The 49,700-nt window shown below is 57.0% G+C and carries 53 protein-coding genes, 4 tRNA genes and 1 rRNA gene; 5 read left to right on the forward strand and 53 right to left on the reverse strand.

The annotated features are described in order from the left end of the window. The first annotated feature begins 78 nt into the window (after positions 1–78). Complete coding sequence (locus tag QRN36_RS12435; protein ID WP_285424338.1) at positions 79–765, forward strand: OmpW family protein; 687 nt, start codon at positions 79–81, stop codon at positions 763–765. 57 nt (positions 766–822) lie between these two features. Here the strand turns inward: QRN36_RS12435 and QRN36_RS12440 are convergent, their stop codons facing one another. Next, complete coding sequence (locus tag QRN36_RS12440; protein WP_285424339.1) at positions 823–1,752, reverse strand: NAD-dependent epimerase/dehydratase family protein; 930 nt, start codon at positions 1,750–1,752, stop codon at positions 823–825. Continuing rightward, on the reverse strand, positions 1,745–2,629 hold the full coding sequence (locus QRN36_RS12445; protein WP_093468909.1) for a sugar nucleotide-binding protein: 885 nt from the start codon (positions 2,627–2,629) through the stop codon (positions 1,745–1,747). The genes QRN36_RS12440 and QRN36_RS12445 overlap by 8 nt, the downstream gene beginning before the upstream one ends. Positions 2,630–3,142: 513 nt before the next feature. Between QRN36_RS12445 and QRN36_RS12450 the strand changes: the two genes are divergently transcribed. Continuing rightward, positions 3,143–7,456, forward strand: coding sequence for a DNA glycosylase AlkZ-like family protein (locus tag QRN36_RS12450; RefSeq protein ID WP_285424340.1), 4,314 nt, complete (start codon positions 3,143–3,145; stop codon positions 7,454–7,456). Between the two features lie 26 nt (positions 7,457–7,482). Here QRN36_RS12450 and QRN36_RS12455 read toward each other — a convergent pair whose 3' ends face one another. Then, positions 7,483–9,663 carry a mechanosensitive ion channel family protein gene (locus tag QRN36_RS12455; protein ID WP_285424341.1) on the reverse strand — a complete coding sequence of 727 codons (2,181 nt, stop codon included), beginning with the start codon at positions 9,661–9,663 and terminating at the stop codon, positions 7,483–7,485. Positions 9,664–9,825: 162 nt separating this feature from the next. Between QRN36_RS12455 and QRN36_RS12460 the strand changes: the two genes are divergently transcribed. Together QRN36_RS12460 and QRN36_RS12465 are read left to right on the forward strand one after the other, a co-directional pair. Continuing rightward, complete coding sequence (locus tag QRN36_RS12460) at positions 9,826–10,395, forward strand: TetR/AcrR family transcriptional regulator (protein ID WP_285424342.1); 570 nt, start codon at positions 9,826–9,828, stop codon at positions 10,393–10,395. A 61-nt stretch (positions 10,396–10,456) separates the two neighbouring features. Next, complete coding sequence (locus QRN36_RS12465) at positions 10,457–10,936, forward strand: nuclear transport factor 2 family protein (protein WP_285424343.1); 480 nt, start codon at positions 10,457–10,459, stop codon at positions 10,934–10,936. A 91-nt stretch (positions 10,937–11,027) separates the two neighbouring features. On the opposite strand, the gene QRN36_RS12470 is transcribed toward QRN36_RS12465, so the two are convergent. Together QRN36_RS12470 and QRN36_RS12475 are read right to left on the reverse strand one after the other, a co-directional pair. Then, positions 11,028–11,552 (reverse strand): single-stranded DNA-binding protein, encoded by a 525-nt coding sequence (locus QRN36_RS12470; protein WP_062384510.1) that lies wholly within the window; start codon positions 11,550–11,552, stop codon positions 11,028–11,030. Between the two features lie 9 nt (positions 11,553–11,561). After that, positions 11,562–12,956 carry an MFS transporter gene (locus tag QRN36_RS12475; RefSeq protein WP_093468895.1) on the reverse strand — a complete coding sequence of 465 codons (1,395 nt, stop codon included), beginning with the start codon at positions 12,954–12,956 and terminating at the stop codon, positions 11,562–11,564. A 189-nt stretch (positions 12,957–13,145) separates the two neighbouring features. Here QRN36_RS12475 and uvrA point away from each other — a divergent pair, with 189 nt between their 5' ends. Further along, positions 13,146–15,980, forward strand: a complete 2,835-nt coding sequence (gene uvrA, locus QRN36_RS12480; RefSeq protein WP_285424344.1) for an excinuclease ABC subunit UvrA — start codon at positions 13,146–13,148, stop codon at positions 15,978–15,980. Between the two features lie 74 nt (positions 15,981–16,054). Here uvrA and bfr read toward each other — a convergent pair whose 3' ends face one another. The 48 genes from bfr to rrf all read right to left on the reverse strand — a co-directional run bounded on the left by bfr (position 16,055) and on the right by rrf (position 49,516). Then, complete coding sequence (gene bfr, locus QRN36_RS12485; protein ID WP_108240395.1) at positions 16,055–16,519, reverse strand: bacterioferritin; 465 nt, start codon at positions 16,517–16,519, stop codon at positions 16,055–16,057. A gap of 259 nt (positions 16,520–16,778) precedes the next feature. Further along, a complete protein-coding gene (gene rplQ, locus QRN36_RS12490) occupies positions 16,779–17,165 on the reverse strand; it encodes a 50S ribosomal protein L17 (RefSeq protein ID WP_002555463.1) in 387 nt (128 codons plus the stop codon). A 42-nt stretch (positions 17,166–17,207) separates the two neighbouring features. After that, the gene (locus tag QRN36_RS12495) at positions 17,208–18,209 is read right to left on the reverse strand and encodes a DNA-directed RNA polymerase subunit alpha (protein ID WP_007970428.1); all 1,002 of its coding nucleotides are present in this window, start codon (positions 18,207–18,209) and stop codon (positions 17,208–17,210) included. A gap of 22 nt (positions 18,210–18,231) precedes the next feature. Then, the gene (gene rpsD, locus QRN36_RS12500) at positions 18,232–18,852 is read right to left on the reverse strand and encodes a 30S ribosomal protein S4 (protein WP_285424345.1); all 621 of its coding nucleotides are present in this window, start codon (positions 18,850–18,852) and stop codon (positions 18,232–18,234) included. Between the two features lie 18 nt (positions 18,853–18,870). Next, on the reverse strand, positions 18,871–19,260 hold the full coding sequence (rpsK, locus tag QRN36_RS12505) for a 30S ribosomal protein S11 (protein ID WP_002555466.1): 390 nt from the start codon (positions 19,258–19,260) through the stop codon (positions 18,871–18,873). 30 nt (positions 19,261–19,290) lie between these two features. Continuing rightward, positions 19,291–19,647 (reverse strand): 30S ribosomal protein S13, encoded by a 357-nt coding sequence (gene rpsM, locus QRN36_RS12510; protein ID WP_004883692.1) that lies wholly within the window; start codon positions 19,645–19,647, stop codon positions 19,291–19,293. A 131-nt stretch (positions 19,648–19,778) separates the two neighbouring features. Continuing rightward, positions 19,779–19,895, reverse strand: a complete 117-nt coding sequence (gene rpmJ, locus QRN36_RS12515; RefSeq protein ID WP_002555468.1) for a 50S ribosomal protein L36 — start codon at positions 19,893–19,895, stop codon at positions 19,779–19,781. A gap of 28 nt (positions 19,896–19,923) precedes the next feature. Beyond that, positions 19,924–21,255: a preprotein translocase subunit SecY gene (gene secY, locus QRN36_RS12520; protein WP_062384496.1), complete on the reverse strand. Its 1,332-nt coding sequence runs from the start codon at positions 21,253–21,255 to the stop codon at positions 19,924–19,926. Further along, complete coding sequence (gene rplO, locus QRN36_RS12525) at positions 21,256–21,687, reverse strand: 50S ribosomal protein L15 (RefSeq protein WP_037017733.1); 432 nt, start codon at positions 21,685–21,687, stop codon at positions 21,256–21,258. It abuts the gene before it with no gap. Between the two features lie 3 nt (positions 21,688–21,690). Continuing rightward, the gene (gene rpmD / locus QRN36_RS12530) at positions 21,691–21,867 is read right to left on the reverse strand and encodes a 50S ribosomal protein L30 (RefSeq protein WP_285424346.1); all 177 of its coding nucleotides are present in this window, start codon (positions 21,865–21,867) and stop codon (positions 21,691–21,693) included. Between the two features lie 2 nt (positions 21,868–21,869). Beyond that, a complete protein-coding gene (gene rpsE / locus QRN36_RS12535; protein WP_093468883.1) occupies positions 21,870–22,370 on the reverse strand; it encodes a 30S ribosomal protein S5 in 501 nt (166 codons plus the stop codon). 3 nt (positions 22,371–22,373) lie between these two features. After that, positions 22,374–22,724 (reverse strand): 50S ribosomal protein L18, encoded by a 351-nt coding sequence (gene rplR, locus QRN36_RS12540; RefSeq protein WP_037017727.1) that lies wholly within the window; start codon positions 22,722–22,724, stop codon positions 22,374–22,376. Positions 22,725–22,734: 10 nt separating this feature from the next. Further along, positions 22,735–23,268 (reverse strand): 50S ribosomal protein L6, encoded by a 534-nt coding sequence (gene rplF, locus QRN36_RS12545; protein ID WP_093468880.1) that lies wholly within the window; start codon positions 23,266–23,268, stop codon positions 22,735–22,737. Positions 23,269–23,281: 13 nt separating this feature from the next. Next, positions 23,282–23,674: a 30S ribosomal protein S8 gene (gene rpsH / locus QRN36_RS12550; protein WP_020290698.1), complete on the reverse strand. Its 393-nt coding sequence runs from the start codon at positions 23,672–23,674 to the stop codon at positions 23,282–23,284. A 213-nt stretch (positions 23,675–23,887) separates the two neighbouring features. Further along, positions 23,888–24,193 (reverse strand): 30S ribosomal protein S14, encoded by a 306-nt coding sequence (rpsN, locus tag QRN36_RS12555; RefSeq protein ID WP_003186042.1) that lies wholly within the window; start codon positions 24,191–24,193, stop codon positions 23,888–23,890. A 13-nt stretch (positions 24,194–24,206) separates the two neighbouring features. Then, positions 24,207–24,746 carry a 50S ribosomal protein L5 gene (gene rplE / locus QRN36_RS12560; protein ID WP_093468877.1) on the reverse strand — a complete coding sequence of 180 codons (540 nt, stop codon included), beginning with the start codon at positions 24,744–24,746 and terminating at the stop codon, positions 24,207–24,209. Between the two features lie 20 nt (positions 24,747–24,766). Further along, positions 24,767–25,081 carry a 50S ribosomal protein L24 gene (gene rplX / locus QRN36_RS12565; protein ID WP_002555478.1) on the reverse strand — a complete coding sequence of 105 codons (315 nt, stop codon included), beginning with the start codon at positions 25,079–25,081 and terminating at the stop codon, positions 24,767–24,769. 11 nt (positions 25,082–25,092) lie between these two features. Continuing rightward, positions 25,093–25,461 carry a 50S ribosomal protein L14 gene (gene rplN / locus QRN36_RS12570; protein ID WP_002555479.1) on the reverse strand — a complete coding sequence of 123 codons (369 nt, stop codon included), beginning with the start codon at positions 25,459–25,461 and terminating at the stop codon, positions 25,093–25,095. Positions 25,462–25,484: 23 nt separating this feature from the next. Beyond that, positions 25,485–25,751, reverse strand: a complete 267-nt coding sequence (gene rpsQ / locus QRN36_RS12575) for a 30S ribosomal protein S17 (RefSeq protein ID WP_003194644.1) — start codon at positions 25,749–25,751, stop codon at positions 25,485–25,487. Positions 25,752–25,753: 2 nt separating this feature from the next. Next, positions 25,754–25,945: a 50S ribosomal protein L29 gene (gene rpmC, locus QRN36_RS12580; protein WP_002555481.1), complete on the reverse strand. Its 192-nt coding sequence runs from the start codon at positions 25,943–25,945 to the stop codon at positions 25,754–25,756. After that, positions 25,945–26,358, reverse strand: coding sequence for a 50S ribosomal protein L16 (gene rplP, locus QRN36_RS12585; RefSeq protein ID WP_003228729.1), 414 nt, complete (start codon positions 26,356–26,358; stop codon positions 25,945–25,947). Before rplP ends, rpmC begins: the two co-directional genes overlap by 1 nt. A 12-nt stretch (positions 26,359–26,370) precedes the next feature. Next, positions 26,371–27,057, reverse strand: coding sequence for a 30S ribosomal protein S3 (gene rpsC, locus QRN36_RS12590; RefSeq protein ID WP_003176422.1), 687 nt, complete (start codon positions 27,055–27,057; stop codon positions 26,371–26,373). A gap of 13 nt (positions 27,058–27,070) precedes the next feature. Next, positions 27,071–27,403, reverse strand: coding sequence for a 50S ribosomal protein L22 (gene rplV / locus QRN36_RS12595; protein ID WP_003103908.1), 333 nt, complete (start codon positions 27,401–27,403; stop codon positions 27,071–27,073). A gap of 13 nt (positions 27,404–27,416) precedes the next feature. Continuing rightward, positions 27,417–27,692, reverse strand: coding sequence for a 30S ribosomal protein S19 (gene rpsS / locus QRN36_RS12600; RefSeq protein ID WP_002555486.1), 276 nt, complete (start codon positions 27,690–27,692; stop codon positions 27,417–27,419). Positions 27,693–27,708: 16 nt separating this feature from the next. Then, the gene (rplB, locus tag QRN36_RS12605) at positions 27,709–28,533 is read right to left on the reverse strand and encodes a 50S ribosomal protein L2 (RefSeq protein ID WP_062384485.1); all 825 of its coding nucleotides are present in this window, start codon (positions 28,531–28,533) and stop codon (positions 27,709–27,711) included. Positions 28,534–28,547: 14 nt separating this feature from the next. After that, positions 28,548–28,847, reverse strand: a complete 300-nt coding sequence (gene rplW / locus QRN36_RS12610) for a 50S ribosomal protein L23 (RefSeq protein WP_008374165.1) — start codon at positions 28,845–28,847, stop codon at positions 28,548–28,550. Then, a complete protein-coding gene (gene rplD, locus QRN36_RS12615; RefSeq protein WP_093468874.1) occupies positions 28,844–29,446 on the reverse strand; it encodes a 50S ribosomal protein L4 in 603 nt (200 codons plus the stop codon). The genes rplW and rplD overlap by 4 nt, the downstream gene beginning before the upstream one ends. A 12-nt stretch (positions 29,447–29,458) precedes the next feature. Next, positions 29,459–30,094, reverse strand: coding sequence for a 50S ribosomal protein L3 (gene rplC / locus QRN36_RS12620; protein WP_093468871.1), 636 nt, complete (start codon positions 30,092–30,094; stop codon positions 29,459–29,461). 81 nt (positions 30,095–30,175) lie between these two features. After that, the gene (gene rpsJ / locus QRN36_RS12625) at positions 30,176–30,487 is read right to left on the reverse strand and encodes a 30S ribosomal protein S10 (RefSeq protein ID WP_003186070.1); all 312 of its coding nucleotides are present in this window, start codon (positions 30,485–30,487) and stop codon (positions 30,176–30,178) included. 138 nt (positions 30,488–30,625) lie between these two features. Beyond that, the gene (gene tuf, locus QRN36_RS12630; RefSeq protein ID WP_093468868.1) at positions 30,626–31,819 is read right to left on the reverse strand and encodes an elongation factor Tu; all 1,194 of its coding nucleotides are present in this window, start codon (positions 31,817–31,819) and stop codon (positions 30,626–30,628) included. 31 nt (positions 31,820–31,850) lie between these two features. Beyond that, positions 31,851–33,980, reverse strand: a complete 2,130-nt coding sequence (fusA, locus tag QRN36_RS12635; RefSeq protein ID WP_093468865.1) for an elongation factor G — start codon at positions 33,978–33,980, stop codon at positions 31,851–31,853. Positions 33,981–34,010: 30 nt separating this feature from the next. Next, the gene (gene rpsG / locus QRN36_RS12640) at positions 34,011–34,481 is read right to left on the reverse strand and encodes a 30S ribosomal protein S7 (RefSeq protein WP_002555493.1); all 471 of its coding nucleotides are present in this window, start codon (positions 34,479–34,481) and stop codon (positions 34,011–34,013) included. 114 nt (positions 34,482–34,595) lie between these two features. Beyond that, a complete protein-coding gene (gene rpsL, locus QRN36_RS12645; RefSeq protein WP_003186084.1) occupies positions 34,596–34,967 on the reverse strand; it encodes a 30S ribosomal protein S12 in 372 nt (123 codons plus the stop codon). Positions 34,968–35,172: 205 nt separating this feature from the next. Then, positions 35,173–39,372, reverse strand: a complete 4,200-nt coding sequence (gene rpoC, locus QRN36_RS12650) for a DNA-directed RNA polymerase subunit beta' (RefSeq protein ID WP_285424347.1) — start codon at positions 39,370–39,372, stop codon at positions 35,173–35,175. 63 nt (positions 39,373–39,435) lie between these two features. Beyond that, a complete protein-coding gene (gene rpoB / locus QRN36_RS12655; protein WP_093468859.1) occupies positions 39,436–43,509 on the reverse strand; it encodes a DNA-directed RNA polymerase subunit beta in 4,074 nt (1,357 codons plus the stop codon). 220 nt (positions 43,510–43,729) lie between these two features. Continuing rightward, on the reverse strand, positions 43,730–44,095 hold the full coding sequence (rplL, locus tag QRN36_RS12660; protein ID WP_093468856.1) for a 50S ribosomal protein L7/L12: 366 nt from the start codon (positions 44,093–44,095) through the stop codon (positions 43,730–43,732). A gap of 78 nt (positions 44,096–44,173) precedes the next feature. After that, complete coding sequence (rplJ, locus tag QRN36_RS12665) at positions 44,174–44,674, reverse strand: 50S ribosomal protein L10 (RefSeq protein ID WP_062384462.1); 501 nt, start codon at positions 44,672–44,674, stop codon at positions 44,174–44,176. Between the two features lie 197 nt (positions 44,675–44,871). Next, on the reverse strand, positions 44,872–45,567 hold the full coding sequence (rplA, locus tag QRN36_RS12670) for a 50S ribosomal protein L1 (RefSeq protein WP_093468853.1): 696 nt from the start codon (positions 45,565–45,567) through the stop codon (positions 44,872–44,874). Continuing rightward, positions 45,567–45,998, reverse strand: a complete 432-nt coding sequence (rplK, locus tag QRN36_RS12675; RefSeq protein WP_020290713.1) for a 50S ribosomal protein L11 — start codon at positions 45,996–45,998, stop codon at positions 45,567–45,569. The genes rplA and rplK overlap by 1 nt, the downstream gene beginning before the upstream one ends. Positions 45,999–46,117: 119 nt before the next feature. Beyond that, a complete protein-coding gene (gene nusG, locus QRN36_RS12680; protein ID WP_002555501.1) occupies positions 46,118–46,651 on the reverse strand; it encodes a transcription termination/antitermination protein NusG in 534 nt (177 codons plus the stop codon). Between the two features lie 9 nt (positions 46,652–46,660). Then, positions 46,661–47,029, reverse strand: a complete 369-nt coding sequence (secE, locus tag QRN36_RS12685; RefSeq protein WP_285424348.1) for a preprotein translocase subunit SecE — start codon at positions 47,027–47,029, stop codon at positions 46,661–46,663. A gap of 45 nt (positions 47,030–47,074) precedes the next feature. Next, a tRNA-Trp gene (locus tag QRN36_RS12690) sits at positions 47,075–47,150 on the reverse strand. 185 nt (positions 47,151–47,335) lie between these two features. Next, positions 47,336–47,411 (reverse strand) — tRNA-Thr (locus QRN36_RS12695). A gap of 27 nt (positions 47,412–47,438) precedes the next feature. After that, positions 47,439–47,512 (reverse strand) — tRNA-Gly (locus QRN36_RS12700). Between the two features lie 27 nt (positions 47,513–47,539). Then, positions 47,540–47,624, reverse strand: a tRNA-Tyr gene (locus QRN36_RS12705). A 141-nt stretch (positions 47,625–47,765) separates the two neighbouring features. Beyond that, positions 47,766–48,203 (reverse strand): hypothetical protein, encoded by a 438-nt coding sequence (locus tag QRN36_RS12710; RefSeq protein WP_285424349.1) that lies wholly within the window; start codon positions 48,201–48,203, stop codon positions 47,766–47,768. 34 nt (positions 48,204–48,237) lie between these two features. Continuing rightward, positions 48,238–49,194 carry a bifunctional biotin--[acetyl-CoA-carboxylase] ligase/biotin operon repressor BirA gene (gene birA, locus QRN36_RS12715; RefSeq protein WP_285424350.1) on the reverse strand — a complete coding sequence of 319 codons (957 nt, stop codon included), beginning with the start codon at positions 49,192–49,194 and terminating at the stop codon, positions 48,238–48,240. 206 nt (positions 49,195–49,400) lie between these two features. Continuing rightward, positions 49,401–49,516 (reverse strand): 5S ribosomal RNA (gene rrf, locus QRN36_RS12720). Positions 49,517–49,700 lie beyond the last annotated feature (184 nt).

Consider the following 49,700-nt stretch of genomic DNA (forward strand, 5'->3'; position numbering starts at 1 on the left):
ATTGAGCTGTGTCAAAACCCGCGCAGTAGACGCTTCGTAACATGAGGTATTCCTTTTAAATGCCTTTACGGAGCCCTCATGAACAAGTCCTTGCTCGGCGCGTCGCTTTTCGCGCTCGCACTTGGTGCCCCACTCGCCGCCCAGGCCCATCAGGCCGGTGACATCATCGTTCGTGCGGGCGCGGCCACCACCGCGCCTAACGAGGACAGCGGCAACCTGAAATTCGATGGCGTCAAGGCGCCGGGCACCAAGGCAACACTGGACAGCGACACCCAACTGGGCCTGACCTTCGCCTACATGCTGACCGATCATGTCGGCCTCGAGCTGCTGGCCTCAACGCCCTTTCAGCACACCGTTGCGGTCAAGGGCCTGGGCGCAGGGCTGGACGGCAAGCTGGCGGACGTGAAACAACTGCCGCCGACGCTGTCGCTGCAGTACTACCCGATGGATGCTCACTCAAAATTCCAGCCGTACGCAGGCCTGGGTGTGAACTACACCTGGTTCTACGACGAAAATCTGGCCAGTGACCGCAAAGCGCAAGGCATGAATAACCTGCACATCAAGAACTCGTGGGGCTGGGCCGGACAAGTGGGCATGGACTACATGCTCACTGACAAGGTGATGGTCAACGCCGCCGTGTGGTACGTGGACATCGACACCCAGGCCACGCTGGACGGCCCGTCAGCGTTGGGCGTCGGACGCACGAAGGTCAATGTGGACGTCGATCCGTGGGTTTACATGCTTGGCTTTGGCTACAAGTTCTGACGGTTACGCCGGGCACAAAAAAAGGCACCTTGAAGGTGCCTTTTTGCATTGTGCAGCTCAGCGCCCCAGCAACCGTGCCAGGCCCACTTTCAGCGGGGTCGGTGCCGGCACTGTGAAGCGCTCGAGCAGCCGCTGGTTGTTGGCCCGGGAATGCTTGATATCACCCGATCGAGGCGGCAGATAGGTGATCGCAGGCAGACTGCCGACCACGTGCTCGAACGCCGCGAGCAATTCATTCAGCGAGGTGGTGGCGTTCAGACCGACGTTGACCGCGCCCTCCTCCACGACCGGCTTCTCGAAACCCTGCACCACGAGATCGACCAGATCCTCGACGTAAAAGAAATCGCGGGTTTGCTCGCCATCGCCGAACACCGAGATCGGCAGGCCTTTCTCTGCACGCTCGGCGAAGATGCTGATCACACCTGAATACGGCGACGACGGATCCTGGCGCGGGCCGAAGATGTTGAAGAAGCGAAACACCACCGGCTCCAGACCGTGCTGGCGACGGTAAAAATCCAGGTAGTACTCGCTTGCCAGTTTGTCCGAAGCGTAGGGCGTCAACGGTGCCTTGGGCGTGTCTTCGACAATGGGCTGGCCTTCACCGTTATTGCCATAGACCGCCGCGCTGGAGGCAAACACCACACGCTTGATGCCGGCCTGACGCATGGCTTCGCACACGTTCAGCGTGCCAATGAAGTTGCTCTGGTGGGTTTTCACTGGATCATCCACGGACGCCTGCACCGACGCGACCGCCGCCAGATGCGCAACGGCCCGGCAGCCCAGCGCGGCACGTGCGACCAGTGCCGCATCGGCGACATCGCCTTCGATCAGCTCGAGCCGGGGATTGTCCAGCGGCAGGTTGCTGCGCTTGCCCGTCGACAGATCGTCGAGGATGCGCACGGCGTAACCTTTGGCGAGCAATGCGTCGGTCAAGTGTGAGCCGATGAAACCGGCGCCGCCGGTAATGAGGACAGGAGCATCAGACATGTCGGTAGTAGCGGTCCAATAAGCTGGGCAAACCGGCACGCCATGCGCGAGGCTTGATACCAAAAGTGTGGAGGATTTTCTTGCAGGCCAGCACGGCGTTCTGCGGCTCTTCTGCGGCGTCCGGGCTCGCGGCGTGCGCCTGAGCGGTCGGAGCTTCCACGGCCAGCGGACGCAACAGTCGCGCTTCGGTCAGAATGGCCTGGCCCAGCGCCAGCGGCGTAGTGGCTTCATGACCTGCATAATGGTAGGTGCCCCACAGCGGCGCAGCGCAATCGAGCTGCTTGAGCACTGAGATGATGACTCGCGCAGCATCGTCGACCGGGGTCGGATTGCCGCGTCGATCGTCGGCCATCAAAAGCTCTTCGGCCTTTTCGGCACGCGTCAGGAAACGTCCAAGCACGCCGTCGGCGCTGTTGTCGAGCAGCCAGCCGAAGCGCACCAGCACGTGCTGCGGGCAGGCCGCCCTGACACTTTGCTCGATGCGCCACAGTGCCTGGCCCCGGGAGCCGAGCGGCACCGGTTCGTCCTTTTCGCTGTAAGCCGTAGCCCGCGAACCGTCGAATACCCGATAGCTGGAGGGTTGAACAAGGATGATGTTGTGATGCTGGCACAGTTCGGCGAGACGCTCGACGGAGCGCTCCTGACTTTCCAACCGTTCGGCACTTACGCTCTGCGCCTGAAACCAGTCGAAATAATAAGCAAGATTGATCAAGGCATCCGGGCGGGTGTCATCGAGCAGTTGCGTCAGGCTGGCCGCATCCCAACCGTCTTGCGGTGGACGCGGAGCGAGGAAGCCAATGTCTTCCTCGGCACCCAGACGAATCAACGCCTGCCCAAGGGCATTCCCGCCGCCCAACAGCATAAGGCGCATTCGCATAGAGTCAGGAGGCTCTCAGAAAAATTCAGTGAAAAACGCCCGCAAACATAACACGTCGGTGGAATAACTCCCAACAGGTGGCCCGGCGATGCTGTGACGGCACGGGTTACCTATCGGCCTGAGCTTGCTCACGAAGGCTCGATGTCGGGCAACGCAGCTACGGCGGATGCACAGGCCTCTTCGCGAGCAAGCTCGCACCGGGTTTGAGGTGTTTGCGAGAGCGATGCCACTGCACGATTTTTGGTGGGAGTGAGCCAACTGTTTTCAACGCTCTCTTCGACCAATTGCGTAACACTAGACGCCTTCCCGGCTAAAGCCGGTCCTACGCAAAGCTTGCAGAGTTCGTAGGACCGGCTTCAGCCGGGAAGAGGCCGTTCCTGTCGGCAGAGGTCTGGTGGCTGACCTGCAGCCTTCGCGAGCGTGCCCCACCGAACGCGCAGCGATCAGCCGGCCCGCATCCTCGCCGATCACCGGTCCTTGCATCTACTGCTCGGCGCCCGCATAAATTTGTCCATGAACCTTCTCAAGACTCACGATCCGGTGCTCGACGCCTTTCACCCGGCCGTTGCCGCATGGTTCAGACAGACGTTCCCGGCTGTTACTGCGGCTCAGGCGCAGGCATGGCCGCTGATCAAGGAGCGTCGATCCACGCTGATCGCGGCGCCCACGGGCTCAGGCAAAACCCTGACGGCGTTCCTCGCGGTCATCGATGACCTGGTGCATCAGGGCCTGGCGGCTGGCGGCGCGCTGCCCGACCAGACCTTCGTCGTGTACATCTCGCCTCTGAAAGCGCTCTCCAATGACATCCAGATCAATCTGCAAAACCCGCTGAGCGGCATCACTGAGCAACTGAGCCGCCAAGGCCTGCCGGGGCTGCGCATCAGCACGGCGGTGCGCACCGGCGATACCCAACAGAAAGAGCGCAACGCGATGCGCAAGACCGCGCCGCATATTTTGGTGACGACGCCAGAATCGCTGTATGTGCTGCTCGGTTCCGATTCGGGTCGGCGCATGCTGGCCGGCACCCAGACGGTCATCGTCGATGAGATCCACGCCATTGCCGCCAGCAAGCGCGGCAGTCATCTGGCATTGAGCCTGGAGCGGCTGCAAGCGTTGTGCGAAAAGCCACTGCTGCGCATCGGGCTGTCGGCGACGCAAAAACCGATCGAGCGGGTGTCGCGCTTTCTGGTGGGCAGCGACCCGCTCAGCCGCCCTTGCGCCATCATCGATATCGGCCACGCGCGCCCCCGGGATCTGGCGATCGAAGTGCCGCCGGTGCCGCTTTCAGCGGTGATGTCCAACGATGTCTGGCAGTTGGTCTACGATCGCCTGGCAGCGCTTGCGCGAGAGCATCGCACGACGCTTATCTTCGTCAACACGCGACGTCTGGCCGAGCGCATGGCGCGGCATCTGAGCGATCGGCTGGGCAAAGAGGCCGTGGCTGCGCATCACGGCAGTCTAGCCAAAGAGCAACGTCTGGATGCCGAGCAACGGCTCAAGCGCGGCGATCTGCAGGTGCTGATCGCGACCGCATCCCTGGAGCTCGGGATCGATATTGGCGATGTCGATCTGGTGTGTCAGATCAGTTCGCCGCGCTCTATCGCAGCATTCCTCCAGCGTGTCGGACGTTCCGGTCACCATGTGGGTGGTACGCCCAAGGGACGACTGTTTGCCGTGTCGCGCGACGACCTGATCGAATGCGCGGCGCTGCTGGACTGTGTTCGCCGCGGTGAGCTGGACACCTTGCTGATTCCCAAAGCGCCGCTGGACGTGCTGGCGCAGCAGATCATCGCCGAGGTCAGTTGCCAGGAATGGCATGAAGACGCGCTGCTTGCGCTGTTCCGTCAGGCCTCACCTTACGCCGAACTCGACGAAGGCCATTATCAATCGCTGCTGAGCATGCTCGCCGAAGGTTACAGCGGGCGTCAGGGCGTGCGTGCGGCCTACCTGCATCGGGACGCCGTCACCCGCACCTTGCGGGGCCGGCGAGGCAGTAAGCTCACTGCTGTCACCAGCGGCGGCACGATCCCGGACAACGCCGACTACAGCGTGATTCTCGAACCTCAGGCCCTGAACATCGGCACGGTGAACGAAGATTTCGCGGTGGAGAGCATCGCCGGTGACATCTTCCAGCTTGGCAATACGTCCTACCGGATTCTGCGTATCGAATCAGGCCGCGTGCGGGTCGAAGACGCTCAGGGCGCGCCGCCCAACATCCCGTTCTGGCTGGGAGAAGCGCCGGGGCGCAGCGACGAGCTTTCATTTGCGGTGGCGCGCCTGCAGGCCGAGATCGATCAACAGCTCAGCGCCCATCCCGGCCAGATCCGCCCGTGTATCGACTGGCTGATGCAGACGCTGGGGCTTGATAGCGCCAGCGCCGAACAGATCGTCGATTATCTGGCTCGCGCGCACTCGACCCTCGGCGCCCTGCCCTCGCAAGACACCTTGGTGATGGAGCGCTTCTTCGACGAGTCCGGTGGCACGCAGCTGGTCATCCACACGCCTTTCGGGAGCCGGGTCAACCGCGCCTGGGGTCTGGCGCTGCGCAAACGTTTCTGTCGCACGTTCAACTTCGAACTGCAGGCCGCCGCCAGCGAAGACGCCATCGTGCTGTCGTTGTCCACCAGCCACAGCTTTGCGCTGGACGAGGTCTGGCGATATCTGCATTCCAACAGCGCCGAGCACTTGCTGATTCAGGCGGTGCTCGATGCGCCGCTGTTCGGCGTACGCTGGCGCTGGAACGCCGGCGTAGCGCTGGCGTTGCCGCGTTACACCGGCGGGCGCAAGGTCGCGCCGCAACTGCAACGCATGAAGAGCGAAGACCTGATCGCTACCGTTTTCCCGGACCAGATTGCCTGCCTTGAAAATCTGGTCGGCGAGCGTGAGGTGCCTGAACATCCGCTGGTCGAGCAAACGCTGGACGATTGCCTGCATGAAGCAATGGATGCAGACGGCTGGCTGGCACTGCTGAGGCGAATGGAAAACGGCAAGGTGCGCCTGATCAGCCGGGATTTGCCCGCGCCATCTCCGCTGGCGGCAGAGATTCTCAACGCCAAGCCGTACACGTTTCTCGACGACGCACCGTTGGAAGAGCGCCGCACTCAGGCCGTGCTCAATCGTCGCTGGAGCGATCCGGAGTCTGCCGATGACCTGGGTGCGTTGGACGTCGATGCAATCATGGCGGTGGCCGAAGAAGCCTGGCCGCAGCCACACAACGCCGATGAGATGCACGAGGCGCTGATGACCCTGGGCTGCGTCAGTGGCGTCGAGGCGCGCGAGCATGGCGAGTGGATGAGTTGGCTGGAGAGTCTGGCCCGCTCCGGACGAGCGACGCGACTGCAGGTCAATCCTGATCAAGCGCTGTGGATCGCGCTTGAGCGACTGACCTGTCTGCAGACGATTTATCCGGCCGCCGAAATGCATCCGCCTTTGGCGGCGCTGCCGGGTTTCGATGGAACATGGGATGCAGATCAGGCACGCATCGAGCTTGTGCGCGCACGCCTCAGCGGCTTCGGGCCGCTCACCCTGCCAGCCATCGCTGCCCCGCTGGCGCTCTCACCCGGCGAGGTGACTCAGGCGCTCGCTCATCTGGAGGCCGAAGGTTACGTTCTGCGCGGGCGTTTCGATCCCGGCGCCAGCGAGGAGCAGTGGTGCGAGCGCCACCTGCTGTCACGCATTCATCGCTACACCGTCAAACGTCTGCGCCGGGAAATCGAGCCGGTCTCGCTTCAGGATTTCATCCGCTTCCTGTTCGACTGGCAGCACCTGTCTGCCACGACACAGAGTCAGGGCAAAGCGGCATTGCCAGAGGTCGTCGATCAACTGGAAGGGTTTTCGTCAGCCGCGGGCGCCTGGGACAGCGATATTCTCCCGGCTCGGCTGAAGGACTATTCCCAAAGCTGGCTGGACGACCTGTGTCGCTCCGGCAAAGTGGTATGGATGCGCTTGAGCAGCCGCAACAAAGCCAGCACGGCTGCATTGCGCAGCACGCCCATTGTGCTGTTGCCCCGCACGCAGGTCCGCCTGTGGAGCGGGCTGACCGAACAACCGGCGCCGAGTGAATTGTCGTTGCGTGCCCAGAAAGTCCACGAAGTGTTGTCGGCCCACGGAGCCATGTTTTTTGACGAGCTCACCGGCGAGGCTCACTTGCTGCGCACCGAACTGGAAACTGCGCTGCAGGAACTGGTCGGCGCCGGCCTGGTGAACGCCGACAGCTTTGCCGGGCTGCGGGCGCTGATCACTCCCGCCAGCAAACGCGCGGCCCACACCAGCAGGCGCAATCGCGGAGCGTTCATCGGCGGCATGGACGATGCCGGTCGTTGGGCACTGCTGCGCCGGGCGCCGGCCGGTGAGGCCACAGCCAGGCAGACGCTCGATGCCGACACGCTAGAGCACATCGCGATGACCCTGCTGCGGCGGTATGGCGTGGTGTTCTGGCGCCTGCTTGAGCGTGAAGCCGACTGGCTGCCGACGTGGCGCGAATTGCTCAGAACGTTTCATCGCTTGGAGGCGCGGGGCGACATTCGCGGCGGGCGCTTTGTTGCGGGGCTCGCAGGCGAACAATTCGCGCTGCCAGAGGCAATCCCCTTGCTGCGAGAAGTCCGCAAACGTCCGCTGGACGGCAGCCTGATCGGCGTCAGTGGCGTCGATCCGCTGAATCTGGCCGGCACGCTGTTGCCTGGCGCAAAGGTGCCAGCAGTGGTCGGCAACCGCCTCGTGTACCGGGACGGCATACCGATCGCCGCGATCATCGCGGGCAAGCCGCAATACTGGGGCGAACTCAACGAGCACGACATGCTGGCGGTTCGGGATCGCTTGTTCAGGTAAACGCTGCCCGCTTGCTTGCACTCATTTCAAACCGGGCTTTCCGAACCGTCTTTGTTGACCACCGACGTCTTGCCCGGCACCGGCTGTTGCTCGTCGCCCTCATCCATCGCCGGGAATTGTCCATTGTGCGGACTCATCACCAGTTGTGGATAAGTTTGCGCGAAGCGAACATCCGTAGACTTATCCACAAGGCGCTTGAGCTTGTCGTTGAACGCTCGGCTGACCGCATATTGTCCACCGGATGATGTGCGGAACTGCGCGGTGATCACGATCCCGTTCATGTCCATGCGATCCAGACCGAACACTTCCAGCGGTCCTTGCAGCTTACTGGCCAGCAGGAAGTCATCGCTGATCGCCTGCCCGGCTTCGCGAATCAACGATGTCGCTGAATCCACGTCCGAATCGTAAGTGAACTGGAACGAGAAGAACGCGTAAGCGAATTGCCGCGACTGGTTCGTTACGGCCTTGATCTGCCCGAACGGCACCGAGTGCACGAATCCTTTGCCATCGCGCAGGCGCAAGGTGCGGATCGTCAGGCTCTCGACAGTGCCGGCATGACCCGAATCCAGCACTACCCAATCGCCAATGGAGATGGTGTCTTCGATGATGATGAACAGGCCCGTGATCACGTCCTGCACCAGTTGCTGCGAACCGAAGCCGATCGCCAGACCGACCACTCCGGCACCTGCCAGCAGCGGCGCGACGTTGATCCCCAGATTCGCCATGGTGGTGATCGTGCAGATCACCACCAGGATGATCTTGATCGCGTTACGCAGCAGCGGCAGGATCGTCTTCACGCGTGTGCTTGGCTGACGCGACGAGCGATGGTTGGCCGGCGGCTTCAGCGCTTCCTGAATCGCCGTGTCCATCACGACCCACAGCAGCCACGTCACCAGAAAGATCAGTCCGATGCTGCTTAGCGAATCACTGATCACCTTGCCCAATGCGTTGCGCTGAGCAAACTCGAACAGCGAAAAACCCCAGATACGGCCAAGCAATTCGATGAAGCCGATCGCCAGGCCGATGCGCAGCACTGCGTGCAACAGGCTGAGCAGCCGCTCTTTGTAAACGCGCCCGGTCCGCGCCTCGGCCGGCTTGAACATGTGCTGAAACAGCGTGCTTAGAAACACCGTACCAATCAGCAGGACGGTCGTAAGCAACGCGCAGCGCAACGCCTCCTGACTGTCTTCGCCGGCACCGATCAGATTCACCGCCGAGACCAGAATCATCAACAGGATCGGCAAGTGCCACAGGCTGGAAAAAATCTTGAGCGTCTGTTGCAGCGCAGGACGTGTCAGTCGCGCACTCAGCGGCCGGTTGCGAATCAGGTGCGCCACAGGACGACGCATTCTGATCACCACGATGCAGAACATGATCGACGCCATAAGCCCGGTAAACGCCGCGACACTGGTGGTCACGTTGCCGCCCAGTTGGCGGGAGATCTGTGGGCTGGTGAGCGCATCGCTCAATGCCGCGAGGAAACCGATGATGAACAGTGGATGAGGTGCGTAATTTCGAATGATGCGCACCGCGGCGCGCTTGTGACCGGAGTTGAACAGCACCACCACCGACATCAGCACGGACGTTGAGAAAATGCCGCTGCTGGTCGAGTACGCCAGGCAAAGCGCCAGCGCCCGACCGATCGAGGCTTGCATGAAGTGGCTGACATACAGCGTCAGCGGCAGGCAGATCAACGCTGGAATCATGAATGGCACGACGTAGCTCATCACGCCTTGCACGCGCACGCGAGTCGCCAGCGCGCGGTGCCGAGACAGGCGGGAAACGAGGAAAGCGCCAATACGGTTGAGCAAAACAAACGCGCCGATCCACACCACCGACAGGATCAGGAAGTCTCCGACAATGCTCCAGGGCGAGCGATTCAGCGGTTTGTTGACCAGCGCGTCCAGCTCATCGGCAGCGCGATCGGCACGCAACCGCCAGGAATCGAGCAAGTGAGCATCCAGATCGAGCTTGTTCTGAACACTGTCGATGCTGGAACTGATCGCTCCAAGCAATCCGCCCTTCACCAGAATTTCGGGTTTTGCGGGTTCATCTGCAGGGGCGGAATCAGCGGGAGCGCTGGACTGCGCGGTGGCAGGCGCAGGTGCCTCGGCAGCCTGAACGTTGATGCTGCCTAGACAGAACACCAGGCAGAACAGCAGAACAGATTTGAAATTCGACAAAACGCAGGTCACTCCTTCGGTCATGAGGGACGGCGAAATCAAAGCCCACAGAAACTGATCGAATTTCGTCCGGCAAGTTCGCCGTCAGCGGCAACCTTCATCCGCGTCCAGCGATTCAACACCGCGGATATTTTTATTTTCGAAAGTGCCTTGACCGAGGAGAACGATCGTTCTACCTTTTAAAGCATGAACACATCAACGACAGACACACGCGAAAAAATTCTCGCGACCGCCGAGCAACTGATCTACCAAAACGGCATCCAGGCCACGGGCATGGACCTTTTGGTGAAGACCTCCGGCGTGGCCCGAAAAAGTATTTATCGCTACTTCGCCACCAAGGACGAAGTCGCCGCCGCGGCGCTCCACGCGCGTGACGTGCGCTGGATGCACTGGTTCAAGACCGAAACCGACAAGGCGCAGACGCCTGAGGCGCGCATTCTCAATATGTTCGCCGTGCTCAAGGGCTGGTTTGAATCCGAAGGATTTTGCGGTTGCGCGTTCATCAATACGGCGGGCGAGATTGGCGACCCCAACGACCCGATTCGCCTGATCGCCAAACTGCACAAACAGAAGTTGTTCGACTACACGCTGCAGCTTTGCGAGCAGCTGGATATCGAGCAGCCATCAGCGCTGGCTAAACAGTTGCTGATCCTGATGGAAGGCGCCATCACCACCGCCCGCGTCATGGGTGATTACAGCGCCGCCGACAGCGCACGAGATGTTGCGCAGCTGTTGCTCCAACAGGCCTTGCTTTAACGGCCTGCGTGTCAAGAACGCTCCATTATCGCTGTACTTACTCTTTCCTGGAGGCTTAACCATGTCGTCCAATGCCCAGACTCGCCCGCCACTTCCCCCCTTCACTCGCGAATCCGCCATCGAAAAGGTCCGTCTGGCCGAAGATGGCTGGAACAGCCGCGATCCGGAGAAGGTTTCGTTGGCCTACACGCTCGACACCAAATGGCGCAATCGCGCCGAGTTCGCCACTAACCGCGAAGAAGCCAAAGGCTTTCTGACGCGCAAGTGGGCGAAAGAACTCGACTACCGCTTGATCAAAGAGCTCTGGGCATTCACCGACAACCGCATCGCGGTCCGTTACGCGTACGAATGGCACGACGACTCAGGTAACTGGTACCGGTCCTACGGCAACGAAAACTGGGAATTCAACGAAGACGGGCTGATGGCCAACCGTTTCGCGTGCATCAACGACATGCCGATCAAGGAGTCCGAGCGCAAATTCCACTGGCCACTGGGTCGCCGTCCTGACGACCACCCTGGCTTGTCGGATCTGGGGCTGTAATTTTCAGGAAACTTCCCAATGAAAAGCCCCCGGCAGCTGAGCTGTCCGGGGGCTTTTTCGTTCGATGATCAGCTGCGTTTACTGGAGCGGATCAGAACGGGATATCGTCATCGAAGCTGTCGAAATCCGGAGCCGGTTGTGGCGCCTGTTGTGGAGCTGGACGCGATTCGCGTTGTGGCTGAGGAGCAGCCTGCGGACGCGATTGCTGTGGACGAGGTGCGGAATTCTGATAACCGCCACCGCCTTGGCCTTGTGGAGCGCCTTCGCCTTGCGGACGACCGCCCAGCAACTGCATGGTGCCTTGCATGTCGACGATGATTTCAGTGGTGTAGCGCTTGATGCCGTCTTTTTCCCACTCGCGGGTCTGCAGCTTGCCTTCGATGTAGACCTGCGAGCCCTTGCGCAGGTACTCACCGGCGATCTCTGCGACTTTGCCGAACATGGAGACGCGGTGCCATTCGGTCTTCTCGACTTTCTGGCCGGTCTGCTTGTCGGTCCACTGCTCGCTGGTCGCCAGACTCAGGTTGGTCACGGCATTACCGTTAGGCATGTAGCGAACTTCGGGATCCTGGCCGCATGTGCCGACCAATATGACTTTGTTAACCCCACGGGCCATAACGTTCTCCTAGGCTTCACACGTTTCCGACGCTGGATTGACCACTTCGTCGAAAGACGCCCGATCCAACAGTTCTTTGTCAAATTTGATATAGATGGCGGCTTCATCCGCCACCACTACTGCATCTGTTACTCCGCGTATCGCCAACACGCGCTCCGCCAGGCCTGTGTCGCGTTGAGCCTCGGGCGACAGCGGCAAGCGAAGGCTGGTTACATACGGAGGTTCGCGCATGGTAACAGCAAATGCCAACCAGAGGGCGGCCAGACCGGCGCCACCCAGGAACACCACATCCAGTCCACCGTGCTGAAACAGCCAACCGCCGAGGATCCCGCCAGCCGCAGAACCGAGGAACTGACTGGTGGAATAAATCCCCATCGCTGTGCCTTTACCGCCCGCCGGAGACACCTTGCTGATCAGCGAAGGCAGCGACGCCTCCAGCAGATTGAACGCGGTAAAAAACACGACAGTGCCAATCACCAGTGCCCGGAGCGTGTCGCCGAACTCCCAGAAGAATAGCTCAGTGAGCATCAGGACGATCACGGCGCCGAGCAGGATACGCTTCATCTGCCGCTTCTTCTCACCGTAAATGATGAACGGGATCATGGCGAAGAAGGAAATCAGCAGCGCGGTCAGATAGACCCACCAGTGCTGCTCTTTGGGCAGACCGGCTTTCTCGACGAGCGCCAGCGGTAATGCGACGAAACTGGACATGAGCATCGCGTGCAACGCGAAGATACCCAAATCAAGACGCAGCAGATCCGGGTGACGAAGCGTCGCGCCGAGCGCCTGACGCGCAAGGCCCGACTCACGATGTTGAAGGGTCACGGTGGACTTGGGCACCACGAACGCGATGATCGCAATGCCGACCAGCGCCATGGCACCGGTGGCCAGGAACAGGCCGGACAAGCCGAACGCGCTGGTCAGAATGGGGCCCACCACCATCGCGATGGCGAACGAGACACCGATCGTCATGCCGATCATCGCCATTGCCTTGGTGCGATGCTGCTCGCGGGTCAGGTCCGACAGCAACGCCATGACTGCGGCCGAAATGGCGCCGGCGCCCTGCAGGACGCGACCGGCAATGACGCCCCAGATGGATGTCGACTGCGCAGCCAGCACACTGCCCAGCGCGAATACGACCAGTCCCAGATAAATGACCGGGCGCCTGCCTATGCGGTCGGAAATGATGCCGAACGGGATCTGCAGGACAGCCTGGGTCAGGCCGTATGCACCAATCGCCAGCCCAATGAGCGCCGGACTCGCGCCCGCCAGGTCCATGCCGTACGTAGCCAGGACCGGCAAAACCATGAACATGCCAAGCATACGGAACGCGAACACCAGCGCCAGACCGCCCGCCGCGCGGGTTTCGCTGCCGCTCATGCGCTCGCTATGAGAATCGTGCATGGAAGAACCTCGTATGAACCGGCGGCGATTCTACCAGTCCCATCGATGTACAGCACATACGACGCTTTGCCGCGCATCGTCGCCGCAACCGTTGAAAGGATGCTGGAGCGTTCCCATTAGATAGTGTGCATCCATCCAGTATTTGACCGTATACTGCTACGTTTTCGACGCCCGCCGTGCGAGGCCACTTTGGACAAGATCCTGATTCGTGGGGCCCGAACCCACAACCTGAAAAACATCGACCTCACCCTGCCACGCGACAAACTGATCGTCATCACCGGGCTATCCGGTTCGGGCAAGTCGTCGCTGGCGTTCGACACGCTGTACGCCGAAGGCCAGCGCCGCTATGTCGAATCGCTGTCGGCCTATGCCCGGCAATTCCTTTCGATGATGGAAAAACCGGATGTCGATACGATCGAGGGCCTCTCACCGGCCATCTCCATCGAACAGAAGTCGACGTCCCACAACCCGCGCTCCACCGTGGGGACCATCACTGAAATCTACGACTACCTGCGCCTGCTGTACGCACGCGTGGGCACGCCGCGCTGCCCGGATCACGATATCCCGCTGGAAGCGCAAACGGTCAGCCAGATGGTTGATCTGGTGCTGGCCGAGCCGGAAGGCAGCAAGCTGATGCTCCTCGCACCCGTGGTCCGCGAGCGCAAGGGCGAGCATCTTGCGGTGTTCGAAGAACTGCGTGCGCAAGGCTTCGTGCGTGCCCGGGTCAACGGAAAACTGTGCGAACTCGATGAATTGCCGAAACTGGATAAACAGAAGAAGCATTCCATTGATGTGGTCGTCGACCGTTTCAAGGTGCGCTCCGACCTCCAGCAGCGTCTGGCGGAGTCGTTCGAGACCGCGCTCAAGCTGGCCGATGGCATCGCGCTGGTTGCACCAATGGACGACGAACCCGGCGAAGAGATGATCTTCTCGGCGCGCTTCGCCTGCCCGATCTGCGGCCATGCGATCAGCGAACTCGAGCCCAAGCTGTTCTCCTTCAACAACCCGGCCGGCGCATGCCCGACCTGCGACGGCCTGGGCGTAAAACAGTTCTTCGACACCAAGCGCCTGGTCAATGGCGAACTGACCCTCGCAGAGGGCGCCATACGTGGCTGGGACCGGCGTAATGTCTATTACTTCCAGATGCTCGGGTCATTGGCGAAGCACTACGGATTTAGCCTGGAGGTGCCGTTCCGCGAGTTGCCGGCCGATCAGCAGAAAATTCTGCTCAGCGGCAGCGGCACGCAAAACGTCGACTTCCGCTATCTCAACGATCGCGGGGACATTGTAAAGCGGGCTCACCCGTTCGAAGGCATCGTGCCGAACCTTGAGCGCCGCTACCGCGAAACCGAGTCGACGACCGTGCGCGAGGAGCTTGCCAAGTTCCTGAGCACGCAGCCGTGCCCGGACTGCCGGGGTACGCGTCTGCGTCGCGAGGCTCGACATGTCTGGGTCGGCGAGAAAACCCTCCCCGCCGTGACCAGCCTGCCGATTGGCGACGCGACTGACTATTTCGGTGATCTGAAGCTCACTGGCCGTCGTGGCGAGATCGCCGACAAGATCCTCAAGGAGATTCGCGAACGACTCCAGTTTCTGGTCAACGTCGGACTGGATTACCTGACACTGGACCGCAGCGCGGACACCCTGTCCGGCGGCGAGGCGCAGCGTATCCGTCTCGCCAGTCAGATTGGCGCCGGCCTGGTCGGGGTGATGTATATCCTCGACGAGCCGTCGATCGGCCTGCACCAGCGTGACAATGATCGGCTGCTCGACACACTTCGCCATCTGCGGGACATCGGCAACACGGTTATCGTGGTCGAGCATGACGAAGATGCCATCCGCCTGGCCGACTACGTGGTCGATATCGGTCCGGGGGCTGGCGTCCATGGCGGCAGCATCGTTGCAGAAGGTACGCCGCAGGAAGTCATGGACCATCCTGACTCGCTGACCGGCAAATACCTCTCCGGACGCGTGAAGATCGAGGTGCCGGCCAAGCGCACACCGCGTAACAAGAAGCTTTCGTTGAAGCTCAAAGGCGCGCGGGGCAATAACCTGCGCAACGTCGATCTGGAGATTCCGATTGGCTTGCTGACGTGCGTGACAGGTGTTTCGGGGTCGGGCAAATCGACGTTGATCAACAACACGCTGTTCCCGCTCAGCGCCACCGAGCTGAACGGCGCCACGACGCTGGAGGCCGCCACCCACGACAGCATCGACGGGCTGCAGCATCTGGACAAAGTGGTCGACATCGACCAGAGCCCCATTGGTCGTACGCCGCGCTCCAACCCGGCGACGTATACCGGGCTGTTCACGCCAATTCGCGAACTGTTCGCCGGCGTGCCGGAATCACGTTCGCGGGGTTATGGGCCAGGCCGTTTCTCGTTCAACGTCAAAGGCGGACGCTGCGAAGCCTGTCAGGGCGACGGCCTGATCAAGGTCGAGATGCACTTCCTGCCGGACATCTACGTGCCGTGCGATGTGTGCAAGAGCAAGCGCTACAACCGTGAAACCCTTGAGATCAAGTACAAGGGCAAGAGCGTCCATGAAGTGCTGGAGATGACCATCGAAGAGGCCCGCGCCTTCTTCGACGCTGTCCCCGCCCTCGCGCGCAAGCTGCAAACGCTGATGGATGTAGGGCTTTCCTATATCAAGCTGGGTCAGTCAGCGACGACGTTGTCTGGCGGCGAAGCGCAGCGGGTCAAGCTCTCTCGCGAGCTGTCAAAGCGCGACACTGGCAAAACCCTGTACATTCTCGACGAACCCACGACAGGTTTGCATTTCGCCGACATTCAGCAATTGCTGGACGTGTTGCATCGTCTGCGAGACCACGGCAACACCGTGGTGGTGATCGAGCATAACCTTGACGTGATCAAGACCGCTGACTGGCTGGTCGACCTCGGGCCGGAGGGCGGCTCCAAAGGTGGACAGATCATCGCGACGGGCACACCGGAGCAGGTTGCGCAGATGAAGCAGTCCTACACGGGTCACTACCTCAAGCCGCTGCTGGAGCGGGATCGCGCCTGATGGGGTAAACCCCCGCCGACAAAAAAGCCCCTGTCACGATGCGCGTGGCAGGGGCTTTTTTTTAGCTGCGGAAATCAGAACTGCGATTGCAGATAGTTTTCCAGGCCGATGGACTTGATCAAGCCGAGCTGCTTTTCAAGCCAGTAAGTGTGATCTTCCTCGGTATCGGCCAGTTGCAGGCGCAGGATGTCGCGACTGACGTAATCCTTGTGCTGCTCACACAACGCGATGCCTTTGCACAATGCTGCGCGAACCTTGTACTCAAGGCGAAGATCGCTGGCGAGCATTTCCGGAACGGTTGTGCCCACGTCCAGGTCATCCGGGCGCATACGCGGCGTACCTTCGAGCATCAGAATCCGACGCATCAACGCATCAGCGTGTTGTGCCTCTTCTTCCATCTCGTGATTGATACGCTCGTAGAGCTTGCTGAAACCCCAGTCCTCATACATCCGGGAATGGATGAAATATTGGTCGCGCGCAGCCAACTCACCGGTCAGCAGCGTGTTGAGGTAGTCAATTACATCCGGGTGGCCTTGCATCGCCGTGAATCTCCTCTCTAAAGGCGATAGTTTGAACCAACATGACCGGAAGGTCACTTCACCAAAAGCAAAAAAGTGAAGAAAAGAACCGAAATTCTGACATTTGGTGTCGAAAATACGGGTAAATGAGGAGGGTTCCGTTTATCACTTAGAATTAGCGCAATAATTCCGCAAACCACGGTGGGAGTTGGCGTTTATACGTCCATGTAAAAAACAAAAAACCGGGCACTGGGCCCGGTTCTTTGTACAGACTGACGTCTTATTCAGCGGCTTCTACAGAACCACCGACAGGACGATCAACGAGCTCAACGTACGCCATAGGCGCGTTGTCGCCAGCGCGGAAGCCGCACTTCAGGATACGCAGGTAGCCGCCCTGACGGGTTGCATAGCGCTTGCCCAGATCGTTGAACAGCTTGCCGACGATTTCTTTCGAACGAGTACGGTCGAAAGCCAAACGACGGTTAGCAACGCTGTCTTCCTTGGCCAGAGTGATCAGCGGCTCGGCAACGCGGCGCAGTTCTTTGGCTTTCGGCAGGGTAGTTTTGATCAGCTCGTGCTCGAACAGCGACACCGCCATGTTTTGAAACATGGCCTTGCGGTGCGAGCTGGTACGGCTCAGGTGACGTCCACTTTTACGATGACGCATGGTTCATTCCTTACCAAACACTACGTTCGGTGATTACGACGATCAGGCAGTCGCCTTGTCGTCCTTCTTAAGACTTGCAGGCGGCCAGTTGTCGAGGCGCATGCCGAGGGAGAGACCACGAGAAGCCAGAACGTCCTTGATCTCGGTCAAGGATTTCTTGCCCAGGTTCGGAGTCTTCAACAGTTCTACTTCGGTGCGCTGAATCAGGTCGCCGATGTAGTAAATGTTCTCCGCCTTAAGGCAGTTGGCCGAACGTACAGTCAGTTCCAAATCGTCAACCGGACGAAGCAGGATCGGATCGATCTCGTCTTCCTGTTCGACAACTACCGGCTCACTGTCACCTTTGAGGTCGACGAACGCAGCCAACTGCTGTTGCAGGATGGTTGCTGCACGACGGATAGCCTCTTCAGGATCCAGAGTACCGTTGGTTTCCAGATCGATAACCAGTTTGTCCAGGTTAGTACGCTGTTCGACACGGGCGTTTTCCACCACGTATGCGATACGACGAACCGGGCTGAACGAAGAGTCGAGCTGCAAGCGACCAATGCTGCGGCTTTCGTCTTCGTCGCTCTGACGCGAGTCTGCTGGTTCATAACCGCGACCACGAGCTACAACGAGCTTCATGTTCAGGGCGCCGTTAGACGCCAGGTTAGCGATTACGTGATCGGGGTTAACGATCTCGACATCATGATCCAGCTGAATATCGGCAGCGGTAACCACCCCCGAACCCTTCTTCGACAAGGTCAGCGTAACTTCGTCTCGACCGTGCAGCTTGATAGCCAGACCTTTAAGGTTCAACAGGATTTCAATGACGTCTTCCTGTACACCTTCGATGGCGCTGTACTCATGGAGTACACCGTCAATCTCGGCCTCGACTACTGCACAGCCGGGCATGGAGGACAACAGGATGCGGCGCAGCGCGTTGCCCAGGGTATGGCCGAAACCACGCTCGAGAGGCTCGAGAGTGATCTTGGCGCGGGTTGGACTGACAACCTGCACATCAATGTGGCGGGGTGTCAGGAACTCATTTACCGAAATCTGCATGGATGCACCTATTTTCTAGCCCTTACTTGGAGTAGAGCTCGACAATCAGGCTTTCGTTGATGTCGGCGGACAGATCACTGCGAACTGGAACGCTTTTGAAAACGCCAGATTTTTTCTCAGTGTCTACTTCTACCCATTCTACGCGGCCACGTTGGGCACACAGATCGAGAGCCTGGACGATACGCAGTTGGTTTTTCGCTTTTTCGCGAATAGCGACCACGTCACCAGCACGAACCTGGTAGGACGGAACGTTAACGGTTTTGCCGTTTACGCTAACCGACTTGTGCGATACCAGCTGACGAGATTCGGCACGAGTAGAACCGAAACCCATACGGTATACGACGTTGTCCAGACGGCATTCGAGCAGTTGCAGCAGGTTCTCGCCAGTTGCGCCTTTCTTGCCGGCCGCTTCTTTGTAGTAACCGCTGAACTGACGCTCGAGAACGCCATAGATACGACGGACTTTCTGCTTTTCACGCAGCTGGGTGCCGTAGTCGGATTGGCGGCCGCGGCGTTGACCGTGGATGCCTGGTGCTGCTTCGATGTTGCACTTCGATTCGATAGCGCGCACGCCGCTCTTCAGGAAGAGATCGGTGCCTTCGCGACGAGCGAGTTTGCATTTTGGACCAATGTAACGAGCCATTCTTTACAATCTCCTGGATTACACGCGGCGCTTCTTCGGCGGACGGCACCCGTTGTGCGGGATTGGCGTCACGTCGGTGATGCTGGCGATCTTGTAGCCACAGCCGTTCAAAGCACGGACAGCGGATTCACGACCTGGACCTGGACCTTTGACATTGACGTCGAGGTTTTTCAGGCCGTATTCCAGCGCAGCTTGACCAGCACGCTCAGCAGCTACTTGAGCAGCGAACGGGGTGGACTTGCGGGAACCGCGGAAACCCGAACCACCGGAGGTAGCCCAGGAAAGAGCGTTACCTTGACGGTCGGTAATGGTCACGATGGTGTTGTTAAAAGAAGCATGGATGTGGGCGATGCCATCAACCACTGTCTTTTTAACTTTTTTACGAGGACGAGCAGCAGGTTTTGCCATGATTTAATTCCTGTCGATTCGCTGGGGCGATTACTTGCGGATCGGCTTACGCGGACCTTTACGGGTACGCGCGTTGGTCTTGGTACGCTGACCGCGTACTGGAAGACCGCGACGATGACGCAGACCGCGATAGCAACCGAGGTCCATCAAGCGCTTGATTTTCATGTTGATTTCGCGACGCAGGTCACCTTCAGTGGTGAACTTCGCGACTTCGCCACGCAGCTGTTCAATCTGCTCGTCGCTCAGATCTTTGATCTTCGCCGCCGGGTTAACCCCGGTGGTAGCACAGATTTTCTGTGCAGTCGTGCGACCAACACCATAGATGTAGGTCAGCGAGATAACAGTATGCTTGTTATCTGGAATGTTAACGCCTGCAATACGGGCCATTCAGTGGGACTCCAATTGACAGCTACCTACGCCCCGGAAGCCAAGAAATAGGGCGCGAGATAATATCGCTGTAATAACAAATAATCAACCCAGCAGCGCACTAGCTGCTGGGCTTTTAGCACAGATCACACTCAGCCTTGGCGCTGCTTGTGACGTGGTTCCGCGCTGCAAATTACTCGAACAACACCTTCGCGGCGAATAATCTTGCAGTTACGGCACAGCTTTTTCACCGATGCACGAACTTTCATCACCAACTCCTCGAACCTTATGGGTGCTTCAGCGCAGCATGCCGCTGCCGTAGCCCTTCAGGTTGGCTTTCTTCATCAGGGATTCATACTGGTGCGAAACGAGGTGAGATTGCACTTGGGACATGAAGTCCATAACAACCACGACCACGATCAGCAACGAGGTCCCGCCAAGGTAGAACGGCACGTTTGCGGCAACCACCAGGAACTGGGGCAGCAGACACACGGCCATCATATAGAGAGCACCGAACATGGTCAGACGGGTCAGCACGCCATCAATATAACGCGCAGACTGCTCACCAGGACGGATACCCGGAATAAAGGCACCGGACTTCTTCAGGTTTTCCGCTACGTCTTTCGGATTGAACATCAACGCCGTATAGAAGAAGCAGAAGAAAATAATCCCTGCACTAAACAGCAGAATATTCAACGGCTGACCAGGAGCGATCGACTGCGAGATGTCCTGCAACCAGCCCATACCTTCAGACTGACCGAACCAGGCACCCAACGAAGCCGGAAACAGCAGAATGCTGCTTGCGAAAATAGCCGGAATGACACCGGCCATGTTCACTTTCAACGGCAAGTGGCTGGTCTGCGCAGCGAAGACCTTGCGGCCCTGCTGACGCTTGGCGTAGTGAACGGCGATACGACGCTGACCACGCTCAATGAACACCACGAAACCGATAATCGCTACTGCCAGCAAACCGATGGCGACCAAAGCGAAAATGTTGATATCACCCTGACGCGCAGACTCGAAAGACTGCCCGATCGCTCTCGGAAGACCGGCGACGATACCCGAAAAAATCAACATCGAGATACCGTTACCAACACCGCGCTCTGTAATCTGCTCGCCCAGCCACATCATGAACAGCGCACCGGCCACGAAGGTGGTGACTGCAACGAAGTGGAAGCCGATATCAGCAGAGAAAGCAACGCCCTGACCGGCCAAGCCAATGGACATGCCAATAGCTTGAACCAGGGCCAGGACGACGGTGCCATAGCGGGTGTATTGGCTGATCTTGCGACGACCAGCCTCACCTTCCTTCTTCAACTGCTCCAGCTGTGGGCTGACAGCGGTCATGAGCTGCATGATGATCGATGCCGAAATGTACGGCATGATCCCCAGTGCAAAGATGCTCATGCGCTCCAGCGCACCACCGGAAAACATGTTGAACAAGCTAAGAATGGTCCCCTCATTCTGTCGAAACAGGTCCGCCAGCCGGTCAGGGTTGATACCTGGAACTGGGATATGCGCACCGATCCGGTAGACGATAATCGCCAGGAACAGAAATCGCAGTCGAGCCCAGAGCTCGGACAACCCGCCGCTTTTGCTGAGCGCTGAGAGAGCACCTTGCTTAGCCATTTATTCCTCGAACTTGCCGCCAGCTGCTTCGATAGCCGCACGCGCACCTTTGGTGGCTGCGATACCTTTGAGGGTGACCGCGCGAGTAACCTCACCGGACAGCATGATTTTCACACGCTGTACGTTTTGGTTGATCACGTTGGCATCCTTCAGGGACTGCACAGTTACAACGCCTTCAACTTTAGCCAGCTCGGAGGTGCGGACTTCTGCACGATCCATAGCCTTCAAAGAGACGAAGCCGAACTTTGGCAGACGACGATGCAACGGCTGTTGACCGCCTTCGAAGCCCGGAGCGATGGTGCCACCGGAGCGGGAGGTCTGACCTTTGTGGCCACGGCCACCGGTCTTACCCAAACCACTACCGATACCACGGCCCGGACGATGCTTCTCGCGACGGGAACCCGGCGCAGGACTCAGATCATTGAGTTTCATCGATTAACCCTCGACTCGCAGCATGTAGTAAGCCTTGTTGATCATCCCACGGTTTTCCGGGGTGTCAGCGACTTCTACAGTGTGACCGATGCGACGCAGACCCAGACCCTTAACGCACAGTTTGTGGTTAGGGATGCGGCCGCTCATGCTTTTGATCAAAGTGACTTTAACGGTAGCCATGATCAGATGATCTCCTCAACGTTCAAGCCGCGCTTGGCAGCAATGGACTCAGGAGACTGCATGGCCTTCAGACCCTTGAACGTTGCGTGAACAACGTTGACAGGGTTGGTCGAACCGTAGCACTTGGCCAGAACGTTCTGAACGCCGGCAACTTCCAGGACAGCACGCATTGCGCCGCCGGCGATGATGCCAGTACCTTCAGAAGCAGGCTGCATGTAAACCTTGGAAGCACCGTGAGCGGACTTCATGGCGTACTGCAGAGTGGTGCCGTTCAGATCAACCTGGATCATGTTGCGGCGAGCAGCTTCCATTGCCTTCTGGATCGCAGCAGGCACTTCACGCGACTTGCCACGGCCGAAGCCAACACGGCCCTTACCATCACCTACCACGGTCAACGCGGTGAAAGTGAAGATACGGCCGCCTTTTACGGTTTTTGCTACGCGATTAACCTGAACCAGCTTCTCGATGTAGCCTTCGTCGCGTTTTTGGTCGTTATTTGCCATAACTTAGAACTCCAGCCCGCCTTCACGAGCAGCATCAGCCAGCGCCTTGACGCGACCGTGGTACTTGAAGCCGGAACGATCAAAAGCCACTTGCGATACACCGGCGGCTTTCGCACGCTCAGCGATCAGCTGGCCAACTTTAGTGGCCGCGTCGATGTTGCCAGTGGCCCCATCACGCAGTTCTTTGTCCAAAGTCGAGGCGTTTGCCAGGACTTTGCTGCCGTCGGCCGAAATGACCTGGGCATAAATGTGCTGCGAAGAGCGGTACACGCAGAGACGCACGACTTCGAGTTCGTGCATTTTCAGGCGTGCTTTGCGAGCGCGACGCAGTCGGGTAACTTTTTTGACGGTCATTTGCTATGCCCTACTTCTTCTTGGCTTCTTTACGACGGACGACTTCGTCCGCGTAACGCACGCCTTTGCCTTTGTACGGCTCTGGACGGCGGAAGTCGCGGATCTCAGCGGCCACTTGACCAACCAACTGCTTGTCGATACCACGGATCAGGATATCGGTTTGGTTGGGAGTCTCAGCGGTGATGCCTTCCGGCAGTTCGTAATCCACTGGGTGCGAGAAGCCAAGAGCCAGGTTCAGCACCTTGCCTTTTGCTTGCGCTTTGTAACCAACACCGACCAGCTGGAGCTTGCGCTCGAAGCCTTGGCTTACGCCCTGGACCATGTTGTTTACCAACGCACGAGTGGTACCGGCCATTGCGCGAGTCTGCTGATCGCCGTTGCGAGCAGCAAAACGCAGCTCACCGGACTCTTCAACAATTTCAACGGACGAGTGAACGTTCAGGTCGAGAGTGCCCTTGGCACCCTTCACCGAAAGCTGCTGGCCGACGAGCTTGACTTCGACGCCTGCTGGCAACTTAACGGGGTTCTTAGCTACGCGTGACATGCTTATCCCCCCCTTAGAACACAGTGCAAAGCACTTCGCCGCCGACACCGGCAGCGCGCGCAGCACGATCCGTCATCACACCTTTGTTGGTGGAGACGATAGACACGCCGAGACCGCCACGAACTTTTGGCAGATCATCAACGGACTTGTACTGACGCAGGCCTGGACGGCTAACGCGCTTGACTTCTTCGATGACTGGACGGCCTTCGAAGTATTTCAGCTCGATGGACAGCAACGGTTTGGTTTCGCTGCTGATCTGATAACCCGCAATGTAACCTTCGTCCTTGAGAACTTTGGCTACAGCTACCTTCAACGTGGAAGATGGCATGCTTACGACGGGCTTTTCAGCCATCTGGGCATTACGGATACGAGTTAGCATGTCCGCTAACGGGTCCTGCATACTCATGGGCTAGACGCTCCTGATACAAAAAAAATGAGCCTTGCGGCTACAACCTATCGCCTAAAAATTCCGGGCACGTGAAGACACGGGCTCTGGCGAGCCGGCAATTCTAGACGCACCCCAGAAACGAATCAAGCCCCAAAAGGGGCTTGATTCGAATTCAGGCATCACGCCGGTCGGTTTCGACGAATCCGAGCGGCGCGTTGCGAGAAGTACGGCTTACCAGCTGGCTTTAACCAGACCTGGTACGTCGCCACGCATTGCTGCTTGACGCAGCATGTTACGGCCGAGGCCGAACTTGCGGTAAACGCCGTGCGGACGACCGGTCAGACGGCAACGGTTACGCATGCGCGAGGCGCTTGCGTCACGTGGTTGCTTCTGAAGTGCGACGGTCGCTTCCCAACGTGCTTCTGGACTTGCGTTCAGATCCACGATGATCGCTTTCAGCGCAGCACGCTTGGTAGCGTACTTGGCAACGGTGAGCTGACGCTTCAGCTCACGGTTTTTCATGCTCTTCTTGGCCATGGTCCTACTCCAATCAGTTGCGGAACGGGAACTTAAAAGCACGCAGCAGTGCGCGACCTTCTTCGTCCGTACGAGCAGTGGTGGTCAGGGTAATGTCCAGACCGCGCAGGGCATCGATCTTGTCGTAGTCGATTTCCGGGAAAATGATCTGCTCTTTCACGCCCATGCTGTAGTTGCCACGACCATCGAAGGACTTGGCATTCAGGCCGCGGAAGTCGCGAACCCGAGGCAGGGAGATCGACAGCAGACGATCCAGGAACTCGTACATACGCTCACGGCGCAGAGTCACTTTGACGCCGATCGGCCAACCTTCACGGACTTTAAAGCCAGCGATGGATTTCCGAGCGTAAGTCACAACGACTTTCTGGCCGGTGATCTTTTCCAGGTCAGCAACAGCGTGCTCGATGACTTTCTTGTCGCCGATCGCTTCGCCCAGACCCATGTTCAGGGTGATCTTGGTAACGCGTGGAACTTCCATCACGTTCTCAAGCTTAAGTTCTTCCTTAAGCTTGGGTGCGATTTCCTTCCAGTAAATCTCTTTCAGTCGTGCCATGGTCTTCTACCTAGCAGTGTTCAAGCATCAACCGCTTTTTGGGTCGACTTGAAGACACGAATTTTTTTGCCGTCTTCAACTTTGAAACCAACGCGGTCAGCCTTGTTGGTTGCGCCGTTGAAAATGGCGACGTTGGAAGCGTGCAGTGGCGCTTCTTTCTCGACGATACCGCCCTGTACGCCCGACATCGGGTTAGGCTTGGTATGACGCTTCACCAGGTTGATCCCACCAACGACCAGACGGTCGTCAGCGAGAACCTTGAGCACCTTACCGCGCTTACCTTTGTCTTTGCCGGCGATCACGATGATCTCGTCGTCACGACGAATCTTTTGCATGTCGGATCTCCTTACAGCACTTCTGGGGCGAGCGAGACGATCTTCATGAACTTCTCAGTACGAAGTTCACGGGTCACTGGCCCAAAGATACGGGTGCCGATCGGCTCTTGCTTGTTGTTCAACAGAACAGCAGCGTTGCCGTCAAAGCGGATGATGGAGCCGTCTGCACGACGAACACCGTGGCGAGTGCGGACTACAACAGCAGTCATCACTTGACCTTTCTTCACCTTACCGCGCGGAATTGCTTCCTTTACGGTCACTTTGATGATGTCACCGATACCAGCGTAACGACGATGAGAGCCACCAAGCACCTTGATGCACATAACGCGGCGAGCGCCGCTGTTATCGGCCACATCGAGCATGGATTGAGTCTGAATCATATAATTTCTCCGACCCCTAGCCCTTAGACTTCCACAGCGCGTTCGAGAACATCAACCAGCGCCCAAGATTTGGTCTTGGCCATCGGACGAGTTTCACGAATAGTGACCTTGTCGCCGATGTGGCATTGGTTGGTTTCGTCGTGCGCGTGCAGCTTAGTCGAACGCTTAACGTATTTACCGTAGATCGGGTGCTTGACGCGACGCTCAATCAGAACGGTGATGGTCTTGTCCATCTTGTCGCTGACAACACGGCCAGTCAGCGTACGGACGGTTTTTTCGGCTTCAGCCATGATTACTTACCTGCCTGCTGGTTGAGCACAGTCTTCACGCGAGCGATGTCACGCTTAACTTGCGAGAGCAGGTGAGACTGCCCCAACTGGCCAGTTGCCTTCTGCATGCGCAGATTGAACTGGTCGCGCAGCAAGCCGAGCAGTTGCTCGTTCAGTTGCTGTGCTGATTTTTCACGAAGTTCATTCGCTTTCATCACATCACCGTCCGCTTAACAAAGGAGGTGGCGAGCGGCAGCTTTGCAGCAGCCAGGGCGAAAGCCTCACGCGCCAACTCTTCGGAAACACCCTCGATTTCATACAGGACTTTGCCTGGCTGAATCTGGGCAACCCAGTATTCGACGTTACCCTTACCTTTACCCATACGAACTTCGAGGGGCTTTTTGGAGATAGGCTTGTCCGGGAATACACGGATCCAGATCTTGCCACCACGTTTTACGTGACGGGTCAGAGCACGACGCGCTGACTCGATCTGACGAGCGGTGAGACGACCACGAGCTACAGACTTCAGCGCGAACTCGCCGAAGCTGACTTTGCTACCGCGCAGTGCCAGACCACGGTTGTGGCCGGTCATCTGCTTGCGGAACTTCGTACGCTTTGGTTGCAACATTTGGCGTACCCCTTACTTAGCAGCTTTTTTACGAGGCGCTGGTGCTTGCGGTTTCAGCTCTTCCTGGCGACCACCAATTACTTCGCCTTTGAAGATCCAAACCTTTACACCGATCACACCGTAGGTGGTGTGAGCTTCGTAGTTGGCATAGTCGATGTCGGCACGCAGGGTGTGCAGTGGCACACGACCTTCGCGATACCATTCAGTACGTGCGATTTCAGCACCGCCGAGACGACCGCTCACTTGGATTTTGATGCCTTTGGCACCAATGCGCATGGCGTTCTGTACTGCGCGCTTCATAGCGCGACGGAACATTACGCGACGCTCCAGCTGCTGAGCTACGCTCTGCGCAACCAGCATACCGTCGAGTTCCGGCTTGCGGATCTCTTCGATATTGATGTGCACAGGCACACCCATTTGCTTGGTCAGGTCCTGACGCAGTTTCTCAACATCTTCACCTTTCTTGCCGATCACGATGCCGGGACGAGCGGTGTGGATGGTGATACGTGCAGTCTGAGCCGGACGATGGATATCGATACGGCTTACGGACGCGCTTTTTAGTTTGTCTTGGAGATACTCACGCACCTTCAGATCAGCGAACAAGTAGTCCGCATAAGTCCGACCGTCTGCGTACCAGACGGAGGTGTGCTCCTTGACGATTCCCAGGCGAATGCCAATGGGATGTACTTTCTGACCCATCTCTTCGACTCCGTTACTTGTCAGCAACCTTGACAGTGATATGGCAAGACCGCTTGACGATGCGATCAGCACGGCCTTTGGCACGTGGCATGATGCGCTTCAGCGAACGCCCTTCGTTGACGAAAACGGTGGAGACCTTCAGGTCATCAACGTCTGCGCCTTCGTTATGCTCGGCGTTGGCTACGGCCGACTCCAGCACTTTTTTCATGATCTCGGCGGCTTTCTTACTGCTGAAAGCCAACAGGTTGAGCGCTTCGCCCACCTTCTTCCCGCGGATCTGGTCGGCGACCAAGCGGGCTTTCTGGGCGGAGATTCGAGCGCCCGACAACTTAGCGGCTACTTCCATCGTTCCTTACCCCTTAACGCTTGGCTTTCTTGTCTGCCACGTGCCCACGATAAGTGCGGGTACCGGCAAACTCGCCCAGTTTGTGGCCGACCATGTCTTCGTTCACGAGAACAGGAACATGCTGACGACCGTTATGCACAGCAATGGTCAGACCGACCATTTGTGGCAGGATCATCGAACGACGCGACCAGGTTTTAACTGGTTTGCGATCGTTCTTTTCCGCCGCCACTTCGATCTTCTTCAGTAGGTGAAGATCAATAAAAGGACCTTTTTTCAGAGAACGTGGCACTGTCGTATCCCTCTATTTACTTGCGACGACGGACGATCATTTTGTCGGTACGCTTATTACCACGAGTCTTCGCGCCCTTAGTCGGGAAGCCCCACGGCGATACCGGATGACGACCACCAGAGGTACGACCTTCACCACCACCATGTGGGTGGTCAACCGGGTTCATGGCAACACCACGAACGGTTGGGCGAACGCCACGCCAGCGCTTGGCACCAGCTTTACCCAGCGAACGCAGGCTGTGCTCGGAGTTGGAAACTTCACCCAGAGTTGCACGGCATTCGGACAGGACTTTACGCATTTCACCGGAGCGAAGACGCAGGGTCACGTAGACACCTTCACGAGCGATCAACTGAGCCGAAGCACCAGCGGAACGAGCGATCTGAGCACCTTTACCAGGCTTCAGCTCGATACCGTGAACGGTAGAACCCACTGGGATGTTGCGCAGCTGCAGAGCATTACCTGGCTTGATTGGAGCCAGTGCGCCTGCGATCAGCTGGTCGCCAGCACTCACGCCCTTCGGCGCGATGATGTAACGACGTTCGCCGTCTGCGTACAGCAGCAGTGCGATGTGAGCAGTACGGTTTGGATCGTATTCAATGCGCTCGACAGTGGCAGCGATGCCATCTTTGTCGTTGCGACGGAAGTCGACCAGACGATAATGCTGCTTATGACCACCACCAACGTGACGAGTAGTGATACGGCCATTGTTGTTACGACCACCAGACTTCGATTTTTTCTCGAGCAGCGGTGCGTGAGGAGCGCCTTTGTGCAGCTCCTGGTTGACCACCTTGACCACAAAACGGCGGCCAGGGGAAGTCGGTTTGCATTTAACGATTGCCATGATGCACCCCTTCCTTACTCAGCACTGCTGCTGAAATCGAGATCTTGGCCTGGCTGAAGGGAGATAACTGCCTTCTTCCAGTCATTACGCTTGCCCAGACCGCGAGCAGTGCGCTTGGTTTTACCCAGAACATTCAGGGTAGTCACGCGCTCTACTTTCACGCTGAACAGGCTTTCGACGGCCTTCTTGATTTCCAGCTTGGTTGCATCAGTAGCAACCTTGAAAACGAACTGACCTTTTTTGTCTGCCAGAACCGTAGCCTTCTCGGAAACGTGCGGGCCAAGCAGAACTTTAAATACGCGTTCCTGGTTCATCCCAGCAGCTCCTCGAATTTCTTCACGGCCGACACAGTGATCAACACTTTGTCGTATGCGATCAGACTAACTGGATCGGAACCTTGTACGTCACGCACATCAACGTGCGGCAGGTTACGAGCAGCCAGGTACAGGTTCTGATCAACAGCGTCCGACACGATCAGAACGTCGGTCAGGCTCATGTTGTTCAGTTTGCCCAGCAGGTCTTTGGTTTTCGGCGATTCAACGGCGAAATCCTGAACCACGACCAGACGATCAGTACGAACCAGCTCAGCGAGGATGGAGCGCAGTGCTGCGCGGTACATCTTCTTGTTGAGCTTCTGAGAGTGGTCCTGAGGACGTGCTGCGAAAGTGGTACCGCCGCCACGCCAGATTGGGCTACGGATAGTACCGGCACGAGCACGGCCAGTACCCTTCTGACGCCATGGGCGCTTGCCGCCACCGGAAACGTCGGAACGGGTCTTTTGCTGCTTGCTACCTTGACGGCCGCCAGCCATGTAGGCCACGACTGCTTGGTGAACCAGCGTCTCGTTGAACTCGCCGCCAAATGTCAGTTCGGAAACTTCGATCGCTTGAGCGTCATTTACATTTAATTGCATGTCAGCTTCCCCTTAACCGCGAGCCTTGGCTGCTGGACGTACAACCACGTTGCCGCCAGTAGCGCCAGGAACAGCACCCTTGACCAACAACAGATTGCGTTCAGCGTCCACGCGCACTACTTCCAGGGACTGCACGGTCACGCGCTCAGCGCCCATATGACCGGACATTTTTTTGCCCTTGAATACACGACCAGGAGTCTGGCACTGGCCGATAGAGCCTGGGACGCGGTGGGATACGGAGTTACCGTGGGTGTTGTCCTGACCGCGGAAATTCCAACGCTTGATGGTACCGGCGAAGCCTTTACCTTTCGACTGACCGGTAACATCTACCAGTTGGCCAGCTGCGAAGATTTCTGCATTGATCAGATCGCCGGCCTGGTACTCACCTTCTTCAAGGCGGAATTCCAGAACAGTGCGACCAGCGGCAACGTTCGCTTTAGCGAAGTGACCTGCTTGAGCTGCAGTCACGCGCGAAGCACGACGCTCACCGACAGTGACTTGCACTGCACGATAGCCATCGCTTTCTTCGGTTTTGAACTGGGTGACGCGATTCGGCTCGATCTCAATGACCGTGACCGGAATGGAGACACCTTCTTCGGTGAAAATACGGGTCATGCCCGCTTTTCGACCGACTACACCAATAGTCATGTTGTAAACCTCATGAGTGTACGGGGCTTTCACCCGCTATGGCCGCCCATTTCAGAGCGTTACACGACCAAGACCCAAGTCTTAGCCGAGGCTGATCTGCACTTCCACACCTGCCGCAAGATCAAGCTTCATAAGTGCATCAACGGTTTTATCCGTTGGCTGGACGATGTCCAGAACGCGCTTATGAGTGCGGATCTCGTACTGGTCGCGCGCGTCTTTGTTGACGTGCGGAGAAACCAGAACGGTGAACCGCTCTTTACGGGTAGGCAGTGGAATTGGACCACGCACTTGAGCACCAGTACGTTTCGCGGTTTCCACGATTTCCTGGGTGGATTGGTCGATCAGGCGATGGTCGAAAGCCTTCAACCTGATACGGATTTGCTGATTTTGCATTGGATTTCAGACTCCAGGCTACTTCCCACCGAGCGCAATACGCCCGTTAAAAGGAGGCGCAATTCTATAGACGAGCTAACAGAGTGTCAACCCAATAAAAAAGCCCCCGCAAGCGGGGGCTTTTTCTCAAATCAACGCTTAGGCGATGATTTTGGCTACGACGCCGGCGCCGACGGTACGACCGCCTTCACGGATAGCGAAACGCAGACCGTCTTCCATTGCGATTGGCTTGATCAGAGTGACGGAAACTTTAACGTTGTCACCTGGCATAACCATTTCGGTGCCTTCCGGCAGTTCGCAGCTACCAGTTACGTCGGTAGTACGGAAGTAGAACTGTGGACGGTAGCCTTTGAAGAACGGAGTGTGACGACCGCCTTCTTCCTTGCTCAGAACGTAGATTTCAGCTTCGAACTGAGTGTGAGGCTTAACGGTACCTGGCTTAACCAGAACCTGACCACGCTCAACGTCGTCACGCTTGGTACCACGCAGCAGAACGCCGCAGTTCTCGCCAGCACGGCCTTCGTCCAGCAGCTTGCGGAACATCTCAACGCCAGTGCAAGTAGTTTTAGTGGTGTCACGCAGACCCACGATCTCAACTTCTTCCTGGATCTTGATGATGCCACGCTCAACACGACCGGTAACAACGGTACCGCGACCGGAGATCGAGAACACGTCTTCGATTGGCATCAGGAACGGCTTGTCGATAGCACGAACTGGTTCTGGGATGTAGCTGTCCAGAGTCTCAACCAGTTTCTTAACGGCCGAGGTACCCATTTCGTTGTCGTCTTGGCCGTTCAGAGCCATCAGAGCAGAACCGATGATGATCGGAGTGTCGTCGCCTGGGAACTCGTAGGTGCTCAGCAGGTCACGAACTTCCATCTCGACCAGTTCCAGCAGCTCAGCGTCGTCAACCATGTCAGCCTTGTTCAGGAAGACAACGATGTACGGAACGCCAACCTGACGGGACAGCAGGATGTGCTCACGGGTTTGCGGCATCGGACCATCAGCGGCCGAGCAAACCAGGATCGCGCCGTCCATCTGGGCAGCACCTGTGATCATGTTTTTGACGTAGTCGGCGTGGCCTGGGCAGTCAACGTGCGCGTAGTGACGTACGGACGAATCGTACTCAACGTGAGCAGTGTTGATGGTGATACCACGAGCCTTTTCCTCTGGCGCGCTGTCGATTTTGTCGAAGTCGACTTTAGCCGAACCGAAAACTTCGGAGCAGACGCGAGTCAGAGCAGCGGTCAGAGTGGTTTTACCGTGGTCAACGTGACCAATGGTGCCAACGTTGACGTGCGGTTTGTTACGTTCAAATTTTTCTTTAGCCACGACAGTGAACTCCTAGCCTAAAGGGGCTGAATCAGCCTTGTTTTTTAACGAGAGCTTCGACGATGTTCGACGGAGCTTCGGAGTATTTGGAGAATTCCATAGAGTAGCTGGCGCGACCCTGAGACATGGAACGAACGTCGGTTGCATAACCGAACATCTCACCCAACGGAACCTCGGCGCGGATAACCTTGCCGGAAACCGTATCTTCCATACCCTGGATCATGCCGCGACGACGGTTCAGGTCACCCATCACGTCACCCATGTAGTCCTCAGGTGTTACAACTTCTACCTTCATGATCGGCTCAAGCACCACACCACCGCCCTTCTGGGCCAGTTGCTTGGTCGCCATGGAGGCAGCCACCTTGAACGCCATCTCGTTGGAGTCGACGTCGTGGTAAGAACCGTCAAAGACGGTAGCCTTCAGGCCGATGAGCGGATAGCCGGCAACAACACCGTTCTTCATCTGCTCTTCAATGCCCTTCTGAATGGCAGGAATGTATTCCTTAGGAACAACACCACCAACCACTTCGTTCACGAATTGCAGACCTTCCTGACCTTCATCAGCAGGAGCAAAACGGATCCAGCAATGGCCGAACTGACCACGACCGCCGGACTGACGAACGAACTTGCCTTCGATCTCGCAGTTCTTGGTGATCTTCTCACGGTAAGAAACCTGCGGTTTACCGATGTTGGCTTCGACGTTGAACTCACGGCGCATCCGGTCAACCAGGATGTCCAGGTGCAATTCGCCCATGCCAGAGATGATCGTCTGACCAGTCTCTTCATCAGTCTTGACGCGGAAAGACGGGTCTTCCTGAGCCAGCTTGCTCAGAGCGATACCCATTTTTTCCTGGTCATCTTTGGTCTTCGGCTCAACAGCAACCGAAATAACCGGCTCAGGGAAGTCCATACGCTCAAGGATAATTGGCTTATCCAAGGCACACAGGGTTTCACCGGTGGTTACATCTTTCATGCCGATCAGGGCAGCGATGTCACCCGCCAGTACTTCCTTGATTTCTTCACGGGTGTTGGCATGCATCTGAACCATACGGCCCACACGCTCTTTCTTGCCTTTCACCGAGTTCAGAACCGAGTCACCGGAATTCAGAGCACCCGAGTAAACGCGAACGAACGTGATCGAACCCACGAACGGGTCGGTCGCGATCTTGAACGCCAGAGCCGAGAACGGCTCGTTGTCGTCGGCATGACGCTCGTCATGACGAACAGCCGGATCGTCCTTGTCGAGTTCCTTGTCATCAGGGTTGATACCCTTGATCGCAGGAATTTCGACCGGAGCTGGCAGGTAATCAACAACGGCGTCGAGAACTAGGGGAACACCCTTGTTCTTGAACGAGGAACCGCAGACAGCCAGAACGATTTCGCCGGCGATAGTACGCTGACGCAGAGCAGCCTTGATCTCTTCGATCGACAGCTCTTCACCTTCCAGATACTTGTTCATCAGCTCTTCGTTGGCTTCGGCAGCAGCCTCGACCATGTTGCTGCGCCACTCGGCAGCCAGCTCTTGCAGCTCGGCAGGGATTGCTTCGCGACGAGGGGTCATGCCCTTGTCAGCGTCGTCCCAGTAAACCGCTTCCATGGTCATCAGGTCGATCTGGCCCTGGAAGTTGTCTTCCGAGCCGATAGCCAGCTGAATAGGCACTGGAGTGTGACCCAGACGCTGTTTGATCTGACCTACGACGCGCAGGAAGTTCGCACCAGCACGGTCCATCTTGTTGACGTAAACAAGACGTGGAACACCGTATTTGTTGGCTTGGCGCCATACGGTTTCCGACTGAGGCTCAACACCCGAGGTACCACAGAACACAACGACGGCGCCGTCGAGTACGCGCAGCGAGCGCTCTACTTCGATGGTGAAGTCAACGTGGCCCGGTGTATCGATGATGTTGAAGCGATAACGGTCTTTATGCTGTTTGACAGAGCCCTGCCAGAAAGCAGTGGTCGCAGCAGAAGTAATGGTAATACCACGCTCCTGCTCCTGAACCATCCAGTCCATGGTCGCGGCGCCATCATGCACCTCGCCCATTTTGTGGTTTACGCCAGTGTAAAAAAGGACGCGCTCGGTGGTGGTGGTTTTACCAGCATCCACGTGAGCAACGATACCGATGTTACGGTAGCGGTTAATCGGAGTAGTACGAGCCATAAAGCCCTCGCAAAAATAGTGACGCTGAGATTAGAAGCGGTAGTGCGAGAAAGCCTTGTTGGCCTCAGCCATACGGTGCACGTCTTCACGCTTCTTGACCGCAGCACCTTTGCCTTCAGCGGCGTCCAGCAGTTCGCCAGCCAAACGCAGAGCCATAGACTTCTCACCGCGCTTGCGCGCGAAGTCTACCAGCCAACGCATTGCCAGAGCATTACGACGGGACGGACGAACTTCGACCGGAACCTGGTAAGTAGCACCGCCAACACGGCGCGACTTTACTTCGACCAGCGGAGCGATGGCGTCGAGAGCTTTCTCGAAGATTTCCAGGGGATCGCTGTTCTTGCGTTCTTTAACCTTTTCCAGCGCGCCATAAACGATACGCTCGGCAACGGCTTTCTTGCCGCTTTCCATCACGTGGTTCATGAACTTGGCCAGGATTTGGCTTCCGTATTTTGGATCGTCAAGCACTTCGCGCTTGGCTGCTACGCGTCTTCTTGGCATGGATAAGCCCTCAAACGGTCTTCAGGTTAGCTCGGAAACAGAATCCAGAGGATTCGTCCGACCTTACTCTTATCGACTCAGAAAAATAGAAACTGCTGTTTACGTCAAGCGACCTTATTTAGGACGCTTGGTACCGTATTTCGAACGACCCTGGTTACGGCCTTTAACGCCGGAAGTATCCAAGGAGCCGCGAACGGTGTGGTAACGAACACCTGGCAAGTCTTTTACACGACCGCCACGGATCAGGACGACGCTGTGCTCTTGCAGGTTGTGGCCTTCACCACCGATGTACGAGGAAACCTCGAAACCGTTGGTCAGACGCACACGGCATACTTTACGCAGTGCCGAGTTAGGTTTTTTCGGCGTAGTCGTGTACACACGAGTGCACACACCACGACGTTGCGGGCAGTTCTGCAGCGCAGGCACGTCGGATTTCTCGACGATACGCTTACGCGGCTGACGTACCAGCTGGTTGATAGTTGCCATCTACTAGCTCCACTGTTGTCTTGCGACGCTATTGTCTTACAAGAAAAGCAAAATGGCCGGACATACGTCCCGCCAGATTTAGGGGTACAAGAGTCTAAAGAGGATCCTGCCCCCAGTCAAGGCAAAGCCCCGACCTCCGCACCCACCCCCCTCACGGCAAAAAGCCTGTCAGCAAAGGGTGGGCATCGAAATCAGGGCCCTGCTCTTAATTACTGCTTGAGTTCAACGCTTCTGTCAGTGCGGCTTCGACTTCGCTCGCGCTCACACGCAGCGGTTTGTCAGCATCACGGCGACGCTTGCGCTCGCTGTGATAAGCCAGACCGGTACCGGCCGGAATCAGACGACCCACGACCACGTTTTCCTTCAGACCACGCAGGTAGTCGCGCTTGCCAGTCACTGCTGCTTCCGTCAGAACACGGGTGGTCTCCTGGAAGGAGGCCGCCGAGATGAACGATTCGGTCGACAGCGATGCCTTGGTGATACCCAGCAGCACGCGCGTAAACTTCGCGATGAACTTCTCGTCCTGTGTCAGGCGCTCGTTTTCGACCAGTACATGCGTCAACTCCATCTGGTCACCCTTGATGAAGCTCGAATCGCCAGACTCGGTGATCTCGACTTTACGCAGCATCTGACGAAGGATCGTTTCGATGTGCTTGTCGTTGATCTTTACGCCCTGCAGGCGGTAAACGTCCTGAATCTCGTTGACAATGTATTTCGCCAGCGCGCTGACACCCAACAGACGCAGAATGTCGTGCGGATCGCTAGGACCGTCGGAGATAACTTCGCCGCGGTTCACTTGCTCACCTTCGAAGACGTTCAGATGACGCCATTTCGGGATCAGCTCTTCGTACGGATCGCTACCGTCATTCGGCGTAATCACCAGACGACGCTTGCCTTTTGTTTCCTTACCGAATGCAATCGTACCGCTGACTTCCGCCAGGATGGACGCTTCCTTCGGACGACGCGCTTCGAACAGGTCGGCAACGCGCGGCAGACCACCCGTGATGTCACGGGTTTTGGACGTTTCTTGCGGGATACGGGCAATGACATCACCCACGCCCACTTGAGCACCGTCCGCTACACCTACCAGAGCGTTTGCCGGCAGGAAGTACTGAGCCGGCACGTCAGTGCCTGGCAGCAGCAGATCCTTGCCATCGGCGCCGACCATCTTGACCGCAGGACGAATGTCCTTGCCAGCTGCCGGACGATCTTTGGCATCCAGTACTTCGATGTTGGTCAGACCGGTCAGTTCGTCGGTCTGGCGCTTGATCGTAATACCTTCTTCCATGCCCACGTAGGTCACGGTACCTTTCATTTCGGTAACGATCGGGTGAGTGTGCGGGTCCCACTTGGCCACGATAGAGCCAGCGTCGACCTTGTCGCCTTCCTTCACCGAGATCACTGCACCATAAGGCAGTTTATAACGCTCACGCTCACGACCGAACTCGTCAGCGATCGCCAGCTCGCCGGAACGCGAGACCGCGACCAGATTGCCGTCGAGACGCTCAACGTGCTTCAGGTTGTGCAGACGGACGATACCGCCGTTCTTCACCTGAACGCTGTCGGCAGCGGAAGTACGGCTTGCCGCACCACCGATGTGGAACGTACGCATGGTCAGCTGGGTACCCGGCTCACCGATCGACTGTGCAGCGATAACGCCGACAGCTTCACCGATGTTCACCTGGTGACCGCGAGCCAGATCACGGCCGTAGCACTTGGCGCAAATGCCGTAACGGGTTTCACAGCTGATTGGCGAGCGCACGATCACTTCGTCGATGCTGTTCAGCTCGATGAACTCGACCCACTTCTCGTCGACCAGAGTGCCGGCCGGAACGATGACGTCCTCAGTGCCAGGCTTGAACACGTCGCGAGCAATGACACGACCCAGCACACGCTCACCCAGAGGCTCGACCACGTCACCGCCTTCAATGTGCGGCGTCATGACCAGACCCTGCTCGGTACCGCAATCGACCTCGGTAACGACCAGATCCTGCGCCACGTCTACCAGACGACGGGTCAGGTAACCGGAGTTCGCGGTTTTCAACGCGGTATCCGCCAGACCTTTACGAGCTCCGTGAGTCGAGATGAAGTACTGAAGTACGCTCAGACCTTCACGGAAGTTCGCAGTAATCGGCGTTTCGATGATGGAGCCGTCCGGCTTGGCCATCAGACCACGCATACCGGCCAGCTGACGGATCTGAGCAGCGGAACCCCGCGCACCCGAGTCAGCCATCATGTACATCGAGTTGAAGGATTCCTGGTCAACCGTCTCGCCGTGACGGTCGACAACCTTTTCTTTCGAAAGGTTGGACATCATCGCCTTGGAGACTTCATCGTTGGCCTTGGACCAGAGGTCGATCACCTTGTTGTACTTCTCGCCCTGGGTTACCAGGCCGGAGGCGTACTGACTTTCGATCTCTTTCACTTCATCGGTAGCGGCGTCGATGATGCGAGCTTTTTCATCAGGGATAACAAAGTCGTTAACGCCGATGGAAACACCCGAAATCGTCGAGTAGGCAAAACCGGTGTACATCAACTGGTCAGCGAAGATCACGGTCTCTTTCAGACCAACCACGCGGTAGCACTGGTTGATCAGTTTGGAGATCGCCTTTTTCTTCATCGGCTGGTTGACAACGTCATACGACAGACCTTTCGGCACAACTTGATACAGCAGCGCACGGCCGACAGTGGTGTCGACGATACGGGTACCGCTCACGCTGCCGCCATCACGATCGTTGACGGTTTCATTGATCCGCACTTTGACCTTGGCGTGCAGAGCGGCTTCGCCGGCACGGAACACACGGTCAACTTCCTGCAGATCCGCGAACACACGACCTTCGCCTTTGGCGTTGATCGCTTCACGAGTCATGTAGTACAGACCCAGTACAACGTCCTGCGAAGGAACGATGATTGGCTCACCGTTGGCTGGCGACAGGATGTTGTTGGTCGACATCATCAGTGCGCGCGCTTCGAGCTGGGCTTCCAGCGTCAGCGGCACGTGAACAGCCATCTGGTCACCGTCAAAGTCGGCGTTGTATGCCGCACAGACCAACGGGTGCAGCTGGATTGCCTTACCTTCGATGAGAACCGGTTCAAACGCCTGGATACCCAGACGGTGAAGGGTCGGAGCACGGTTGAGCAGCACTGGGTGTTCGCGAATCACTTCGGCGAGAACGTCCCAGACCTCAGGCAGCTCGCGCTCGACCATCTTCTTGGCAGCTTTGATGGTGGTCGCCAGACCGCGCATTTCCAGCTTGCCGAAAATGAACGGCTTGAACAGCTCGAGAGCCATTTTCTTAGGCAGACCGCACTGATGCAGACGCAGGGTCGGACCTACGGTAATAACCGAACGACCCGAGTAGTCAACGCGCTTACCGAGCAAGTTCTGACGGAAACGACCTTGTTTACCCTTGATCATGTCAGCCAGGGATTTCAGAGGACGCTTGTTGGAACCGGTAATCGCACGACCGCGGCGACCGTTATCGAGCAGCGCATCCACAGCTTCCTGCAGCATGCGTTTTTCGTTGCGCACGATGATGTCTGGAGCAGACAGATCCAGCAGGCGCTTCAAACGGTTGTTACGGTTGATGACTCGACGATACAGATCGTTGAGATCGGAAGTCGCAAAGCGGCCGCCGTCCAGTGGTACCAGTGGACGCAGATCTGGCGGCAGAACCGGCAGAACGGTCAACACCATCCACTCAGGCAGGTTGCCGGAGCCCTGGAAGGCTTCCATCAACTTCAGACGCTTGGACAGCTTCTTAATCTTGGTTTCGGAGTTGGTTTGCGGAATTTCTTCACGCAGACGGCCAATCTCGTGTTCCAGATCGATAGCGTGCAGCAGCTCGCGGACGGCCTCGGCACCCATGCGGGCGTCAAAGTCATCACCGAACTCTTCAAGCGCTTCGAAATACTGCTCATCGTTCAGCAGCTGACCTTTCTCGAGCGTGGTCATGCCTGGATCGATAACGACATAGCTCTCGAAGTAGAGAACGCGTTCGATATCACGCAGGGTCATGTCCATCAGCAGGCCGATACGGGACGGCAGCGATTTGAGGAACCAGATGTGAGCAACCGGCGAAGCCAGCTCGATGTGAGCCATGCGCTCACGACGGACCTTGGCGAGCGCGACTTCAACGCCACACTTCTCACAGATCACGCCACGATGTTTCAAGCGCTTGTATTTACCACACAGGCACTCGTAATCCTTGACCGGGCCAAAGATTTTGGCGCAGAACAGGCCGTCACGCTCAGGTTTGAACGTACGGTAGTTGATGGTTTCCGGCTTTTTAACTTCACCGAACGACCACGAACGGATCATCTCAGGCGATGCCAATCCGATACGGATGGCGTCGAACTCTTCGACTTGACCCTGGTTTTTCAGCAAATTCAGTAGGTCTTTCAAGGCCTTTCCTCCTGGCGGAGCAGAGGGCGGTCATACCGACCCACCCTCGATTCGCGTCACGTGTTATTCGGTTTCCAGATCGATATCGATACCGAGCGAACGGATTTCTTTGATCAACACGTTGAAAGACTCGGGCATGCCCGGCTCCATACGGTGATCGCCGTCCACGATGTTTTTGTACATCTTGGTCCGGCCGTTCACATCGTCCGACTTCACTGTGAGCATTTCTTGCAGAGTGTACGCCGCGCCATATGCTTCCAGCGCCCAGACTTCCATCTCCCCGAAACGCTGACCACCGAACTGCGCCTTACCACCCAGCGGCTGCTGGGTAACCAGGCTGTAAGAACCAGTGGAACGCGCGTGCATCTTGTCGTCCACCAAGTGGTTCAGCTTCAGCATGTACATGTAGCCAACAGTTACCGGACGCTCGAATTTGTTACCAGTACGACCGTCGAACAGTTGCATCTGGCCACTGTCCGGCATGTCCGCCAGGCGCAGCATCGCCTTGATTTCAACTTCCTTGGCACCGTCGAATACCGGGGTCGCCATCGGAACGCCGCCGCGCAGGTTCTTAGCCAGATCCAGGATTTCCTGATCAGACAGGTCGTCCAGGCTTTCCTGACGGCCGCCGATCTCGTTGTAGATCTCGTTCAGGAACTTGCGCAGCTCAACGACTTTACGCTGCTCTTCGAGCATGCGGTTGATCTTCTCGCCCAGACCCTTGGCCGCGAGGCCCAGGTGGGTTTCGAGAATCTGACCAACGTTCATACGCGAAGGTACACCCAACGGGTTAAGGACGATATCCACAGGCGTGCCGTTGGCATCATGTGGCATGTCTTCAACCGGCATGATCACGGAGACCACACCCTTGTTACCGTGGCGACCGGCCATTTTGTCGCCCGGCTGGATGCGGCGACGAATGGCGAGGTAGACCTTGACGATTTTCAAGACGCCTGGAGCCAGGTCGTCGCCCTGCTGCAGTTTGCGCTTCTTGTCTTCGAACTTGTCGTCCAGCAGACGGCGACGATCAACGATGTAAGCCTGAGCTTTCTCGAGTTGTTCGTTCAGCGCGTCTTCGACCATGCGCAGTTTGAACCACTGGCCATGCTCGAGCCCGTCGAGTACTTCGTCTGTGATTTCCTGACCTTTCTTCAGGCCAGCACCACCTTCAACAGTACGACCCACCAAAGCAGAACGCAGACGCTCGAACGTTGCACCTTCGACGATACGGAACTCTTCGTTCAGATCCTTGCGGATCTCGTCCAGCTGGCTCTTCTCGATCGAAAGAGCACGTGCATCACGCTCAACGCCATCACGAGTAAATACCTGAACGTCGATGACAGTTCCCTTGGTACCGGTCGGTACGCGCAAAGATGTGTCTTTAACGTCGCTGGCCTTTTCACCGAAGATTGCGCGCAGCAGCTTCTCTTCCGGAGTCAGCTGAGTCTCGCCTTTCGGAGTGACCTTACCTACCAGAATGTCGCCGGCACCGACTTCAGCACCCACGTAAACGATACCGGCTTCGTCCAGCTTGTTCAGCGCTGCTTCACCCACGTTCGGGATGTCAGCGGTAATTTCCTCTGGGCCAAGCTTGGTATCACGGGCCACACAGGTCAGTTCCTGAATGTGGATCGTGGTGAAACGGTCTTCCTGAACAACACGCTCGGAGAGGCAGATGGAGTCTTCGAAGTTGAAGCCGTTCCATGCCATGAACGCGATGCGCATGTTCTGACCCAGAGCCAGTTCACCCATATCGGTGGACGGACCGTCGGCCATGATGTCGCTGCGCTGAACGCGATCACCCTTGCTCACCAGCGGACGCTGGTTGATGCAGGTGTTCTGGTTCGAGCGGGTGTACTTGGTCAGGTTGTAGATGTCGACACCGGCTTCGCCCGGTTCAACTTCGTCATCAGCAACACGAACGACGATACGGCTGGCGTCGACCGAGTCGATCACGCCGCCACGACGGGCAACAACGCAGACACCGGAATCACGGGCAACGTTGCGCTCCATGCCGGTACCCACTAGCGGCTTGTCGGCGCGCAGAGTCGGTACAGCCTGACGCTGCATGTTGGAACCCATCAACGCACGGTTGGCGTCGTCGTGCTCGAGGAACGGAATCAGCGACGCGGCGACCGATACAACCTGCTTCGGCGAAACGTCCATCAGGGTGACGTCTTCCGGCGCCTTGACGGTAAATTCGTTCAGGTGACGAACGGCAACCAGCTCATCGATCAGCTGACCTTTGTCGTTCATGGCAGCCGAAGCCTGCGCGATCACATGATCGGCTTCTTCAATAGCAGACAGGAACACGATCTCGTCCGTGACCAGGCCTTCTTTCACAACGCGGTACGGGCTTTCCAGGAAGCCGTACTGGTTGGTGCGAGCGTAGGCAGCGAGCGAGTTGATCAGACCGATGTTCGGACCTTCCGGCGTTTCGATCGGGCAAACACGACCGTAGTGCGTCGGGTGTACGTCACGAACTTCAAAGCCTGCGCGCTCACGCGTCAGACCGCCCGGGCCGAGTGCAGAAACACGACGCTTGTGCGTAATCTCGGACAGCGGGTTGTTCTGGTCCATGAACTGCGACAGCTGGCTGGAACCGAAGAATTCTTTGACAGCAGCGGCAACCGGCTTGGCGTTGATCAGGTCCTGAGGCATCAGGCCTTCGCTTTCTGCCATCGACAGACGCTCTTTGACCGCGCGCTCAACACGCACCAGACCTACACGGAACTGGTTCTCGGCCATTTCGCCGACGCAGCGGACGCGACGGTTACCCAAGTGGTCGATGTCATCGACGATGCCTTTGCCGTTACGGATATCGACCAGGGTCTTGAGGACCGCGACGATATCTTCCTTGCACAGCACGCCCGAACCTTCGATTTCGGTACGACCGATACGACGGTTGAACTTCATCCGGCCTACAGCAGACAGATCGTAACGCTCTGGGCTGAAGAACAGGTTATTGAACAGGGTCTCTGCTGCATCCTTGGTAGGCGGCTCGCCAGGACGCATCATGCGATAGATTTCGACCAGAGCTTCCAGCTGGTTGCCGGTCGAATCGATCTTCAAGGTGTCGGAGATGAACGGGCCGCAGTCGATGTCGTTGGTGTACAACGTTTCGATGCGAACGACCTGAGCCTTGGCAATCTTTGCCAGGATCTCGGTGTTCAGCTCAGTGTTGCATTCGGCAATGATTTCGCCAGTCGCCGGGTGTACGATCGCCTTGGCGGTGGTACGGCCAATGACGTAATCCAGCGGAACTTCCAGCGCCTTGATGCCGGCTTTTTCAAGCTGGTTGATGTGGCGAGCGGTGATACGACGACCTTGCTCGACGATCACTTTGCCCTTGTCGTCCTGGATGTCCAGAACGGCAATTTCGCCACGCAGACGCTGAGGCACCAGTTCCAGGCTCAGGGATTCGCCCTGAACGTGGAAAACATTGGTGGTGTAGAAAGCGTCCAGCACTTCTTCAGTGGTGTAGCCCAGCGCACGGAGCAGAACCGATGCAGGGAGCTTGCGGCGACGGTCGATACGGACGAATACACAGTCCTTTGGATCGAACTCGAAGTCCAGCCACGAACCACGGTAAGGAATGATGCGAGCGGAATACAGCAGCTTGCCAGAACTGTGCGTCTTGCCACGGTCGTGATCGAAGAACACGCCCGGGGAACGGTGCAGCTGGGAAACGATAACACGCTCGGTACCGTTGATTACGAAGGTACCGTTTTCAGTCATCAGGGGGATTTCACCCATGTAGACTTCTTGCTCTTTGATGTCCTTGATCGCTTTGTTCGACGACTCTTTGTCGAAAATGATCAGGCGCACTTTTACCCGCAAAGGTACGGCGTACGTCACACCGCGCAGCACGCATTCCTTGACATCAAACGCCGGTTCGCCCAGACGATAACCGACGTACTCCAGAGCAGCATTGCCGGAGTAGCTGATGATCGGGAAAACGGATTTGAAGGCCGCATGCAGGCCCACGTCGCGGAACTGATCTTTAGTCGCTCCCGCTTGCAAGAATTCACGATACGAATCCAGCTGGATGGCCAGGAGGTAAGGCACATCCATGACGTCCGGCAACTTGCTAAAGTCCTTGCGGATACGTTTTTTCTCAGTATATGAGTAAGCCATCAGCGTTCCCCAGCTTGGTCACCTGCTTGTTTGGCCTCCCCCGACGGGAGCGGCCAGAAAATCTTGCAAACCCCATGGTTTGCGCCACCGGTCGAGGTGGTTGAAGCACGTTAACGGCACCGACCTGATCGGTTGCCAATAACGGAAAAAGGCCGGTGGCAGAAGCCACCAGCCATCAGCCTTTCGCTCAACGCTTGGGCTGGAGACGCAAGGTCGATGCTTACTTCAGCTCGACTTTAGCGCCTGCTTCTTCCAGAGCAGCTTTGGCTTTGTCAGCAGCGTCTTTTGCTACTGCTTCCAGAACCATTGCTGGAGCGCCGTCAACGACTGCCTTGGCTTCTTTCAGGCCCAGACCGGTCAGTTCACGAACTGCTTTAATCACGTTCACTTTCTTGTCGCCAGCTTCAGTCAGCATGACGTTGAACTCGGTTTGCTCTTCAACAACGGCGGCAGCGGCAGCTGGACCAGCCGATGCAGCAGCAGCGCTAACACCGAATTTTTCTTCGAAAGCTTTGATCAGCTCAACAACCTGCAGAACGGACATTTCAGCTACGGCGTTGAGGATATCGTCTTGAGAGATAGACATGACTCTAATTCCTGAATTGTGTGAGGGCCTATGCGGCCTTCGAAATAAACAAAAATACGCGAGAAGAGGTGTGCGGCCTTAGGCTGCAGCAGCTTCTTTCTGTTCGCGAACTGCCGCCAGAGTACGAGCCAATTTGCTGGTAGCGCCTTGGATCACGCTCATCAGCTGGGAGATTGCTTCGTCACGGGTCGGCAAGGTTGCCAGTACGTCGATCTGATTAGCTGCGAGGAACTTGCCCTCGAACGCAGCTGCCTTGATCTCGAACTTGTCCTGACCTTTCGCGAACTCTTTGAACAAACGGGCAGCAGCGCCAGGATGTTCATTGGAGAAAGCGATCAAGGTAGGGCCGGTGAACGCATCGTTGAGAACACTGTATTCAGTGTCAGCAACAGCGCGCTTGAGCAGGGTGTTACGTACTACTCGTACGTAAACGCCAGCTTCACGAGCCTCTTTACGGAGTCCGGTCATCGCGCCTACTGTCACGCCGCGGGCATCAGCCACAACAGCAGACAGAGCGACTTTGGCAGCCTCGTTGACTTCAGCGACGATGGCCTTCTTGTCTTCGAGTTTAATTGCCACGGGTTTAACTCCTGCTTGTTACCGTTTCATCTGGCCGGAGCCGGATGTCGTTTTGGTGTCTGATTCGGTAAGGAACCGGGAGCACCATCTGCGTAGGCTTGTGGTTTAAGACTTTCGTCGCCTACGGTCTTGGATAGCCCCCGCCAGGCAGGGACCCCAATTTTTGCAACGATGCAGCAGACTGCATCGCGCGAGTCTTACGCGTTCAGAGAACCTTGGTCGATGACCAGGCCTGGGCCCATAGTGGTGCTCAGAGTAACGCGCTTGACGTAAATACCTTTCGAGGAAGCTGGCTTGATACGCTTCAAATCAGCGATCAGCGCCTCAACGTTTTCCTTCAGCTTGTCGGCTTCAAAGCCAACTTTGCCAACGGAGGTGTGGATGATGCCGTTTTTGTCGGTGCGATAGCGGACCTGACCAGCTTTAGCGTTCTTGACAGCAGAAGCTACGTCTGGAGTAACGGTACCAACTTTCGGGTTAGGCATCAGGCCGCGAGGACCGAGGATCTGACCCAGTTGACCTACAACACGCATGGCATCCGGAGAAGCAATAACGACGTCATAGTTCAGGTCGCCGCCTTTCATTTCGGCAGCCAGGTCGTCCATACCAACGCGATCAGCGCCAGCAGCCAGAGCAGCCTCAGCGGCTGGACCCTGGGTGAAGACAGCTACGCGGACAGTCTTGCCAGTACCGTGTGGCAGCACAGTAGCGCTACGAACGACCTGGTCAGATTTACGCGGGTCTACACCGAGGTTAACAGCGACGTCGACAGACTCGCTGAACTTGACGGTCGACAGCTCGGTCAGCAGAGCAGCTGCGTCGTTGAAGCTGTAAGATTTGCCAGGCTCGATCTTTGCAGCGATTGCCTTTTGGCGTTTGGTCAGCTTAGCCATTACACACCCTCCACGTTAAGGCCCATGCTACGAGCGGAGCCGGCGATTGTACGCACGGCCGCTTCCATGTCAGCAGCAGTCAGATCGGCATTTTTAGCCTTGGCGATATCTTCCAGCTGTGCACGGGTAACGGTGCCAACTTTAACGGTGTTCGGGCGAGCCGAGCCGCTGGTCAGGCCAGCTGCTTTTTTCAGCAGAACCGACGCAGGGGTACTTTTGGTTTCAAAAGTGAAGCTGCGGTCGCTGTAAACAGTGATGATCACAGGAGTCGGCAGACCTGGCTCAAGACCCTGAGTACGGGCGTTGAAAGCCTTGCAGAATTCCATGATGTTAACGCCGTGCTGACCCAGAGCAGGACCGACAGGCGGGCTTGGGTTAGCCTGAGCAGCTTTCACTTGAAGCTTGATGTAAGCGGTAATCTTCTTGGCCATGAGGCACTCCAATTACGGGTTCAAACGCCTCGAAAGGCTCCCCGGTTACTTGCGCGTTTATCCCAGTGACGACAAAACCCCACAGCCCAGGGCTGCGGGGTATGGGATTCCTAGCTCAGTTATGCCTTTTCGACCTGACTGAACTCGAGCTCCACCGGAGTAGAGCGTCCGAAAATAAGCACAGCCACTTGGATCCGGCTCTTTTCGTAGTTAACTTCTTCGACGGTTCCGTTGAAATCGGCAAACGGGCCATCAGTAACGCGAACCACTTCTCCCGGCTCGAACAGAGTCTTCGGCTTTGGCTTGTCGCTGCCATCAGCAACACGGCGCAGAATGGCCTCGGCTTCTTTGTCAGTGATCGGAGCAGGTTTGTCTGCAGTGCCACCAATAAAGCCCATGACACGAGGCGTATCCTTGACCAGGTGCCAAGTCCCCTCGTTCATGTCCATCTGAACCAGCACATAACCAGGGAAGAATTTACGCTCGCTCTTGCGCTTCTGGCCGTTGCGCATCTCTACCACTTCTTCGGTAGGGACCAGAATTTCGCCAAAACCATCTTCCATGCCTGCCAGCTTTACACGCTCGATCAGAGAGCGCATAACATGCTTCTCGTAACCCGAGTAGGCATGCACTACGTACCAACGCTTAGCCACGGGACACCCTTAGCCAACAATCAAGGAAACAAGCCAGCCGAGCAGGGAATCTAATCCCCACAACAGCAGCGCCATAACCAGAACGACAGCTACCACGATGAGAGTAGTCTGCGTGGTTTCTTGACGAGTAGGCCATACGACTTTACGAATCTCAACGCGAGCTTCCTTGGCCAACACGAAGAAAGCCTTACCCTTGCCAGTCTGAAGAGCTACATAAGCTGCAACAGCGGCAATCACGAGCAGGGCCAACACGCGATACAGGATTGGCTGCGCCGAATAGTATTGATTTCCGACCACACCCACAACGACCAGAAGGACCACTACGAGCCACTTCACAAGATCAAAACGGGAGTCTGAGGCTTCAGCCTTTGGATTCATCTACTAAAATCCTGTGAAAAGAAAGCCAGACACGTTTAGCGAATCTGGCAGGTCAGGAGGGAATCGAACCCCCAACCTACGGTTTTGGAGACCGTCGCTCTGCCAATTGAGCTACTGACCTAAAAGCATAATCAGGCCGACCATTATGCGGACCCGACGGGGAGATTTCAACAGCTAATCGGCGAGACCAGAATCAACCGCGCCAAAGCACTGCCAGGTAGCTACGAAAACCATCAGCCAAGCAGCAAGCCTGGCGAATCGCAACACCTAAAACAAAGGCAGATACTTTCATATCTGCCTTAGTAATGGAGCTCTTGAGCGGATTTGAACCGCTGACCTCACCCTTACCAAGGGTGTGCTCTACCAACTGAGCTACAAGAGCGAAACACATTGCACAACCAGCAAAACCTGGAGCGGGTAGCGGGAATCGAACCCGCATCATCAGCTTGGAAGGCTGAGGTTCTACCACTAAACTATACCCGCCGAGCATGCTGCTTAAGCTCGAAAATATGGTGGAGGGGGAAGGATTCGAACCTTCGAAGTCGTAGACGTCAGATTTACAGTCTGATCCCTTTGGCCGCTCGGGAACCCCTCCTAAGCGAGGCAGCATTCTATATCATGCCACCCTTCTGTCAACCTTTTTCTCAATAAAAACTTGAGGTTACATACGTTGACGCTTGCATCGCAGCAGTTTCAGATTGCTCTGCACTGCGAAGCGGGCGCCATTCTATGCAAACTAATCGATGGTTGCAATGCCCTCGCAAGACATTATTTTACTTTTTAATTTCGGGAAGTCCTGCGCCAAGGTGTCCAGCAATGACTCATCAACCAGCCGACGACTCTCCGGCTCTATGCGCAACCAGTAAATAGCTCCACCCTCACCTCTGCGCTGTCCAAACTGCGTCTGAATGTCGAGACTGGTGAGTCGCTGCTCGACAATTCTGGCGTCGGCCTGCGAAACATCTCCACCCAGATAAAGGCACTGATTCAATGCTGCCCTGGATGGCTCTGTCTGACTGGAAGAACCTGACTCACTGAGCAATCGGATATCCTGTCGTGAGCCCTTGAACGACGCCAGAGGCGCGACCTCCTTCGGCCTTAAAGGAGCGTCCTGTTGATGCCAGATGTAGTAGAAGGCATTCAACATCAACAACAGCAAAAACACCCAACGCATAGCACCCCCAACCAGCGGCCTTTCAGGCGCCTTCTCACTTCGCAAGCAGCCTAAGGCTCAACTCACCACCATTAAAGCTGCGCTCTTCACCATCCACACATAAACGCAGTGAGCCATCACCCTTAATGCCCAGAACAGTGCCCTCAATCACGCGATCACCCGCGATCAGTGACACCCCTCTCCCCTGCCAGAGGTGATTGCGCTCCCAGTCAGCCCTAAATGCGTCGAAGCCTTCTTCGCGATGTCGAGCGATATAGAGCCCGAGGTTGTGACTCAGCCTAGACGCAACCTGGTTACGGTCTAGCATCCTACCCAGCTCAATCGCCATAGACGTCCAGGCCTGATCAACCTCATTGGCGCTGCGCATGTTGACGTTCACACCGACGCCGATGATCACGTGACATACATCCGCAGGGTCGCCCGTGAGCTCAAGCAGAACGCCGGCAAGCTTACGATCACCCACGAGAATATCGTTAGGCCACTTCAACCCAGCTTTTGCGACACCGAGCTCTCGGAGGGTTTCTACCAACGCCAGACCCACAAGCAAGCTCATGCCCTCAAGCTGGCGCATACCACCTTCAACACGCACCGCGAGGCTGTAATAAAGATTCTCGGCGAAAGGACTGACCCACTTCCGCCCACGCCGCCCCCTGCCGGCCGTTTGCTGCTCGGCGAGAACCAACAAGGGCAGTTGCGCGCCAGCTTCAATAAGCCGCATCGCCTCGGCATTTGTAGAGTCAATAACGTCATAAATACGCACAGGCCATGGTGCGCCACGATCAGCATTAGCGATTTCGTCGGCATCGAGCAGATGCAGAGGCCCGGCAAGACGATAACCCCGCCCGCGAACTTTATGAACCTCTATCCCGAGCTCCGCTTCCACCTGCTGGAGCTTTTTCCAGACAGCACTGCGGCTGACGCCAAGTACGCGACCCAGGTCTTCGCCAGAATGAAAAGCACCATCTCCAAGAAGCTTGAGCAACGTTCGCATCGAAGTTTCACCTGACAATAAGGCACGCATAATAGCGATAGCCGCTCCTAGCGCCTAGAAAATCGCCCTCGCTAGCGCGCGTCAATTGCCAGCGTACGGGCTTACATTGCCACTCGAGTGGTTTCGGAAACCCAGCCGATCCTGCGATTTTTTCACGCGCAAAACAAAACCCCATCTGCTTTCGCAAATGGGGTTCTGGAATTTAATCTTGACGATGACCTACTCTCACATGGGGAAACCCCACACTACCATCGGCGATGCATCGTTTCACTTCTGAGTTCGGGATGGGATCAGGTGGTTCCAACGCTCTATGGTCGTCAAGAAATTCGGGTACCGAACCGTGGCCAGGGGCCGCGCTTCAGTAAATCAGGTATGTGATCAGGTGTTTCGTGCTTGTGTGTTGCAAACTTTCGGTGCGTGTCGTCTTCACAGTCACCGCAATCTGTGCTCGTCCGAGTCGCAGATTGCTTGGGTGTTATATGGTCAAGCCTCACGGGCAATTAGTA

Origin of the sequence: Pseudomonas sp. efr-133-TYG-103a (genome assembly GCF_030209235.1) — a bacterium.
Lineage (GTDB): Bacteria > Pseudomonadota > Gammaproteobacteria > Pseudomonadales > Pseudomonadaceae > Aquipseudomonas.

Bases quoted from the DNA above. Each gene is read 5' to 3' on its own strand.
- QRN36_RS12455 (WP_285424341.1), bottom strand. From the start codon at position 9,663: ATGACCGAAGGAGTGACCTGCGTTTTGTCGAATTTCAAATCTGTTCTG.
- QRN36_RS12710 (WP_285424349.1), bottom strand. From the start codon at position 48,203: ATGCGTTGGGTGTTTTTGCTGTTGTTGATGTTGAATGCCTTCTACTAC.
- rpsL (WP_003186084.1), bottom strand. From the start codon at position 34,967: ATGGCAACTATCAACCAGCTGGTACGTCAGCCGCGTAAGCGTATCGTC.
- rplB (WP_062384485.1), bottom strand. From the start codon at position 28,533: ATGGCAATCGTTAAATGCAAACCGACTTCCCCTGGCCGCCGTTTTGTG.
- QRN36_RS12450 (WP_285424340.1), top strand. From the start codon at position 3,143: ATGAACCTTCTCAAGACTCACGATCCGGTGCTCGACGCCTTTCACCCG.
- rplC (WP_093468871.1), bottom strand. From the start codon at position 30,094: ATGACTATTGGTGTAGTCGGTCGAAAAGCGGGCATGACCCGTATTTTC.
- rpoB (WP_093468859.1), bottom strand. From the start codon at position 43,509: ATGGCTTACTCATATACTGAGAAAAAACGTATCCGCAAGGACTTTAGC.
- rplQ (WP_002555463.1), bottom strand. From the start codon at position 17,165: ATGCGTCATCGTAAAAGTGGACGTCACCTGAGCCGTACCAGCTCGCAC.
- rpsE (WP_093468883.1), bottom strand. From the start codon at position 22,370: ATGGCAAATAACGACCAAAAACGCGACGAAGGCTACATCGAGAAGCTG.
- QRN36_RS12465 (WP_285424343.1), top strand. From the start codon at position 10,457: ATGTCGTCCAATGCCCAGACTCGCCCGCCACTTCCCCCCTTCACTCGC.
- rplX (WP_002555478.1), bottom strand. From the start codon at position 25,081: ATGCAAAAGATTCGTCGTGACGACGAGATCATCGTGATCGCCGGCAAA.
- secE (WP_285424348.1), bottom strand. From the start codon at position 47,029: ATGAATCCAAAGGCTGAAGCCTCAGACTCCCGTTTTGATCTTGTGAAG.
- rplD (WP_093468874.1), bottom strand. From the start codon at position 29,446: ATGCAATTAAATGTAAATGACGCTCAAGCGATCGAAGTTTCCGAACTG.
- QRN36_RS12445 (WP_093468909.1), bottom strand. From the start codon at position 2,629: ATGCGAATGCGCCTTATGCTGTTGGGCGGCGGGAATGCCCTTGGGCAG.
- rplA (WP_093468853.1), bottom strand. From the start codon at position 45,567: ATGGCTAAGCTGACCAAACGCCAAAAGGCAATCGCTGCAAAGATCGAG.
- QRN36_RS12470 (WP_062384510.1), bottom strand. From the start codon at position 11,552: ATGGCCCGTGGGGTTAACAAAGTCATATTGGTCGGCACATGCGGCCAG.
- rpmC (WP_002555481.1), bottom strand. From the start codon at position 25,945: ATGAAAGCGAATGAACTTCGTGAAAAATCAGCACAGCAACTGAACGAG.
- rpsJ (WP_003186070.1), bottom strand. From the start codon at position 30,487: ATGCAAAATCAGCAAATCCGTATCAGGTTGAAGGCTTTCGACCATCGC.
- rpmD (WP_285424346.1), bottom strand. From the start codon at position 21,867: ATGGCTACCGTTAAAGTCACTTTGATCAAAAGCATGAGCGGCCGCATC.
- rpsK (WP_002555466.1), bottom strand. From the start codon at position 19,260: ATGGCAAAACCTGCTGCTCGTCCTCGTAAAAAAGTTAAAAAGACAGTG.
- rplW (WP_008374165.1), bottom strand. From the start codon at position 28,847: ATGAACCAGGAACGCGTATTTAAAGTTCTGCTTGGCCCGCACGTTTCC.
- rpsM (WP_004883692.1), bottom strand. From the start codon at position 19,647: ATGGCCCGTATTGCAGGCGTTAACATTCCAGATAACAAGCATACTGTT.
- fusA (WP_093468865.1), bottom strand. From the start codon at position 33,980: ATGGCTCGTACTACTCCGATTAACCGCTACCGTAACATCGGTATCGTT.
- rpsD (WP_285424345.1), bottom strand. From the start codon at position 18,852: ATGGCTCGTTACATTGGTCCAAAATGCAAACTCGCTCGTCGCGAAGGC.
- rpsG (WP_002555493.1), bottom strand. From the start codon at position 34,481: ATGCCAAGAAGACGCGTAGCAGCCAAGCGCGAAGTGCTTGACGATCCA.
- birA (WP_285424350.1), bottom strand. From the start codon at position 49,194: ATGCGAACGTTGCTCAAGCTTCTTGGAGATGGTGCTTTTCATTCTGGC.
- QRN36_RS12440 (WP_285424339.1), bottom strand. From the start codon at position 1,752: ATGTCTGATGCTCCTGTCCTCATTACCGGCGGCGCCGGTTTCATCGGC.
- rplR (WP_037017727.1), bottom strand. From the start codon at position 22,724: ATGACCGTCAAAAAAGTTACCCGACTGCGTCGCGCTCGCAAAGCACGC.
- rplF (WP_093468880.1), bottom strand. From the start codon at position 23,268: ATGTCACGCGTAGCTAAGAACCCCGTTAAGTTGCCAGCAGGCGTCGAA.
- rpsC (WP_003176422.1), bottom strand. From the start codon at position 27,057: ATGGGTCAGAAAGTACATCCCATTGGCATTCGCCTGGGAATCGTCAAG.
- rplE (WP_093468877.1), bottom strand. From the start codon at position 24,746: ATGGCACGACTGAAAGAGATTTACTGGAAGGAAATCGCACCCAAGCTT.
- rplP (WP_003228729.1), bottom strand. From the start codon at position 26,358: ATGTTGCAACCAAAGCGTACGAAGTTCCGCAAGCAGATGACCGGCCAC.
- secY (WP_062384496.1), bottom strand. From the start codon at position 21,255: ATGGCTAAGCAAGGTGCTCTCTCAGCGCTCAGCAAAAGCGGCGGGTTG.
- bfr (WP_108240395.1), bottom strand. From the start codon at position 16,519: ATGCAAGGCCACCCGGATGTAATTGACTACCTCAACACGCTGCTGACC.
- rplK (WP_020290713.1), bottom strand. From the start codon at position 45,998: ATGGCCAAGAAGATTACCGCTTACATCAAGCTTCAAGTGAAAGCTGCT.
- QRN36_RS12460 (WP_285424342.1), top strand. From the start codon at position 9,826: ATGAACACATCAACGACAGACACACGCGAAAAAATTCTCGCGACCGCC.
- rplO (WP_037017733.1), bottom strand. From the start codon at position 21,687: ATGAAACTCAATGATCTGAGTCCTGCGCCGGGTTCCCGTCGCGAGAAG.
- rplL (WP_093468856.1), bottom strand. From the start codon at position 44,095: ATGTCTATCTCTCAAGACGATATCCTCAACGCCGTAGCTGAAATGTCC.
- rpsQ (WP_003194644.1), bottom strand. From the start codon at position 25,751: ATGGCTGAAGCCGAAAAAACCGTCCGTACGCTGACTGGCCGTGTTGTC.
- rplN (WP_002555479.1), bottom strand. From the start codon at position 25,461: ATGATTCAGACTCAATCCATGCTCGATGTGGCCGATAACAGCGGCGCT.
- rplV (WP_003103908.1), bottom strand. From the start codon at position 27,403: ATGGAAGTAGCCGCTAAGTTGTCGGGCGCTCGAATCTCCGCCCAGAAA.
- rpmJ (WP_002555468.1), bottom strand. From the start codon at position 19,895: ATGAAAGTTCGTGCATCGGTGAAAAAGCTGTGCCGTAACTGCAAGATT.
- rpsH (WP_020290698.1), bottom strand. From the start codon at position 23,674: ATGAGTATGCAGGACCCGTTAGCGGACATGCTAACTCGTATCCGTAAT.
- QRN36_RS12475 (WP_093468895.1), bottom strand. From the start codon at position 12,956: ATGCACGATTCTCATAGCGAGCGCATGAGCGGCAGCGAAACCCGCGCG.
- QRN36_RS12495 (WP_007970428.1), bottom strand. From the start codon at position 18,209: ATGCAGATTTCGGTAAATGAGTTCCTGACACCCCGCCACATTGATGTG.
- QRN36_RS12435 (WP_285424338.1), top strand. From the start codon at position 79: ATGAACAAGTCCTTGCTCGGCGCGTCGCTTTTCGCGCTCGCACTTGGT.
- rpsN (WP_003186042.1), bottom strand. From the start codon at position 24,193: ATGGCCAAGAAGAGCATGAAAAACCGTGAGCTGAAGCGTCAGCTCACC.